The 56,304-nt window shown below is 57.1% G+C and carries 53 protein-coding genes and 1 riboswitch (1 of these 54 cut by a window edge); of the genes, 37 read left to right on the forward strand and 16 right to left on the reverse strand.

The window, feature by feature from the left end; translation table 11 throughout:
- Nucleotides 1-185 precede the first annotated feature (185 nt).
- Nucleotides 186-321: riboswitch (molybdenum cofactor riboswitch) on the forward strand.
- The 7 genes from moaA (at nucleotide 293) to AC6I8W_RS06575 (ending at nucleotide 4,958) form a co-directional block, all read left to right on the forward strand.
- Complete coding sequence (gene moaA, locus AC6I8W_RS06545) at nucleotides 293-1,297, forward strand: GTP 3',8-cyclase MoaA (protein WP_497838120.1); 1,005 nt, start codon at nucleotides 293-295, stop codon at nucleotides 1,295-1,297. (Overlaps the previous riboswitch by 29 nt.)
- 16 nt (nucleotides 1,298-1,313) lie before the next feature.
- Entirely contained in the window at nucleotides 1,314-1,829 is a 516-nt protein-coding gene (gene moaB / locus AC6I8W_RS06550) for a molybdenum cofactor biosynthesis protein B (protein WP_497837453.1), read from the forward strand.
- A 2-nt stretch (nucleotides 1,830-1,831) separates the two neighbouring features.
- Complete coding sequence (moaC, locus tag AC6I8W_RS06555; protein WP_497837454.1) at nucleotides 1,832-2,317, forward strand: cyclic pyranopterin monophosphate synthase MoaC; 486 nt, start codon at nucleotides 1,832-1,834, stop codon at nucleotides 2,315-2,317.
- Nucleotides 2,310-2,555: a molybdopterin synthase sulfur carrier subunit gene (gene moaD, locus AC6I8W_RS06560; RefSeq protein WP_021182460.1), complete on the forward strand. Its 246-nt coding sequence runs from the start codon at nucleotides 2,310-2,312 to the stop codon at nucleotides 2,553-2,555. The genes moaC and moaD overlap by 8 nt, the downstream gene beginning before the upstream one ends.
- 2 nt (nucleotides 2,556-2,557) lie before the next feature.
- Nucleotides 2,558-3,010, forward strand: coding sequence for a molybdopterin synthase catalytic subunit MoaE (moaE, locus tag AC6I8W_RS06565; protein WP_497838121.1), 453 nt, complete (start codon nucleotides 2,558-2,560; stop codon nucleotides 3,008-3,010).
- Between the two features lie 15 nt (nucleotides 3,011-3,025).
- Entirely contained in the window at nucleotides 3,026-4,123 is a 1,098-nt protein-coding gene (locus AC6I8W_RS06570) for a DUF1615 domain-containing protein (protein ID WP_497837455.1), read from the forward strand.
- 127 nt (nucleotides 4,124-4,250) lie between these two features.
- Complete coding sequence (locus tag AC6I8W_RS06575; protein ID WP_013508359.1) at nucleotides 4,251-4,958, forward strand: Bax inhibitor-1/YccA family protein; 708 nt, start codon at nucleotides 4,251-4,253, stop codon at nucleotides 4,956-4,958.
- 62 nt (nucleotides 4,959-5,020) lie between these two features.
- On the opposite strand, the gene AC6I8W_RS06580 is transcribed toward AC6I8W_RS06575, so the two are convergent.
- The 3 genes from AC6I8W_RS06580 to AC6I8W_RS06590 are packed head-to-tail and all read right to left on the reverse strand — an operon-like array spanning nucleotide 5,021 to nucleotide 8,009.
- Entirely contained in the window at nucleotides 5,021-6,007 is a 987-nt protein-coding gene (locus tag AC6I8W_RS06580) for a lysylphosphatidylglycerol synthase domain-containing protein (RefSeq protein WP_497837456.1), read from the reverse strand.
- Nucleotides 6,007-7,251 (reverse strand): cardiolipin synthase ClsB, encoded by a 1,245-nt coding sequence (clsB, locus tag AC6I8W_RS06585; protein WP_497837457.1) that lies wholly within the window; start codon nucleotides 7,249-7,251, stop codon nucleotides 6,007-6,009. The genes AC6I8W_RS06580 and clsB overlap by 1 nt, the downstream gene beginning before the upstream one ends.
- Entirely contained in the window at nucleotides 7,248-8,009 is a 762-nt protein-coding gene (locus tag AC6I8W_RS06590) for an endonuclease/exonuclease/phosphatase family protein (protein ID WP_497837458.1), read from the reverse strand. Before AC6I8W_RS06590 ends, clsB begins: the two co-directional genes overlap by 4 nt.
- 176 nt (nucleotides 8,010-8,185) lie before the next feature.
- Between AC6I8W_RS06590 and AC6I8W_RS06595 the strand changes: the two genes are divergently transcribed.
- From AC6I8W_RS06595 to AC6I8W_RS06610, 4 genes are all read left to right on the forward strand, one after another.
- The gene (locus AC6I8W_RS06595; protein WP_497837459.1) at nucleotides 8,186-8,578 is read left to right on the forward strand and encodes a YbhQ family protein; all 393 of its coding nucleotides are present in this window, start codon (nucleotides 8,186-8,188) and stop codon (nucleotides 8,576-8,578) included.
- Nucleotides 8,579-8,791: 213 nt separating this feature from the next.
- Complete coding sequence (rhlE, locus tag AC6I8W_RS06600; RefSeq protein WP_480369651.1) at nucleotides 8,792-10,147, forward strand: ATP-dependent RNA helicase RhlE; 1,356 nt, start codon at nucleotides 8,792-8,794, stop codon at nucleotides 10,145-10,147.
- Nucleotides 10,148-10,151: 4 nt separating this feature from the next.
- On the forward strand, nucleotides 10,152-11,135 hold the full coding sequence (dusC, locus tag AC6I8W_RS06605; RefSeq protein WP_497837460.1) for a tRNA dihydrouridine(16) synthase DusC: 984 nt from the start codon (nucleotides 10,152-10,154) through the stop codon (nucleotides 11,133-11,135).
- Between the two features lie 48 nt (nucleotides 11,136-11,183).
- The gene (locus AC6I8W_RS06610) at nucleotides 11,184-12,389 is read left to right on the forward strand and encodes an MFS transporter (RefSeq protein ID WP_480369656.1); all 1,206 of its coding nucleotides are present in this window, start codon (nucleotides 11,184-11,186) and stop codon (nucleotides 12,387-12,389) included.
- Here AC6I8W_RS06610 and ppk2 read toward each other — a convergent pair.
- A complete protein-coding gene (gene ppk2 / locus AC6I8W_RS06615) occupies nucleotides 12,386-13,303 on the reverse strand; it encodes a polyphosphate kinase 2 (RefSeq protein ID WP_497837461.1) in 918 nt (305 codons plus the stop codon). The two genes, AC6I8W_RS06610 and ppk2, sit on opposite strands and share 4 nt — an antisense overlap.
- Before the next feature lie 12 nt (nucleotides 13,304-13,315).
- Entirely contained in the window at nucleotides 13,316-14,926 is a 1,611-nt protein-coding gene (locus AC6I8W_RS06620) for an inorganic phosphate transporter (RefSeq protein WP_497837462.1), read from the reverse strand.
- Nucleotides 14,927-15,090: 164 nt separating this feature from the next.
- Here AC6I8W_RS06620 and AC6I8W_RS06625 point away from each other — a divergent pair, with 164 nt between their 5' ends.
- Nucleotides 15,091-16,116 (forward strand): CorA family divalent cation transporter, encoded by a 1,026-nt coding sequence (locus AC6I8W_RS06625; RefSeq protein ID WP_497837463.1) that lies wholly within the window; start codon nucleotides 15,091-15,093, stop codon nucleotides 16,114-16,116.
- A gap of 156 nt (nucleotides 16,117-16,272) precedes the next feature.
- Here the strand turns inward: AC6I8W_RS06625 and AC6I8W_RS06630 are convergent, their stop codons facing one another.
- Nucleotides 16,273-17,337, reverse strand: coding sequence for a L,D-transpeptidase family protein (locus AC6I8W_RS06630; protein ID WP_497837464.1), 1,065 nt, complete (start codon nucleotides 17,335-17,337; stop codon nucleotides 16,273-16,275).
- A gap of 187 nt (nucleotides 17,338-17,524) precedes the next feature.
- Nucleotides 17,525-19,339, reverse strand: a complete 1,815-nt coding sequence (locus AC6I8W_RS06635) for a glycoside hydrolase family 15 protein (RefSeq protein WP_497837465.1) — start codon at nucleotides 19,337-19,339, stop codon at nucleotides 17,525-17,527.
- A 118-nt stretch (nucleotides 19,340-19,457) separates the two neighbouring features.
- Here AC6I8W_RS06635 and AC6I8W_RS06640 point away from each other — a divergent pair, with 118 nt between their 5' ends.
- Nucleotides 19,458-20,240 (forward strand): SDR family oxidoreductase, encoded by a 783-nt coding sequence (locus tag AC6I8W_RS06640; protein WP_497837466.1) that lies wholly within the window; start codon nucleotides 19,458-19,460, stop codon nucleotides 20,238-20,240.
- On the opposite strand, the gene AC6I8W_RS06645 is transcribed toward AC6I8W_RS06640, so the two are convergent.
- Complete coding sequence (locus AC6I8W_RS06645; protein ID WP_497837467.1) at nucleotides 20,237-20,812, reverse strand: DedA family protein; 576 nt, start codon at nucleotides 20,810-20,812, stop codon at nucleotides 20,237-20,239. The genes AC6I8W_RS06640 and AC6I8W_RS06645 overlap by 4 nt on opposite strands.
- A 167-nt stretch (nucleotides 20,813-20,979) precedes the next feature.
- Here AC6I8W_RS06645 and AC6I8W_RS06650 point away from each other — a divergent pair, with 167 nt between their 5' ends.
- The 3 genes from AC6I8W_RS06650 to AC6I8W_RS06660 all read left to right on the forward strand — a co-directional run bounded on the left by AC6I8W_RS06650 (nucleotide 20,980) and on the right by AC6I8W_RS06660 (nucleotide 25,425).
- Complete coding sequence (locus AC6I8W_RS06650) at nucleotides 20,980-21,567, forward strand: Yip1 family protein (RefSeq protein WP_497837468.1); 588 nt, start codon at nucleotides 20,980-20,982, stop codon at nucleotides 21,565-21,567.
- Between the two features lie 286 nt (nucleotides 21,568-21,853).
- On the forward strand, nucleotides 21,854-22,807 hold the full coding sequence (gene pbpG / locus AC6I8W_RS06655; protein ID WP_497837469.1) for a D-alanyl-D-alanine endopeptidase: 954 nt from the start codon (nucleotides 21,854-21,856) through the stop codon (nucleotides 22,805-22,807).
- A 176-nt stretch (nucleotides 22,808-22,983) separates the two neighbouring features.
- Nucleotides 22,984-25,425 (forward strand): DUF3772 domain-containing protein, encoded by a 2,442-nt coding sequence (locus AC6I8W_RS06660; RefSeq protein WP_497837470.1) that lies wholly within the window; start codon nucleotides 22,984-22,986, stop codon nucleotides 25,423-25,425.
- A gap of 50 nt (nucleotides 25,426-25,475) precedes the next feature.
- Here AC6I8W_RS06660 and dld read toward each other — a convergent pair whose 3' ends face one another.
- A complete protein-coding gene (dld, locus tag AC6I8W_RS06665; RefSeq protein ID WP_497837471.1) occupies nucleotides 25,476-27,185 on the reverse strand; it encodes a D-lactate dehydrogenase in 1,710 nt (569 codons plus the stop codon).
- Between the two features lie 157 nt (nucleotides 27,186-27,342).
- On the opposite strand from dld, the gene bglX reads away from it, so the two are divergent.
- Together bglX and AC6I8W_RS06675 are read left to right on the forward strand one after the other, a co-directional pair.
- Nucleotides 27,343-29,640 carry a beta-glucosidase BglX gene (gene bglX / locus AC6I8W_RS06670; RefSeq protein WP_497837472.1) on the forward strand — a complete coding sequence of 766 codons (2,298 nt, stop codon included), beginning with the start codon at nucleotides 27,343-27,345 and terminating at the stop codon, nucleotides 29,638-29,640.
- Between the two features lie 144 nt (nucleotides 29,641-29,784).
- Nucleotides 29,785-30,648: an oxygenase MpaB family protein gene (locus AC6I8W_RS06675; RefSeq protein WP_497837473.1), complete on the forward strand. Its 864-nt coding sequence runs from the start codon at nucleotides 29,785-29,787 to the stop codon at nucleotides 30,646-30,648.
- Between the two features lie 3 nt (nucleotides 30,649-30,651).
- On the opposite strand, the gene AC6I8W_RS06680 is transcribed toward AC6I8W_RS06675, so the two are convergent.
- A complete protein-coding gene (locus AC6I8W_RS06680) occupies nucleotides 30,652-30,945 on the reverse strand; it encodes a hypothetical protein (protein ID WP_497837474.1) in 294 nt (97 codons plus the stop codon).
- Nucleotides 30,946-31,169: 224 nt separating this feature from the next.
- Between AC6I8W_RS06680 and AC6I8W_RS06685 the strand changes: the two genes are divergently transcribed.
- From AC6I8W_RS06685 to idi, 3 genes are all read left to right on the forward strand, one after another.
- Nucleotides 31,170-32,282, forward strand: coding sequence for a suppressor of fused domain protein (locus AC6I8W_RS06685; protein ID WP_497837475.1), 1,113 nt, complete (start codon nucleotides 31,170-31,172; stop codon nucleotides 32,280-32,282).
- A gap of 179 nt (nucleotides 32,283-32,461) precedes the next feature.
- Nucleotides 32,462-34,357 (forward strand): methyl-accepting chemotaxis protein, encoded by a 1,896-nt coding sequence (locus AC6I8W_RS06690; RefSeq protein ID WP_497837476.1) that lies wholly within the window; start codon nucleotides 32,462-32,464, stop codon nucleotides 34,355-34,357.
- Nucleotides 34,358-34,553: 196 nt separating this feature from the next.
- The gene (gene idi, locus AC6I8W_RS06695) at nucleotides 34,554-35,087 is read left to right on the forward strand and encodes an isopentenyl-diphosphate Delta-isomerase (RefSeq protein WP_497837477.1); all 534 of its coding nucleotides are present in this window, start codon (nucleotides 34,554-34,556) and stop codon (nucleotides 35,085-35,087) included.
- A gap of 41 nt (nucleotides 35,088-35,128) precedes the next feature.
- Here the strand turns inward: idi and AC6I8W_RS06700 are convergent, their stop codons facing one another.
- Nucleotides 35,129-36,601 carry an MFS transporter gene (locus AC6I8W_RS06700; protein ID WP_497837478.1) on the reverse strand — a complete coding sequence of 491 codons (1,473 nt, stop codon included), beginning with the start codon at nucleotides 36,599-36,601 and terminating at the stop codon, nucleotides 35,129-35,131.
- Between the two features lie 230 nt (nucleotides 36,602-36,831).
- On the opposite strand from AC6I8W_RS06700, the gene osmF reads away from it, so the two are divergent.
- From osmF to AC6I8W_RS06720, 4 genes are read left to right on the forward strand one after another with little or no spacing between them, the layout of a single operon-like run.
- The gene (gene osmF, locus AC6I8W_RS06705; RefSeq protein WP_497837479.1) at nucleotides 36,832-37,740 is read left to right on the forward strand and encodes a glycine betaine ABC transporter substrate-binding protein OsmF; all 909 of its coding nucleotides are present in this window, start codon (nucleotides 36,832-36,834) and stop codon (nucleotides 37,738-37,740) included.
- A gap of 3 nt (nucleotides 37,741-37,743) precedes the next feature.
- Nucleotides 37,744-38,898, forward strand: a complete 1,155-nt coding sequence (locus AC6I8W_RS06710) for an ABC transporter permease (RefSeq protein ID WP_497837480.1) — start codon at nucleotides 37,744-37,746, stop codon at nucleotides 38,896-38,898.
- The gene (locus tag AC6I8W_RS06715) at nucleotides 38,895-39,830 is read left to right on the forward strand and encodes an ABC transporter ATP-binding protein (RefSeq protein WP_497837481.1); all 936 of its coding nucleotides are present in this window, start codon (nucleotides 38,895-38,897) and stop codon (nucleotides 39,828-39,830) included. The genes AC6I8W_RS06710 and AC6I8W_RS06715 overlap by 4 nt, the downstream gene beginning before the upstream one ends.
- Nucleotides 39,830-40,561 carry an ABC transporter permease gene (locus tag AC6I8W_RS06720; protein WP_497837482.1) on the forward strand — a complete coding sequence of 244 codons (732 nt, stop codon included), beginning with the start codon at nucleotides 39,830-39,832 and terminating at the stop codon, nucleotides 40,559-40,561. Before AC6I8W_RS06715 ends, AC6I8W_RS06720 begins: the two co-directional genes overlap by 1 nt.
- On the opposite strand, the gene AC6I8W_RS06725 is transcribed toward AC6I8W_RS06720, so the two are convergent.
- The gene (locus AC6I8W_RS06725) at nucleotides 40,542-40,649 is read right to left on the reverse strand and encodes a YohO family small membrane protein (RefSeq protein WP_497837483.1); all 108 of its coding nucleotides are present in this window, start codon (nucleotides 40,647-40,649) and stop codon (nucleotides 40,542-40,544) included. The two genes, AC6I8W_RS06720 and AC6I8W_RS06725, sit on opposite strands and share 20 nt — an antisense overlap.
- Before the next feature lie 80 nt (nucleotides 40,650-40,729).
- Complete coding sequence (locus AC6I8W_RS06730; protein ID WP_497837484.1) at nucleotides 40,730-41,467, reverse strand: MerR family transcriptional regulator; 738 nt, start codon at nucleotides 41,465-41,467, stop codon at nucleotides 40,730-40,732.
- A gap of 150 nt (nucleotides 41,468-41,617) precedes the next feature.
- Here AC6I8W_RS06730 and AC6I8W_RS06735 point away from each other — a divergent pair, with 150 nt between their 5' ends.
- The 3 genes from AC6I8W_RS06735 to AC6I8W_RS06745 are packed head-to-tail and all read left to right on the forward strand — an operon-like array spanning nucleotide 41,618 to nucleotide 43,154.
- The gene (locus AC6I8W_RS06735) at nucleotides 41,618-42,181 is read left to right on the forward strand and encodes a helix-turn-helix domain-containing protein (protein ID WP_013508400.1); all 564 of its coding nucleotides are present in this window, start codon (nucleotides 41,618-41,620) and stop codon (nucleotides 42,179-42,181) included.
- Entirely contained in the window at nucleotides 42,178-42,705 is a 528-nt protein-coding gene (locus AC6I8W_RS06740) for a GNAT family N-acetyltransferase (protein WP_497837485.1), read from the forward strand. Before AC6I8W_RS06735 ends, AC6I8W_RS06740 begins: the two co-directional genes overlap by 4 nt.
- Nucleotides 42,702-43,154, forward strand: a complete 453-nt coding sequence (locus tag AC6I8W_RS06745; RefSeq protein ID WP_497837486.1) for a GNAT family N-acetyltransferase — start codon at nucleotides 42,702-42,704, stop codon at nucleotides 43,152-43,154. The genes AC6I8W_RS06740 and AC6I8W_RS06745 overlap by 4 nt, the downstream gene beginning before the upstream one ends.
- Nucleotides 43,155-43,204: 50 nt before the next feature.
- Here the strand turns inward: AC6I8W_RS06745 and AC6I8W_RS06750 are convergent, their stop codons facing one another.
- Nucleotides 43,205-44,176 carry a LysR family transcriptional regulator gene (locus AC6I8W_RS06750; RefSeq protein WP_497837487.1) on the reverse strand — a complete coding sequence of 324 codons (972 nt, stop codon included), beginning with the start codon at nucleotides 44,174-44,176 and terminating at the stop codon, nucleotides 43,205-43,207.
- 146 nt (nucleotides 44,177-44,322) lie between these two features.
- On the opposite strand from AC6I8W_RS06750, the gene argH reads away from it, so the two are divergent.
- Genes argH through AC6I8W_RS06785 form a run of 7 tightly spaced genes read left to right on the forward strand, consistent with a single transcriptional unit; the run spans nucleotide 44,323 to nucleotide 51,328 of the window.
- The gene (gene argH, locus AC6I8W_RS06755; protein ID WP_497837488.1) at nucleotides 44,323-45,750 is read left to right on the forward strand and encodes an argininosuccinate lyase; all 1,428 of its coding nucleotides are present in this window, start codon (nucleotides 44,323-44,325) and stop codon (nucleotides 45,748-45,750) included.
- A gap of 10 nt (nucleotides 45,751-45,760) precedes the next feature.
- Entirely contained in the window at nucleotides 45,761-46,633 is an 873-nt protein-coding gene (locus AC6I8W_RS06760) for an amino acid ABC transporter permease (RefSeq protein ID WP_497837489.1), read from the forward strand.
- 10 nt (nucleotides 46,634-46,643) lie between these two features.
- Complete coding sequence (locus tag AC6I8W_RS06765; RefSeq protein WP_013508406.1) at nucleotides 46,644-47,408, forward strand: amino acid ABC transporter ATP-binding protein; 765 nt, start codon at nucleotides 46,644-46,646, stop codon at nucleotides 47,406-47,408.
- 18 nt (nucleotides 47,409-47,426) lie between these two features.
- Complete coding sequence (locus AC6I8W_RS06770) at nucleotides 47,427-48,248, forward strand: ABC transporter substrate-binding protein (RefSeq protein ID WP_497837490.1); 822 nt, start codon at nucleotides 47,427-47,429, stop codon at nucleotides 48,246-48,248.
- A gap of 12 nt (nucleotides 48,249-48,260) precedes the next feature.
- Complete coding sequence (locus tag AC6I8W_RS06775) at nucleotides 48,261-49,106, forward strand: polysaccharide deacetylase family protein (RefSeq protein WP_497837491.1); 846 nt, start codon at nucleotides 48,261-48,263, stop codon at nucleotides 49,104-49,106.
- The gene (locus tag AC6I8W_RS06780) at nucleotides 49,099-49,977 is read left to right on the forward strand and encodes a polysaccharide deacetylase family protein (RefSeq protein ID WP_497837492.1); all 879 of its coding nucleotides are present in this window, start codon (nucleotides 49,099-49,101) and stop codon (nucleotides 49,975-49,977) included. Before AC6I8W_RS06775 ends, AC6I8W_RS06780 begins: the two co-directional genes overlap by 8 nt.
- Nucleotides 49,970-51,328 (forward strand): MmgE/PrpD family protein, encoded by a 1,359-nt coding sequence (locus AC6I8W_RS06785; RefSeq protein ID WP_497837493.1) that lies wholly within the window; start codon nucleotides 49,970-49,972, stop codon nucleotides 51,326-51,328. Before AC6I8W_RS06780 ends, AC6I8W_RS06785 begins: the two co-directional genes overlap by 8 nt.
- A gap of 89 nt (nucleotides 51,329-51,417) precedes the next feature.
- On the opposite strand, the gene AC6I8W_RS06790 is transcribed toward AC6I8W_RS06785, so the two are convergent.
- Both AC6I8W_RS06790 and speB read right to left on the reverse strand, forming a co-directional pair.
- On the reverse strand, nucleotides 51,418-52,503 hold the full coding sequence (locus AC6I8W_RS06790; protein WP_497837494.1) for an iron-containing alcohol dehydrogenase family protein: 1,086 nt from the start codon (nucleotides 52,501-52,503) through the stop codon (nucleotides 51,418-51,420).
- Nucleotides 52,500-53,459: an agmatinase gene (speB, locus tag AC6I8W_RS06795; protein ID WP_497837495.1), complete on the reverse strand. Its 960-nt coding sequence runs from the start codon at nucleotides 53,457-53,459 to the stop codon at nucleotides 52,500-52,502. The genes AC6I8W_RS06790 and speB overlap by 4 nt, the downstream gene beginning before the upstream one ends.
- 220 nt (nucleotides 53,460-53,679) lie before the next feature.
- On the opposite strand from speB, the gene AC6I8W_RS06800 reads away from it, so the two are divergent.
- Both AC6I8W_RS06800 and dinG read left to right on the forward strand, forming a co-directional pair.
- Nucleotides 53,680-54,576, forward strand: a complete 897-nt coding sequence (locus AC6I8W_RS06800; RefSeq protein ID WP_497837496.1) for a LysR family transcriptional regulator — start codon at nucleotides 53,680-53,682, stop codon at nucleotides 54,574-54,576.
- Between the two features lie 56 nt (nucleotides 54,577-54,632).
- Nucleotides 54,633-56,304: the 5' portion of an ATP-dependent DNA helicase DinG gene (gene dinG, locus AC6I8W_RS06805; protein WP_497837497.1), read on the forward strand. It continues 479 nt past the right edge of the window; the window shows 1,672 of its 2,151 coding nt (coding positions 1-1,672); it begins with the start codon at nucleotides 54,633-54,635; its stop codon lies off the right edge, out of view.

Below are 56,304 nucleotides of genomic sequence, written 5' to 3' on the forward strand. Positions count from 1 at the left end.
TTAACACCGATGCTCAGCTGTTGAGCCGCAGTTAAACTGATATGTATCAAAATCTGTCGGCTATTTTAACGTATCCTGTCGCGAAAATGCGGTGAAAAAACGTTATGTATCAATATATATAGCGAAAATACCCGATGGAAGCGAACAGCAAATCGCGCTAACATTCGTGCAACCCTGTTGTCCGGTTGGACAACATACACTCAAAGCCTGATCGCCTAAGTCCTCTGGATAGGGTGTTCAGGCCGCAGCCCCGAGCTGCCAGGGTGCAGAAAGAAATGACTGCATCTCCCGTATTTGGAAAGGTGTTCAGGTGTCACAATTTACTGATGCATATGCGCGCAGTTTCTATTATCTGCGCCTGTCGGTCACGGACGTGTGTAACTTCCGTTGTACCTATTGCCTGCCCGATGGCTATAAACCACAGGGTACGCGCAATAAAAGTTTTCTCTCGCTGGATGAGATCCGTCGCGTGACGCGTGCCTTTGCGGCTGCCGGCACCGAAAAAGTGCGTCTCACCGGTGGTGAACCCTCCTTACGTCGTGATTTCACCGATATTATCGCTGCGGTGCGGGAAAATGCCGCCATTCGCCAGATTGCGGTGACCACCAACGGTTACCGATTGGCGCGCGATGTGCGTGACTGGCGTGCTGCCGGGCTGACCTCGATCAACGTCAGCGTCGATAGCCTTGATGCCCGTCAGTTCCATGCCATCACCGGTCAGGACAAATTTCACCAAGTGATGGCCGGGATTGATGCTGCATTCGAGGCGGGTTTCAGCAAGGTCAAAGTCAACAGCGTGCTGATGCGCGATCTCAACAGTCACAGCCTTGGCACCTTTTTAGCCTGGATTCGCACCCGTCCGATTCAGTTACGTTTTATCGAACTGATGGAAACGGGCGAGGGCAGCGAGTTGTTCCGCCGTCAGCATATTTCCGGTGAGGTGATCCGTGATCAACTGCTGATGCAGGGTTGGCAACGTCAACCACGCGGGCGCAGTGATGGCCCGGCACAGGTGTTCCGCCATCCGGATTATCAGGGCGAAGTCGGGCTGATCATGCCTTACGAAAAAGATTTCTGCGCCAGCTGCAATCGCCTGCGTGTCTCGGCGATCGGCAACCTGCATTTGTGCCTGTTTGGTGATGGCGGTGTCCCGCTGCGCGATCTGCTGGCCTCCGACCAGCAGCAGGCCGAGCTACAGGCGCGCATCGCCCACAGCCTTGGGCAGAAAAAGCAGACGCATTTTCTGCACCAGGGCAACACCGGCATTACCCAAAATCTTTCCTTCATTGGTGGCTGACAAAGGAGTTATGGCCATGAGCAAACCTTCCGGCGACTTTGTTGCCCTCAATGTGGCGGTGATGACCGTCTCTGACAAGCATGATGCGACGAATGACTCTTCTGGCGATTACCTGCGCGAAGCGCTGAGTGAAGCCGGGCATCAAGTGGTGGATCACGCGATTGTGCCGGATAACCGCTACCGTATCCGCGCGACAGTATCGCGCTGGATAGCCAGCGAAGATGTCCAGGTGGTGATCATGAATGGTGGCACCGGTTTTAACAGCAAAAACAGCACACCTGAAGCGCTGCTACCGCTGTTTGATCGGGAGATTGAGGGATTTGGCGAACTGTTCCGTATGATCTCTTACGAAGAGATCGGCAGCGCCACCTTGCAGTCACGCGCGGTGGCGGGCATGGCCAATCAGACGCTGATTTTTGCCGTACCCGGTTCCGGTAATGCCTGTCGCAGTGCCTGGGAACGCATCATCGCCGATCAACTGGATGCGCGTACCCGTCCGTGTAATTTTGTCTCACATTTGAAGAAGTTGTAAGTATGTCCTCGTTAACCCATATCAATGCTGCCGGTGAGGCCCATATGGTCGATGTCTCCGGCAAAACCGAAACGGTGCGTGAAGCCCAGGCGGAAGCGCTGGTGCTGATGCAACCGGAAACGCTGCAAATGATCATCGATGGCAGCCATCACAAAGGTGATGTGTTCGCCACCGCGCGTATTGCAGGGATTCAGGCGGCAAAACGTACCTGGGAACTGATCCCGCTGTGTCATCCGCTGATGCTGAGTAAGGTAGAGGTGACGCTGGTTGCTGAACCCGAGCACAGTCGGGTACGCGTCACTTCGCGTTGTCGTCTGACCGGCAAAACCGGCGTCGAGATGGAAGCGCTGACCGCGGCGTCGGTCGCAGCGCTAACCATCTATGACATGTGCAAAGCGGTGCAAAAAGACATTGTCATCGACCAGTTACGTCTGCTGAGTAAAAGCGGCGGCAAATCCGGTGATTTTCAGGCGGTGCCCCATGATTAAGGTGCTGTTTTTTGCCCAGGTGCGTGAACTGACCGGCACCAGCGCGCTGGAATTATCACCGGAATATGCCGATGTCGCCGCACTGCGCAGCGCGCTGGCGACCAAAAATGACCGCTGGGCGCTGGCGCTGGAGTCCGGCAAGTTGCTGGCAGCAGTCAATCAAACCCTGGTGCCGATGAGCCACCCGTTACGTGCCGGGGATGAAGTCGCTTTCTTCCCACCAGTGACCGGGGGCTGATGATGGAAACCCGTATTCGCGTCGGTAGCGCGGTGTTCAGCGTGGCGGATGAATACGCCTGGCTGTCAGCCCATGACAGTGATGGTGCTGTGGTCACCTTCACCGGTAAGGTGCGTAACCATAATCTCGGCGACAGCGTAGCGGCATTGACGCTTGAACATTATCCGGGCATGACGGAAAAAGCGCTGACGGAAATCGTCAACGACGCGCGCCAGCGCTGGGCACTACAACAGGTTTCGGTGATCCACCGCGTCGGAGAACTGTTTCCCGGCGACGAAATTGTGTTTGTCGGCGTCAGCAGCGCGCACCGCAGCAGCGCGTTTGCCGCCGCAGAATTTATTATGGATTACCTGAAAACCCGTGCGCCATTCTGGAAACGTGAAGCCACCGCGCAGGGCGACCGTTGGGTGGATGCGCGTGATAGCGATCATCAGGCGGCAGAACGCTGGACATAACCACCAGGGAAATCGATGGAAGCGACTTTAATACTCAAACGAACAGCCTTGCTGGCGGTGCTGGTGCTGGCAGGGTGTACCAGCACCAGGAAACAACCCCAGGCGCCGGTTCGCCAACCCACGGATGTCAAAGCTCAAATCCGCCAATTGTTGCCCAGTCACGTGACGCAGAAAGCCGACTGGGCTGACGATATTTATACCGCCTTCCGCACTCAGCAAATCGATCCCAGCGTCAGCAACCTGTGCGCGGTGATCGCGGTGGCCGATCAGGAATCGAACTTCAGCGCCGATGCTGTAGTGCCGGGCTTGCCGAAAATCGCCTGGGGCGAGATCAACCGGCGGGCAGGTAAACTCTACATCCCGGCCTTTGCGGTGCGCACCGCATTGCAGATTACGTCTCCCACCGGTGAAAGCTACGCCGCGCGCCTCGACAAAGTCCGGAGCGAGAAGGAGCTGAGCGCGATCTTTGATGACTTCATTGATATGGTGCCGCTGGGACAAAAACTGTTTGGCAACCTTAACCCGATCCATACTGGCGGTCCGATGCAGGTCAGCATCGCCTTCGCTGAAGCACATGCCAAAGGCTATCCGTGGCCGGTAGAGGGTTCCATTCGCCGTGAAGTCTTTACCCGCCACGGCGGCATGTATTTTGGCATTATGCATTTGCTGGGATATCCGGCGGATTATTCACAGCCGCTGTATCGTTTTGCTGACTTTAACGCGGGTTGGTACGCGAGCCGCAATGCCGCGTTCCAGGCGGCGGTGGCGCGTGCCAGCGGGATCAAACTGGCGCTCGATGGTGATCTTATCCAATATGGTAGCGATGCCGCCGGTTCGACTGAACTTGCGGTACGCACCCTGAGTAAACAGTTGGATATGAGCAATCGTGAAATTCGCCGCGATCTGGAGCAGGGCGAAAAACCTGAATTCAGCAACAGCGTGTTATGGAAACAGGTTTTCACCCTGGCGGATAAAATGGCCGGTAAACGCCTGCCGCGTGAAATGCTGCCGGGTATCAAGCTGGAAAGCCCGAAAATCACCCGTAACCTGACCACCGCATGGTTTGCGCAACGTGTGGACGGTCGTTATCAACAGTGTTTGACACGCCGTTGACGCGGCAGGGTGTAAGCTCCACACTTACTGAGTTTGTTTAACGACTAAACCCGCGCGATAAATCGCGTATTTAAAGACCAGGGCGCGCGATAAATCGCGCCGCTACGAATCCATTAAGAGGTGCATCATGGACAGATATCCACGTAACGATTCAATCGTGCAGCAGGCTTCCGCCGGGCTGCAAACCTATATGGCGCAGGTATATGGCTGGATGACCTGTGGTTTGCTGCTGACCGCGTTTGTATCCTGGTTCGCCGCCCGCACACCGGCGGTGATGGAGCTGGTGTTTGCCAACCGCATCACCTTCTTCGGCCTGATTATCGCCCAACTGGCGGTGGTGTTTGTGCTGTCCGGGATGGTACACCGTCTGAGTGGCGCGCTGGCGACGGCGTTATTTATGCTTTATTCCGCGCTTACCGGCCTGACGCTCGCCAGTATTTTCCTCGTCTACACCTATTCATCGATCGCCAGCACCTTCTTTGTGACCGCCGGAATGTTTGGGGCCATGAGTTTTTACGGCTACACCACCAAACGCGATCTGAGCCGCTTCGGTAGCCTGCTATTTATGGCGTTGATTGGTATTTTGCTGGCGTCGCTGGTGAACTTCTGGCTGAAAAGCCCAGCGTTGATGTGGGCGATTACCTACATTGGTGTGGTGGTGTTCGTTGGCCTGACCGCGTATGACACGCAAAAGCTGAAAGCCATTGGCGAAACGGTGGATGTGAATGACAAAGAGAATCTGCGTCGTTTATCCATCATGGGTGCGTTGACGCTGTATCTCGACTTCATCAACCTGTTCCTGATGTTGCTACGTATTTTCGGTAACCGCCGCTAACCACACACCGTAGCGGCGCGATTTATCGCGCAGGCGTAAAAAACGCACGATAAATCGTGCCGCTACGATGCTGTGCCGTTCTCTGATGGTTTATCCATTTTCCGTTCATTTTTCTGCCGTAAATGCCGGGCGCGACTCTCCAGCCACAGGTACAACACCAGCGCCAGCAGCAGCGGCAGAATAAAATACAGTACGCGATACGCCAGCAGTGCGGCAATGATGGTGCCGTGTGACATATCTTGACCACTGAGTAGCGCCAGAAATACCGCTTCCAGCACGCCGATCCCAGCCGGAATATGAATAATCACCCCGGCGATACTGCTAATCAGCAACACTCCCAGAACCCTTGGATAATCCACCTGCTGCGCCAGCAGTAGCCAGATAATGGCCCCCATCACCATCCAGTTCGCGCAGGATACCGTGAATTGAAACAGCGCCATGCGTAACGAAGGCAATTGCAAGTGTTGCCCTTTTACCGTCCAGTGGCGTTTTTTGGCAAACGCACAGGCCCACAAATAGACGGCGACGAGCACCAGCAGACACCCGCCGATGATGCGCAACGTGGTTTCGCCAATGAACCAACCTGTGGGAATGGGCACCATCCCTGCCACAAACACCACGCCAGCCAGCAGAATGTAACCCAGCCAGTTGGTGGCGATACTCAGGGAGAAAATACGCGTGATGGTGCCACCAGGTAAACCCAGTCGCGAATAGAGGCGATAGCGCATTGCCACTCCGCCGACCCAGGTACTGAGCGTCAGGTTAAAGGCGTAACAGATAAACGACACCAGCATCACCTGACGTTTAGCCAGTTTGTGGCCGCAATACGCGCGGCCAATCAAATCATACAGGCCATAGGTCAGATAGCTGATGACCACCAGCGCCACCGCACTGAGCACCAGCGTGCGGTTGTAATTGACGATCACCTGATACACATCGGCCCAGTTGACCTTACGGGCATACACCACCAGTAACACCAGCACGGCGATAAAAAAGAGCCATGTGAGGATTTTTTTCGTGCGCTGCCAGCGCGAATGTTTTTTACTCATCAGGGTCTGGCTCCTTTGTTATCTGCCTCCACCCGATCCTGGGTCTCCATCTCCGGTTGTACCGGTGGGCCAACCTGTGCCAGACGGGGCGTGTGGGCGGGCAGCCAACCAGCAATTGCCGGGAAGTGGCGTAAGAAGTGGAAGACCAGCACGCTTTTGGTCAGGTGCCACCAGGTGCGCGGCGGCAGTTTATCGTCCTGAACCCGCTCACAATCCTGGCTCAGCAGCTGCTCAAGGTTATCCCTCAACGTCTGGTTAAAGGCACGGTCATGTACCATCAGGTTGGCTTCCAGATTGAGCGACAGGCTGAGGGGGTCGAGATTACTGGAACCCACGGTTGACCACTGCGAATCCTGCACCGCGATCTTGCCATGCAACGGGCGGCGGCAATATTCGTACACCTCGACACCGGCATCGACCAGGTAGTTGTACAGCATTTCCGCACCCACTTTGACAATCGGCATATCCGGCTCGCCCTGCACGATCAGCCTTACCCGCACGCCACGACGAGCAGCATGACGCATCTCGCGCAGCAGACGGTAACCGGGAAAGAAGTAGGCATTGGCAATGATCACATCGCGTTTGGCTTTACGCAGCATGTCGAGATAGTGTTGCTCGATATCATCACGATGTTCGTCGTTGTCACGAAACACAAACAACACCTGGGCATCGCCGGGCAGGGCGTTCAGGGCCGGACGATTTGAACGATGCCCCCACCAGCGGCGGGTCACCTGTTCACTGCCGATCGCCTGTTGTACATAGCGCGCAACATCCAGCACCACCGGGCCTTTCACTTCAACGGCGTAATCCTGTTTGGCCTCCGGGCCGAAGTCGGTGTTATGTTCGGCCGAGAAATTGATTCCGCCAACAAAGGCGATCACCTCATCAATGACCACGATTTTGCGGTGCAGGCGACGGAACAGGTTGGTGCGCATCCCCAGCAGCAGCGGACGTGGGTCAAAATAGATAAAGCGCACGCCTGCTGCGGTCAGGCTATCGACGTAGCTGTCTGAGAGATCCGGTGAACCGTAGCCGTCCACCATCACTTCAACCCGGACGCCGCGCTGCGCTGCGGCCAGCAGTTCGCGGTGCAATGCATTGCCCACCTGATCTTCAAACAGGATAAAGGTCTCCAGCAGCAGGGTGCGCTCGGCGCGCTGGATTGCGCCAAACACGCGTGGAAAGAACGCCTCGCCGTTTTCCAGCAGGCGCAGTTGGTTGCCGTCACGCCAGCTGAAATTCATAACAAGATCTCCACGGCCAGCGGTGCATGATCAGACAAATGCGACCAGGGTTTTACCGGCAGCGCCCACGGTTGGCTGATGGCGGCGTTACGGATATAGATACGATCAAGCCGCAGCAGCGGAAAGCGGGCCGGGAAGGTCCGTGCCGGACGACCGTTCTTCAGGCTGAACACTTCATCCAGCCCGGCATGACGTTTGAGGTATTTGTTGGCGTGCACCTGCCAGTCATTAAAATCACCCGCCACCACCAGCGGAGCTTCGGGTGGCAGGGAGGCGATCAATTCGCACATCATCCGCAGTTGAGCGCGACGATGCGGCTCACGCAAACCGAGATGCACACAGATGACATGCAGCGGTTGCGTCTGCCCCGGCAGGCTGATTTTGCAGTGCAACATGCCGCGCTTTTCGCCTCCGGCCACAGAAATATCGCGATTTTCATACTCAACGATCGGAAAACGTGACAATATCGCGTTCCCGTGATGTCCTTCTGGGTAAACTGCATTGCGGCCATAAGCATAATCGTGCCACATGGTGTCGGCGATAAACTCGTAATGCGAGGTTTCCGGCCAGTTTTCAATGTGTAAGGAGTGAATGGCGTGGGTGCCCATCACCTCTTGCAGGAAGACAATATCGGCCGAGGTGGCACGCGCGGCGTCGCGCAATTCCGGCAGGATAAAGCGGCGGTTGAAGCTGGTGAACCCTTTGTGGGTATTGATCGTCAGGACTTTTATCGAAAATCCTTGCGCATTTTGTGTCATACTGCGACGCGCTCCTTTTCATCATCAACAGGATAAAGTGTAGTCTTTGTCACAAATGAGAGGTGGCAGGAGCAGAAAATTAGGGTGTTATCCGAAATTTGCCTTACATTGAGGAAATCTGTCTGGCCGCGGCCAGATACACTTGGGCGATCTGTTGGGTCTGCCAGGAGAAAAGAATGAAATGGTCTAATCGTGTTCAGATTGTTACCGGACAAACCTGTGTTCATATTGCGATGCACCTGCTGGTGATCGCTGCACTGGTCTGGGGCTGGAAACATAAGGCGCTGGTTGAAGTGAGCAGTACCCTGGTGGCGGCCTATGTTGTGGTGTTTATCACCATGCTGGTCACGCAGCGTAGTGCCCGTTTGCGTATGCTTGGCGACTCTCTGGAAGAAGTGACCACCACCTACTACTTCGGAGCAGCGATGCTGACGTTGTTCCTGGTGTCACGTTTCATCCACAACAACCTGCTGCTCGGCTGCCTTGGCGTGGTGATGTTGGTGGGACCGGCGCTGGTTTCCCTGCTGGCGAAAGAACCTGCCCAGCGCGTACAGAAGAAACGCAGTTAATTCACGGTACGGTCATATTGTAACGGCGCGATTTATCGCGCTGTTTTTTTTACAATCGTTTATCGCGCAATGCGGGCTGAAAGCTGCTACACTGCCGCCCTTACGCATGGTAGTTTGTGCCCTTTTCACACGTGAGCTTTAGGCTTGCGTCATATCCCCCCTGAAAACTACATCGCTCACAGCGATCAGGGCGGTTCGGAGTAATACACCTGCATGTCTTTTGACTCTCTCGGCTTGAATGCCGATATTTTGCGTGCGGTAGCAGAACAGGGCTATCGCGAACCGACGCCAATCCAGCGTCAGGCTATTCCCGTGGTGCTGGCTGGTCGTGACCTGCTGGCGAGCGCCCAGACCGGCACCGGCAAAACCGCCGGTTTCACGCTGCCGTTGTTGCAGCGTCTGTCGGCAAAAGCTGAACCGGCGCGCGGACGTCGCCCGGTGCGTGCGTTGATCCTCACGCCAACTCGCGAACTGGCCGCTCAGGTCGGTGAAAACGTGCGTGATTACAGCCAGTACCTGAACCTGCGTTCACTGGTGGTCTTTGGCGGCGTCAGCATTAACCCGCAAATGATGAAACTGCGCGGTGGCGTGGACGTGCTGGTGGCGACACCCGGTCGTCTGCTCGATCTGGCGCATCAGAACGCGGTCGATCTGTCGCACGTGGAAATCCTCGTGCTGGATGAAGCTGACCGCATGTTAGACATGGGCTTTATCCACGATATCCGTCGTGTGCTGGCAAAACTGCCGGCTAAACGTCAGAACCTGCTGTTTTCCGCCACTTTCTCTGACGAGATCAAATCGCTGGCCGAAAAACTGTTGAATAACCCGGAGCAGGTGGAAGTGGCACGCCGCAATACCGCTTCTGAGCAGGTTTCTCAGCAGGTGCACTTTGTTGATAAAAAACGTAAACGTGAGCTGCTGTCGCTGATGATTGGTCGCGACAACTGGCAGCAGGTGCTGGTATTTACCCGTACTAAACACGGTGCCAACCATCTGGCCGAACAGCTGAACAAAGACGGTATCACCGCTGCGGCGATCCACGGCAACAAAAGCCAGGGTGCACGTACCCGTGCGCTGGCCGATTTCAAAACCGGTGGCATTCGTGTGCTGGTGGCGACTGACATCGCTGCGCGTGGTCTCGACATCGAAGAACTGCCGCATGTAGTGAACTATGAACTGCCGAACGTGGCGGAAGATTATGTGCACCGTATTGGCCGTACCGGGCGTGCTGCCGCCACCGGTGCCGCATTGTCGCTGGTATGTGTTGACGAACATAAACTGCTGCGTGATATCGAACGCCTGCTGAAGCGTGAAATTCCGCGTATTGCGCTGCCAGGTTTTGATCCGGATCCGAGCATCAAAGCGGAGCCGATCCAGAATGGCCGCCAGCAGCAACAGCAGCGCGGTGGGCGTGGTCGTGGCCCGGCACCGGGCGGTAATCCGCGTCCTCAGGGTGAAGGCCGTCCGCCGCGTCCGCAGGGCGAAAACCGTTCTCCGCGTCGTCAGGGGCAGGATGGCAAACCGGCACGTTCACGTCGTCCGGCAGCCAACAAAAGCGGTAACCACTAAGGCAATGCGGGTTTTACTGGCGCCGATGGAGGGCGTGCTCGATTCGCTGGTGCGCGAGCTGCTCTCCGAAGTGAATGATTACGATCTGTGCATCACCGAGTTTTTGCGCGTGGTTGATCAGCTGCTGCCGGTAAAATCCTTCTATCGTCTCTGCCCGGAACTGCAACATCACAGCCGCACGCCGTCCGGGACGCGCGTGCGGCTGCAACTGCTGGGGCAATATCCCGAGTGGCTGGCAGAAAACGCGGCACGTGCTGTGGAGCTGGGTTCATGGGGCGTGGATCTCAACTGCGGTTGTCCGTCGAAGCTGGTTAACGGCAGCGGTGGTGGGGCGACGTTGCTGAAAGATCCCGAACTGATTTATCGCGGCGCGAAAGCGATGCGTGCAGCGGTGCCGGATCACCTGCCGGTCACGGTCAAGGTGCGTCTGGGCTGGGATTCCAGCGATCGGCGTTTTGAAATTGCCGATGCGGTGCAACAGGCCGGGGCCAGCGAGCTGGTGGTGCACGGTCGCACCAAAGAAGAGGGCTACCGCGCCGAGAGCATCAACTGGCAGGCGATTGGCGAAATCCGCCAGCGGCTGCGCATTCCGGTGATCGCTAACGGCGAAATCTGGAACTGGCAGGATGCACAGGATTGTCTGCGTATTACCGGTTGCGATGCGGTGATGCTGGGACGTGGCGCGCTTAACGTGCCAAACCTGAGTCGTGTGGTGAAGTACAACGAAACCCCAATGGCCTGGCCGGAAGTGGTGACGTTGTTGCAGAAGTACACCCGGCTGGAAAAGCAGGGCGATACTGGCCTGTATCATGTGGCACGCATTAAGCAGTGGCTGGGCTATCTGCGTAAGGCGTATCACGAAGCGGATGGGCTGTTCAGTGAAATCCGTACCTTAAAAGTCTCGTCTGAAATCGCCACCGCGATTGAGCGCCATGCGCAACGTGCATTAACCAGACATAAAAAAATCCGCGACCCATTAGCAGGCTAAGGGTATAGTAGTGCTTCAACTTCACCCAGTTACGCAACGCCACTGCACATGTCTGACGCCGCTGTACTGAGTAATGCTCAGTTAAATAAACGTATTGTCTCCGTCCTGATTTTCACCTTCTTTTGCTATCTCTCCGTGGGTCTGCCGTTGGCGGTTCTGCCGGGGTTCGTGCATAACCAGCTTGGTTTCAGCTCGTTTATGGCAGGTTTGATTATCAGCGTTCAGTATTTCGCCACGTTGATGAGCCGCCCCCATTCCGGTCGTCTGGCGGATCGCTTTGGCCCCAAACGCGTGGTGATGCTTGGCTTAATTTGCTGCGGCATGAGCGGCGTGTTGTCGATTATTGCGGCGCTGTGTCGTGAAATACCGGTTCTCAGCTTACTGTTGTTGGCGTTGGGACGCGTCTTTCTTGGCGTCGGTGAGAGCTTCAGCAGCACCGGTTCTACCCTGTGGGGCATGAATATTGTCGGACCGTTGCAGACCGCGCGCGTCATTTCGTGGAACGGCGTGGCCACTTACTTCGCCATGGCAATTGGTGCGCCGCTCGGCGTACTGCTGAATCAATGGTTTGGCATCAGTGGCTTTGCCGGATTGGTGGCGTTGATGGGGATCGTCGGTTTTGTGCTGGCGTATCAAAAGCCGCCGGTCAGCGTCACGGCGGGCGTGCGCATCCCCTTCCATCGTGTCGTCAGCCGTGTCTGGTTGTTTGGTCTGGCACTGGGTTTTGGCACCATCGGTTTCGGGGTGATCTCCACCTTTATCACCCTTTATTTTGCCAGCCGTGACTGGAGCGGAGCTGCCTTCGCGCTGACGGTGTTCAGCCTTGGTTTTGTCATTGTGCGCCTGGGTTTTGGTCGTTACATCACCCGTTTCGGCGGTCTGAAAGTCTCGCTGGTCTCCTTTGTGCTGGAGTGCGCGGGGCTGCTGCTGATCTGGCAGGCCGACAGCGCCTGGCTGGTGGACGTCGGTGCTTTCCTGACCGGTGCAGGCTTCTCGCTGATTTTCCCGGCGCTGGGTGTAGAGGCGGTGAAGCAGGTGCAGCAGCAGGATCAGGGATCGGCGTTGGGCACCTATTCGGCTTTTCTGGATTTAGGTCTGGGGCTGACGGGGCCGGTAGCGGGGTTACTGATTGGTCACTGGGGGATGCAGTCGGTGTACCTGGCGGCGGCGCTGATGGTACTTGGCGCGTTTCTGATCACGCTGCGTCTGCAACAGCAGCACGGCCGCCGCGCGACCGTGCAGACGGCAGGTTAATACTTTTCCGGCACGATCATATGGTCCGGCACCGGAGCGCGACGGTAGTCGTCATGCCGTTCGCGCGTCGGTAAGGCGATCGCCTTCTGCTCGCTCTCTTCATAGGGCACCTGTTGCAGCAGATGACTGATGCAGTTGAGGCGCGCGCGTTTCTTATCCACGCCCTGCACCACCCACCACGGCGCTTCGTCAATATGGGTGCGTGCCAGCATCTCCTCTTTCGCTTCGGTGTAATCTTCCCAGCGGCGACGGCTCTCCAGATCCATTGGACTGAGTTTCCACTGTTTCAGCGGGTCATGAATACGGCTGAGGAAGCGTAATTCCTGTTCTTCATCGGTGATCGAGAACCAATATTTCACGATCTGGATGCCGCTACGTGTCAGCATTTTTTCAAACTCCGGCACGCTGCGATAAAACTCCTCGACTTCTGCATCGTTGCAAAAACCCATTACGCGTTCGACACCGGCGCGGTTGTACCAGCTGCGGTCAAACAGCACCATCTCGCCAGCGGCAGGCAGATGGGCGATATAGCGCTGAAAGTACCATTGGGTTTTCTCGCGATCGTTAGGCGCGGGCAAGGCCGCGACCCGGCAGGTGCGCGGGTTCAGGCGCTGGGTGATGCGTTTGATCACGCCGCCCTTGCCTGCGGCGTCACGGCCTTCAAACAGGATCACCATGCGATGTCCGGTGCGCATTACCCAATCCTGCATTTTTACCAGTTCACCCTGTAAGTGCAGCAGTTCGCGGAAATAGCGACGACGCCAGGTTTTCTCATCATCCGCCTGCGGCTGTCCGTCACCGAATCGCAGGTCGTCCAACTCCATCTCCAACTCTTCGTCGTAGCTGTCATAGAACTCCTGAAGCAGGCGTTGATTAAAAGTCTCGCTTTGAAACGTATTGTCGTGTGTGGCCATGGCTAATCACCGTTAAAGATGGATAAACAGGGCGTAAAGCAGCCCCGCAAGAAGAACCGATACCGGCAGAGTCAGCACCCAGGCGACTGCCAGATTACGTAAGGTTGCGAGTTGCAAGCCGGAGCGATTGGCAGCCATCGACCCGGCGACACCGGAGGAAAGCACATGGGTGGTGGACACCGGCAGACCAAAACTGTCGGCAGCACCGATAGTCGCCATCGCCACCAACTCTGCGCTGGCTCCCTGAGCGTAATTAAGATGGGTTTTGCCGATGCGTTCTCCCACCGTCACCACAATGCGTCGCCAGCCAACCATGGTGCCGAGGCCCAGCGCGATGGCGACCACCACTTTTACCCACATCGGGATAAATCGGGTGGCACTGTCCAGCTCGCGTTTTACCGCTACCAGATTGCGTTCTGTTTCTTCAGGCAACGCCACGTTGGCGCTTTGCAGATGTTTGATGGACTCCGACGCGAGGTACATATCGTTACGCGTGTTGGTAACCGACTGCGCTGGGATATTCTCCATGGAACCGTAGCGACGAATCTGGTCGCCAATATCGCCGAGCATCAGGCCGAGCGCGGGTAACACCTGCGGACGCGTCTGGCCGGTGCGCACAAACTCAGTCAACACCTCACGCGGTGCCGGGATAGCGGCAGAGGAGGGGTGTAGCGACAGCAACTGTTGTTCCGTGACCAGCGTTAAGGCGGCGACGCGCGGGATCTGGTCCGGCGGCAGCGAGCGGTTGAGGGCATAGGCGATGGGCATAGTGCCGACCAGAATCAACATGATCAGTCCCATGCCTTTCTGGCCGTCATTGGAGCCATGGGCAAAAGAGACACCGGTGCAGGTAAGGATCAGCAGGCCACGGATCCACACCGGTGGTGGCTGGTCATTTTTCGGCGCTTCATACAACTGGCGATTGCGGATCAAGGCTTTCATCGCCAGCAACAGCAGAGCGGCACAGATAAAACCGACGACAGGCGACAGCAGCAGTGAATAGCCGACTTTCAGCGCCTGATCCCAGTCCACGCCGCTGGTGCCGCTGCGGCCATGCAGCAGGGCATTCGCCACCCCAACACCGATAATCGAACCGATCAGCGTATGGGAGGAGGATGACGGCAGGCCAAAATACCAGGTGCCAAGGTTCCAGATAATCGCCGAGAATAGCAGCGCATATACCATGGCAAAGCCATTGCCGCTGCCTGCCTGAAGAATCAACTCCACCGGCAGCAGCGAGATAATGCCAAACGCCACCACGCCGCTGGAGAGCAGTACGCCGAGAAAGTTACAAATGCCGGACCACACCACCGCCACGCCGGGCGTCAGCGAGTGGGTGTAGATCACCGTGGCAACCGCGTTGGCGGTGTCATGAAAACCATTAACGAACTCAAAACCAAGCGCGATCAGCAGCGCCAGTCCCAGTAGCAGGAAAGGGGTATAGCTGGTGACAGGCGCACCGGTATCGACAACATCGTTAAACAGGTTGATGGCGGTGAAGGCCAGCCCGGCCAGCACCAGCAGCAGAAACAGCGGGCGGGAAAAACGACCGCCGCGCTGTTGTAAATTGGGACGTCCGCCGATGGATGACGACGCTGACGCAGGCAAACTGTTATCGCTCATAGCACACCCCGGTGGTGGATGACGATGCCAAATGGCATCTGTTACCCGCAGTGTGATACCGGTTTTGTATGACAGAATGATGATCTCGTGTGGGGTCTGTCATCTCTCTGTCATATTGCTGACGCAGGCTGTGGGTCTGACCGCAGCCGGATCTCCAGATTGCTATGCTCCAGCCAGTTCTGCCGCTTACCACGCTGCCCGACTTCAATAATGAAGTGGCCGGGCTGATCCATGGTTACCTGTTCTCACCCGATGGTTTGCCCCAGCGACTCAGCGCCCGCGAAGCGGCTCAGCTGGCACGACAGACTCTGCCGGAAGCGCATTTCCTGTGGTTGCATATCAACCTGAACCATGCCCGTGCCGAGCGCTGGGTGCAGGTGCATTTTGCGGTTGATAGCGATTTTTTCGATGAGATCCATTCCGCCTCACCCCGCACCCGGCTGGCGCAGCAAAATGATGCGCTGTTGGCGGTGCTTAACGATGTCACCTTCAGCCAGGAGGAACACAACGCGCAGAACGCGACGCTGTGGATGTGGTGCCGTCCACAGATCATTGTCAGTGCACGCTACCGGCCAGTGGGGATGATTGAACGCATGCATCAGCAACTGGACCGGCTGTCGTTTGCGCAACCCGATGCATTGCTATTGTGGCTGCTGGGTGAACAGGAAGCACAACTGGAGCAGGTGGTTCGCCGTTCCAGCGCGGCGGTGGACGCGATTGAGGAGCGACTGCTCAGTCAGGCGATCAAAGCTAATCGTAGCGAGCTGGGGCGTCTGCGGCGTATGTTGCTGCGCATCCAGCGTTTACTGGCTCCGGAACCGGCGGCGTTGTTTCGCCTGTTGAACCGTCCACCGGGTTGGTTGAAGCGTGAGCCGCTGAGTGAGCTACGTATTTTTACCGAAGAGTTCAGCGTGGCGTTAAATGATCTTGCCAGCCTGATGGAGCGGATTCGTTTGTTGCAGGAAGAAATCGCCGCCCGGCTGATGGAGCAGAGTAACCGCACGCTGTTCTTACTGACGGTAATCACCGTGCTGGCATTGCCGATCAACATCGTCGCGGGATTTTTTGGCATGAACGTGGGCGGCATTCCGCTGGCAAGCAACCCGCACGGCTTTTTATTGCTGGTGCTGTTGGTGCTGGCGTTTACCCTGGTGGCGGGTTGGCTGGCGCTGCGACGGCCACGTGATTAACTTGTTGCGCGATAAATCGCGAACTGATTGCGCGATAAATCGCGCCGCTACGTTTCGTGCACCCCTTGTAGCGGCGGGATTTATCGCGCGATGTTTTACGTCAGGCAACAAAAAAGCCAGCCCGCAGGCTGGCTTTGACTCGTCATCCACACAGAATTACGAGTTGTTGTTCGCCGTAGCGCTGTTAGCCGCTGCTGGAGCTGGGATATCGGCACCCTGCGGGGTCATCGGCTCTTCTTTCGGCAATGCGTTCGGGGTTTCCTGCACTGGAATCGGTGCCGGCATCGCTTCACCGGCCGGACCGTTGATTTTGGTCGGCATACCGGTACGTGCCTGGATGGCGTTGTTGACCGCATCTTGGTTGGTGCTGGCATCAGCAATCACTTTGGTCACCGCCGTGGTCAGGTTAATCGGCACGATTTCGCGTGAATTAAACTGTTCTTCGGTGGTGGACAGCGGGTTGTGAACTTCCACATAGCGTGAACCGTCCGGCTCGACAGTGGCTTTCACCGGCTGATCGATAAACTGTACGCGCGTACCTACCGGCACGTTGTTGAACAGCCATTTGATGTCGTCCGCACGCAGACGCACGCAACCGTGGCTCACGCGCAGACCGATACCGAAGTTGGCGTTGGTGCCGTGAATGGCATACAGACGGCCAATGTACAGCGCGTAGAGGCCCATCGGGTTATCCGGGCCAGCCGGGAACACTTCCGGGATGGATTCGCCGCGTGCCGCGTATTCTGCATGCATCGCTTTGGTCGGGGTCCAGGTTGGGCCAGCTTTCTTACGCTGCACGCTGGTGGTCCAGTTGATCGGGGTATCTTTACCCAGCTCACCGATACCGATCGGCAGCACTACCACGGTTTTGGTGCCTTTCGGGTAGTAGTAAAGACGCATTTCAGCGCTGTTGATCACAATGCCTTCACGCGGAGCGTCAGGCAGAATCAGCTGCTGTGGGATCACCAGGTTGGTGCCTGCTTTCGGCAGATAGACGTCAACGCCCGGATTGGCTTCCAGCATGTTGCTGAGGCCCATCTGGAACTGAGCGGCAAAGGCTTCCAGCGGAAGTTTGCTATCTTCAGGTACGGTAACCTGAATATTTTCGCCAATCAGACGACTGTTAGCGGGCGGTAGCGGATAAACCACCGCAAAGGCCGACTGGCTGAACGCCGCCAGTACGAGGGCGAGTGAAGCGAACGCGCGAATGCTCTTTTTCATGTTTTTACAAGTCGTTATAGCCGTATTTCAGGCTTGTCAGTGTGTCGAATCCATCTTGGTCTTAGTGACCCGCTGCGCATTATATGTGCATTGAAGCGGTGATGGGAATCACGATTTTAACAGGTTGAACATACTTTACGTAAATAGCTGTAATAACCGGTTCATTCAGATTGCCACGGGCCTGATTTCAGGGTTGCCACAGGGTAATTTCACCACTCAGTTTCCGATTCAGGAAAAACGCGGCGCTGATCAACGCCAGATGGGTTAGCGCTTGTGGCATATTGCCCAACGCATGACCATGAGGGGTAAATTCCTCGGCATACAGCCCCAGTGGATTGGCGTAACTCAGCAGCTTTTCAAACTCGAAGTGTGCCTCATGCACCCGACCGGCCCGCGCCAGGCACTCAACATACCAGAACGAACAGGCGGCAAATGATCCTTCACCGCCTTTCAGCGCGTCGGCAGGGGTTTCACTGATGTTGTAGCGCCTCACCAGGCCGTCACTCACCAGATGGGTTTTGATCGCATCCAGCGTCGCCAGCCAGTCGGGATCGGTGGCACCAACAAAACGCACCAGCGGCATCAACAGCATCGACGCATCCAGAAAGCGACCACCCCGTGTGGCGGTGAAATGGCCCAGTTCCGCGTTCCAGAAGTTTTGCCAGATATCATCGCGGATGGCGCTACGTACCCGGTCCCAGCGTTCATAAGGCATCGGTAGCGAACGTTTCATGCCAAGGCGTAGGGCGCGATCGAGCGCTACCCAGCACATCAGGCGCGAATGGAGAAAATGTTGTGGCTCGCCGCGCATTTCCCAGATCCCGGCATCGGGTTGCTGCCAGTTATCGCACACGTAATCGATCATATTGGCAACATGCTGCCAGCCACGTTGCGAAATCGCTTCACCGTATTTATTGGCAAGATAGATGGCGTCCATCAACTCACCATAAATATCCAGCTGCGTCTGACGCCAGGCATCATTACCAATGCGCACCGGACGTGAATTGGCATAACCGGAGAGATTCAGCAGCTCGGTTTCATGCAACTCGGTGCCGCTATCGAGGCGATACATCACCTGCAAATGGGGCGTGTCATCGTGGCTGTGTTCGACACAGCGTCCCACCCAATGGGTGAAGCTTTTGGCTTCTTCCACATAACCGAGGCGCATCAGCGCATACATACTGAACGAGGCGTCACGGATCCATGAGGCGCGATAGTCCCAGTTACGCTCGCCGCCCAGCTCCTCCGGCAAACCAAAAGTGGCGGCGGCGGCAATCGAGCCGTGTTGATGTGAGGTCAGCAGTTTCAGCGCCAGCGCCGATCGTGTGACCATCTCCTGCCAGCGGCCACGATAAGAACTGTGGCGACTCCAGCGTCGCCAGTAGTGCAGGGTGTCGCGAAAACAGCGTTCCGTGGCGATCTTATCCAGATGGGGATCCTCGTCGCTACCAAACACAAATTCAGCATATTCGCCCGACTGCAAAGTAAAAACGGCGGTGGCGCTGTGATTTTCCCGCGTCATCACCACGCTGGCGCTAAGACGTAATGAGGGTTGACCGTCGGCATGAAAGGCGATACCGCCAGGCCGTGCTTCGGTGTACGTGTCGGCCCGCGCGTAATCATGACGCGGGGCACACAGCAGGTTAAAGCGCGCAGAACCGCGCACCATCTTCACCCGGCGAACCAGGCGCGGCAGCTTGCTGCTGTCATCGCAAATCGGCATGTAATCGGTAATTTCCGCCACCCCTTCTTCGCCGAGCCAGCGGGTTTGCAGAATATTGGTATCCGGCAGGTACAGTTGTTGCTGGCGCGCATTTTTCCATTCCGGGGCCAGCGAGAACAGCCCCGCTTCGTCGCTGTCGAGCAGGGCGCTAAACACCGATGGACTGTCGAGCTCCGGCCAGCACAGATAATCGATGGTACCGTCGCTGGCAATCAGTGCGCAGGTGCGTAAATCGCCAATTACCCCGTGATCCTCAATCTTGCGTTTGATTGCGCTCATCCTGCCTCCGTTACGCCAGTCCGTTGTTAACTATAGCCGAAACGGTATGTGCGGCCGCAGCGGGGCACAGAACGATAACTTCTATACTGTGGAGACACCCTACATACAGGAGAAGGTTATGACGCTGGTTAAACAGAAAGTGGCGGTGGTCACTGCGTCCGATTCGGGTATCGGACGCAGTTGTGCGCTGATGCTGGCAGAGGCGGGGTATACCCTTGGCATCACCTGGCGTGCGGATGAGGAGGGCGCACATGAAACGGCGCGCCTGGTGGAGAGCCGGGGGCAACAGGCACATGTTCGGCAGTTGGATCTCTCCGATCCGCAGGCTGGCGGCCAGCAACTGGCGCAGCTGATCGCGTCACTGGGACGCATTGATGTGCTGGTCAACAATGCCGGAGTGATGACCAAGGCGGATTTCCTCGATCTCAGCTTCGAGGACTGGCGTAAGGTGTTTAATGTCGACGTGGACGGTGCTTTTGTCTGCGGCCAGATCGCCGCACGTTATATGGTGGATCAGGGTAATGGCGGGCGCATTATCAATATCACCTCGGTGCATGAACATACGCCACTGCCGGATGCCGCCGCCTATACGGCGGCGAAGCATGCACTGGGTGGCTTAACCAAATCGATGGCGCTCAGCCTGTTGCCGCACCATATTCTGGTCAATGCGGTGGCACCGGGGGCGATTGCCACGCCGATGAACCATATGCGGAACGAAGACGCGCGCAGCACACGGATGCCGGAAATCCCTATCGGGCGACCGGGTGACACGCGTGAAGTCGCCAGTCTGGTGGCCTGGCTGTGCTCAGAATGGGCGACCTACACCACCGGGCAATCCTTTATTGTCGATGGTGGATTTATGTTGGCAAATCCGCAGTTTAAGGGATACCACCATAGCTAACCGGCTCGGCGGCGGTTCCAGCGGCGGATAACAAAGCGCAGCAAGATGGCAAATCCTACCGCCGCCACCAACCACAGCAGATGCTTTATATGCTGATCGAGTTGGTGCAACCAGGGGGCGATGATCTCCCCGGCAAAGTAGCCAAGGGTGACAAAAATCACTGCCCAGAGTGCGGCACCAATCACATTGAGCAGGAAAAAACGCAGCGGTTTCAGGCGGCTGGTGCCGATAATAATTGGCCCGACAATGCGAAAGCCGTACATAAAACGCACGCCAATCACAAACAGGCTGGGGCGGCGTTGGATCAGGCGGTTTGCCTTACGGATGGTATCCTGATGCTTGCGAAATCGGCGCAGGATGCGGGTGCCATAGCGACGTCCGAGCCAGAACAGCAGCTGGTCACCGATAATTCCACCCGCCATGGCCGCCAGCACCACGCCGCCGAAGTGCAGCAAGCCCTCGTGTGCCGCTACGCCGCCCAGTAGGGTGAAGGTTTCCCCTTCGGCGATACAGCCAATCAGCAGCGCCAGGTAGCCGTACTGACTAATTAATCCGTTGATATCAAGATGCAAAATCCTCCTCCCTGTTGCGCGTAAACCTGGTAACAGTTTACACCTGACGGCGATTTTTTGTGCCGCTTGCCGCAAAAAGCCCCGCGCCGATTATACTTGAAGTGAAGCTGCCCACGCTGCGCGGCCCTGGGCCTTGGGGCAGCCCGTCGCATCAGAGGAGTGATTTTATGAATCATGTCTGGGGACTTCTCGCGCATCCTAATCAAGAAATGCGCGATATCAAGCAGGAAAACGAGAGCGTTTCGCACCATTACACCCACCATGTTCTGCTGATGGCGGCGATCCCGGTGATCTGCGCCTTCATCGGCACCACACAGTTGGGCTGGAATCTGGGCGAAGGGCAATTTGTCCAACTCAACATGCTGACCGGTATCGGGCTTGGCATTCTGTTTTATCTCATCATCTTAGGCGGTGTGGCCGTGATGGGCCGCGTCATTCACTGGATGGCGCGTAACTATCCGCAACGTCCCAGCATTCAGCGTTGTACCGTGTTTGCCGGTTATGTGGCGACGCCGCTGTTTATTAGCGGGCTGGTCGCGCTTTATCCTCTGGTGTGGCTGTGCCTGCTGGTGGGTACGCTGGCGCTGATTTATACCGGTTATCTGCTGTTTGTCGGCATTCCGGTGTTCCTCAATATTGATAAAGAAGAGAGCCTGCGCTTTTCCGGTTCAACGCTGGCGATTGGTGTGCTGGTGTTTGAGGTACTGCTGGCGCTGACGGTGATTCTGTGGGGCTATGGACCGAAGTTGTTCTAGTTGCAACCGGTTCTGATGTACTTATTCGCGCCACACATTGTGGCGCGAATTATTTCTGTAGCGGCGCGATTTATCGCGCGGGCTTATCTGACAAAAGCGCGCGATAAATCGCGCCGCTACGGATCTTGCCTGCCCTGGGTTTTTTAACGCCCGGAAACAATCTCTCCAGGAAATTTCGTAGAGAACCACGTATTATGCTGTCGCCAGCCCGCATCCCGTCTGGTTTGATGCGCGCGGCCTGTGCGTTAGCACAGCACAAAACTCCTGACCGGATTTTTTTGACACGATGTCTGTAAAAATGCGTATTTCTTTGCTGTCGCTGGCGCTGATGATCGGTGCACCGGCAGTCACTACCCCTGCTCTGGCGGCCCCTGCTGCTGCGTTGTCCAATCTGGCCCCGATTGCGCAGCCGCAGATTGCATCCGGCAGTGCGATGATTGTCGACCTGGATAACGGCAAAGTGCTGTTCTCCAGCCATCCGGACCGTGTGCGCCCCATCGCCTCGCTCACCAAGCTGATGACGGCGATGGTGGTGCTGGATGCGAAGTTGCCACTGGACGAAATGTTGTCGGTTGATATCAGCCACACCCCGGAAATGCGCGGTGTATTCTCCCGTGTGAAGCTCAATAGCGAAATTAGCCGCCGTAATATGCTGCTGCTGGCGCTGATGTCCTCGGAAAATCGTGCTGCTGCCAGTCTGGCGCATCACTACCCGGGCGGTTATGACGCTTTTATTCGCGCCATGAATGCCAAGGCACGCGCCCTCGGCATGACACACACCCATTATGTGGAACCGACCGGGCTGTCGATTCATAACGTCTCCAACGCGGAAGACCTGATCAAGCTGGTGAAAGCTACGCGTCAGTATCCGTTGATTGGTGAGTTGAGCACCACCAAAGAAGATACGGCGGTGTTTAAACATCCAAACTATGCGTTACCGTTCCGTAACACTAACCATTTGGTGTACAAAAATGACTGGCGCATTCAACTGACCAAAACCGGTTATACCGATGAGGCGGGTCACTGCCTGGTGATGCGCACGGTGATCAACAACCGTCCGGTGGCACTGGTGGTGCTGGATGCGTTTGGTAAATACACCCACTTTGCCGATGCGAACCGTCTGCGTGACTGGCTGGAAACCGGTAAAGCGGCACCGGTTCCGGCGGCGGCATTGGCGTATAAAAAGCAGAAAGCCTCGCAAACGGCGAGCACCGGCGCTCAGGGACAGAACGTCGAATAATGTTGCTGTTGCAGATGCGGCCAGCGGGGCGGCATCTGCAAAAACCCTTATCGTTAACACCAATGTTTTACACCCTCATTCCTATAGTTTCGCTGTTGCCAAAGGCCTACACTAGCCGCCACTTAGGGTCACTAAGCCGCGTCTGTAGACGGTTAATGCGCTGGAATCTCACTCTTATGTTTACGTTTCGATCTCTTTCTGCTCCTTTTTTGCTCATGCTGGCGCTGCTGGCTCCGGCAATCAGCCAGGCTGTCGACACCAACGCCGTCGCGCCAGCGGCTGAAGATGCAGCACCGAAGGTCAATGCCTCGGTGGAACTGCCGAAAATGCAGAAAATTCTCGACAAGATTAAAAGTCAGGTGTCGGGAGAAAATAATGAAAGCAAGCTCAGCCAACTGAATGAAATGGCGCTGGAACTGTCGGGCAATGCCGACACGCTCGGTCAGGCGTTAGGGCCGCAGCGTCAGCAACTGGATGCGCAGTTGGCGGTACTGGGTCCGGCACCGAAACCCGATAGCGGCATGACCGAAACGCTGGAAGTCGCGCGTAAGCGTAGTTCGCTGGAGAATCAGAAAACCAAGCTGGACGATCAGATCAAGCAGGCCGAAGGGATTAAAAACGGCGCGCTGATGCTGTCGTCGCAAATCGTTAACCTGCGTCGCGATCAGCTGAAAAGCCAGCTGGCGCTGAACTCCGGCAGTATCCTTGGCCCGCGTTTTTGGGCGCCGCTGTTCAGCGCGCAGGATCTGGATGGCGAGAAGATCAGCGATTTCCTCAGTGAATTGCAGGACACCGCCGCGCTGTCGTGGGAACCGGGCTGGCGCGTTGGCACCATTGGCTGGTTGATCGCCGCGATGCTGGTGATGACGTTGGGTCGCCGTTACGGGGAAGAATTTCTCGCCTGGGTTAGCATCCACAAAATGCCGGAAGGGCGACTGCGCCGCAGTTTCCTGGCGTCGGCGATTGCGCTCACCACATTGGCTGCCGTGGTGTTGACCTTCAATTTCTTTGCGCTGGCCTTTGCGCGCCGGGATGAGGTGTCGTCCGATGTGCAGGACTTTATCCTGCGTCTGGTGCAGCTCAGCGTCTATTGCGGGTTGATTGCCGGTCTGGGACGCGCGTTCCTCTCGACTCGCCGTCCGAGCTGGCGCTTGCCCGCCATTTCCAATGAAGTGGCACTGGCGTTGAAACCGTTCCCGCCGATTACCGCCGCGCTGGTGTTTATCTTCCAGACGGTGGAATCCTTTAACTACAGCGTCGGCTCCAGCCTGAATACCACCATTTTTGCTAACGGCCTGACAGCCTTGCTGATTGGTAGCACCGGGCTGGCGATCAGTATGCGTACCAATCGGGTGCGTCGCCGGATGGCGCAGAAGGGCAATCCACCGGAAGCGCGTTCTACCCTGGTTGGCCTGATTCAGATGGGCCTGACCCTGACGGCGCTTGCCATCCTGATTTCGCTGGTGATCGGTTACGTTTCACTGGCGCGCTTCCTCAGTTATGAAGTGATTTGGTGTGGCATTCTGTTCGGTTCGTTCTATTTCCTCAGCCAACTGGTGACGGACGGCTGTGACAGCCTGTTCTCGATACAAACCCGCAGCGGGAGACGTATCCAAAGTTCACTGAATATTGATGAGCGCCACCTGCAACAGGCTGCCACGTTGTTAGGTGCGCTGGGCAAAACCTTGCTGATCGGTATCGTTGCGCTGGCGCTGCTGAACGGCACTTTTGCCTCCACCACGCCGATTGCTCTGATCCAGAAGGTGATTGAATTCTGGGGTGGCAAAGGACTGGAGTCGCTGAATATTGTTCCGGCGCATATGGTCAACGCTATCCTTTGCCTGGTGGTGGGGGTTTATGTGCTGCGCTCGGTGCGCCGCTGGCTGGATAAAGAGTTCCTGCCGAAAACCACCATGGACGCGGGTATGCGCGTGTCGCTGGTGACACTGTTCAGCAACATTGGTTACGTGCTGATTATCCTGCTGACGCTGTCGATCATGGGCTTGCAGTGGAACAAACTAGCGTGGATCGTCAGCGCCCTGTCGGTCGGTATCGGTTTTGGTTTACAGGAGATCGTTAAGAACTTTATCTCCGGTCTGATCCTGCTCACCGAGCGTCCGGTTAAAGTTGGCGATCTGGTGAGCATCAGCGGCATCGAAGGGGATATCCGCCGTATCAACGTGCGCGCCACCGAGATCCAACTCAGCGATAAATCCACTGTCATTGTGCCGAACTCGCAGCTGATCTCGCAGAACGTGCGGAACGCGACCATGGGCAATGCGCAAGGGGTGGTGACGATTTTGCTGACCTTCCCACTGAATATCGATCCGGTTCGGGTGCGTGAGATCCTGCTGGAGGTGTATGAGGAGAACGAACGTATCCTCGAAATGCCTGCGCCATCCGTCTCATTTAAGGATCTGACACCGGCTGGCATTGTACTTAGCGTCACCGGCAACGTTGCCAGCCAGCGCCAGATTTCGAGCGCCAAAAGCGATTTGCTGTTTGATATCCTGACGCGGTTGCGTAAAGAAGGCATCGTGTTGTCGACGCCGCAGACCATGATTATCGAACGTCGCGCCCAGCAGGCACTGGCGGACGACAGCCAGCCGTTGTCGTAATGTTGCCTTAACCGCAACGGCGCGATAAATCGCGCCGTTGCGCATCAATACTAAACCTTCACCGCCCATCCCTTCTGCTTACTGGTTTTGCCAATCCCCGGGTTAAAACTGTTGGTGGGATCTAACCGACGATAAAACGCCTGGAGTTGCGGCTGCGCGGCATACAAATGGCCGACATTGTGCTCGGCCGGATATTCCGCGCCGCGCTGGCTGAGAATCGCCAGCATCTTTTCTTTCAGCGCATGGGCATCGACCCCTTTCTTCACGATGTAGTCCTGATGGAACACATGGCAGAAAAAGTGACCGTAGTAGAGTCGATGGCTCAGCTCCTGGTCGAATTCCGGCGGTAGCCGTTCAAACCAGTCGTTGTCGTTGCGGCGCAGTGCGATATCCAGTGCCAGAATATCCTCGACTTCATCAGCATGGATTGCGTGATAGCGCACCGCGGCACCGGCAGCCGCGAAACGGTGCAAAAACGCGTGAGCACCTTCTTTGGCGTCGCAGGCAAAAAACTCACCGCCACCTTCACGGAAAAAGGCGTGCAGATATTCCTGGGCCTCTGCCACGCCGTCACCGGACATCTTCAGCATCAGATGATGTTCATATTTGTCGCGGTACTGCTTCAGGCGTTTTGGCAGATGAGCCGGGAACCACCCGCTCAGGCGTTGCAACAGCCGATCGGTCAAATGCGGCTTAATCCATTTACGCTTCGCCAGCCAGGCATCGATCCGGCCCTTGACGGTGAAAAACAGCGGCATTTTGTCGGTGCCAAGGCGGTCGATCATCAGAAAGGTATCTTTGCCATACACCTCGGCGATATCAAAGATATCGCGATGCATATATTCACCAGCTACCGGTAAATGGTGAAAATTTGCCAGGATATGCCGCCGGATCTCACCCAGCTCTGCCGGATCGTTGCTGCCAATATAAAACACCTGCTGCTTCGGTTCGCTGACGAAGCTATCAAGGCGCACGGCAAACACCGCCAGCTTACCGGCACAGCCGGAGGCTTCGAACAGACGACGGGCATCGGCATTGAAACGTGCCGGGGTATCGGCGTGGATATCACGCACGCGCTCGGCATATTCATGATCCGAGGCGTGACGATCATCCCAAATCACGTCACTCTGCTGCCAGCGATCATCATCCAGTCGTCCCAGTATCTCTTCCGGTGAATGACCCAGCTCGATGCCGAGATGGTTGACCAGCCGCAACTTGCCGTCAGCATCAATTTGCGCATACAGCGCCATTTCGCTATAGGCCGGGCCGCGTTTAATCAGCGAACCGCCGGAGTTATTGCAAATTCCGCCCATCACCGACGCGCCAATACAGGATGAGCCGATCACCGAATGCGGTTCGCGCCCCAGCGGCTTGAGGGCTTTTTCCAACTGATAAAGCGTGCTACCTGGGAAAGCCAGAATCTGTTTACCGCCATCAATCAGTTGCAGTTTATCCAGCCGTAGCGTGCTAATGATCACCACCGGGCGGTCATAATCGTTACCCTGTGGAGTGGACCCTTCCGTCAGCCCGGTGTTAGCGGCCTGCATCAGAATGATGGCATCGGTAGAGACCAGCGCCTGCAATACGCGCCACAGTTCGAGTAGCGATCCGGGAAACACCACGGCCAGCGCCTCGCCCTCACCGGAGCGGAAGCCTTTACGATAACGGGCGGTGTGTTCAGCATCAGTCAGCAACTGCGTTGGACCGACCAGGCGGCGCAGCTCACCCAGCAGGGCAGAATCAGAGGAAGCGTTTCTCATTGGCTTATCCTTGTCATAAACGGTAGCGAAACAACTGTAGCACGCGTTACACGAAGCAGCCGCGATGTGACATCGTCGGCTACCTGCTATCCTCAACTTATGGCACACTTTGCCGGTTATTTTTATATTGCGCAGTCACTTAAGAGAACCCGACCTGATGAAATGGATTTGCTCTGTTAGCCTCGCTGTATCCCTTGCCATGCAACCCGCGCTGGCGGATGAGATGTTTGGTAACCATCCGATGACCGAACAGGCGCGTGACGCCTTTGTTAACCAACTGCTTAGCAAGATGACGCTTGATGAGAAGATTGGTCAGTTACGTCTGATAAGCGTAGGTCCGGATAACCCAAAGGAAGCCATCCGCGACATGATTCAGCACGGACAGGTTGGGGCGATTTTTAATACCGTGACGCGTCCGGACATCCGCGCCATGCAGGATCAAGTGATGCAACTCAGCCGCCTGAAGATTCCGTTGTTCTTTGCCTATGACGTGATACACGGCCAGCGTACCGTGTTTCCGATTCCGCTTGGGCTGGCCGCCAGTTGGGATATTGATGCGGTAGCGGAAGTCGGGCGAGTTTCCGCGTATGAAGCGGCGGATGACGGTCTGAACATGACCTGGGCACCGATGGTGGATGTCAGCCGTGAGCCGCGTTGGGGACGTGTATCGGAAGGCTTTGGTGAAGATACCTTCCTGACCTCGCAAATGGGCAGCACCCTGGTGAAAGCGATGCAGGGCAAAAGCCCGGCAGATCGTTATTCCATCATGACCAGCGTCAAGCATTTCGCGCTGTATGGTGCGGTGGAAGGGGGACGTGATTACAACACCGTCGATATGAGTCCGCAGCGGATGTTTCAGGATTATATGCCGCCCTATAAAGCCTCGCTGGATGCCGGCAGCGGCGGCGTGATGGTGGCGCTTAACTCAATTAACGGTACACCGGCTACTGCCGACAGCTGGCTGTTGAAAGACCTGTTGCGTGGTGAGTGGAAATTCAAAGGCATTACCATCAGCGATCACGGCGCGATTAAAGAACTGATGAAACACGGTGTCGCCAGCGATCCGCAAGACGCGGTACGTATTGCCCTGAAGTCCGGCATCGACATGAGTATGAGCGATGAGTATTACAGCAAATACCTGCCGGGGCTGGTAAAAAGTGGCGCGGTGAGTATGGCGGAAATTGATGACGCCGCGCGCCATGTGTTGAACGTCAAATACGATATGGGGCTGTTTAACGATCCTTACAGCCATCTGGGACCGAAAGGCAGCGATCCGCAGGACACCAACGCGGAGAGTCGTCTGCATCGTGCTGAAGCGCGTGACGTGGCACGTAAGAGCATCGTGCTGCTGAAAAACTGGCGCGAAACCTTACCGCTGAAAAAGAACGCCACCGTGGCGCTGGTTGGCCCCCTGGCCGACAGCCAGCGTGACATCATGGGCAGCTGGTCTGCTGCCGGGGTCGCGAAGCAATCCATCACCCTGTATCAGGGAATGCGCACAGCGATGGCGGGTAAGGGCACGCTGCTGTACACCAAAGGCGCGAATATCACGGATAACAAAGGTATTCAGAATTTCCTTAATCTGTATGAGCAGGCGGTGACAGTTGATGCGCGCTCGCCGCAACAGATGATTGATGAAGCGGTGGCGAATGCGAAAAAGGCGGATATCGTCGTTGCCGCCGTTGGCGAGGCGCAGGGGATGGCGCATGAAGCCTCCAGCCGCAGCGACCTGGTGATCCCGGAAAGCCAGCAGAAGTTACTGACGGCGCTGAAAGCCACCGGAAAACCGCTGGTGATTGTGCTGATGAACGGTCGCCCGCTGAATGTGGTACATGAAGATCAGATCGCTGATGCGATGCTGGAAACCTGGTTCAGCGGCACCGAAGGCGGTAATGCTATCGCCGATGTGCTGTTTGGCGACTACAACCCGTCAGGCAAATTGCCCGTATCATTCCCGCGTTCGGTGGGGCAGATCCCGATTTACTACAACCATTTGCCTACCGGCCGTCCGTATAACTTCGCCAAGCCGAACAAGTACACCTCGCATTACTACGATGCCATCAACGGGCCGCTTTATCCGTTTGGTTATGGTCAGAGCTATACCACCTTCAGCGTGTCGCCGGTGAAGATGTCAGCGAAATATATGCCACGTAATGGTACGGTGGAAGCCAGCGTCAAGGTCACTAACACCGGCAATCGCGATGGTGCGACGGTGGTGCAAATGTACCTGAATGATCCGGTGGCCAGCATCAGCCGTCCGGTGCAGGAGCTGCGCGGCTTTAAACGCATCATGCTGAAAGCGGGCGAGTCCCAGACGGTGAGCTTTAAGATTGACGTCGATGCGCTCAAATTCTGGAACCAGAAAATGCAGCATGTGGCCGAGCCGGGTAAGATCAATGTGATGATTGGGCTGGATTCGGTACGGACGCAGGACGCATCATTTGATTATCTCTAAATCCAACGTAGCAGCGCGATTTATCGCGCAACCGTAACGATGGCAGCAGATGTCTAACCGCGCGATGAATCGCGCGGCTACAACTTGCAGAACTCTTAGCAACCCGGTCAGCCTTTAGGTTGACCGGGCTATTACACGAAAATCATGAACATCCGCAAACGCATCGAACAACAAGTCTTCCGCCTGAATGGCCTGTCGCTCAACGAATTTGATATCTCGCAACCGCCTGGCGATCCCGGTCTGTTTGGCCCGGACAGCGTCATCTGGCGCGTGCACGGCGATTTTGCCGCCATGATGTGTGGCGGTATCAGCGCGTTGTTGTTGCAGATGTTGCATCCGGCGGCGCTGGCGGGGGTATGGGATCACTCCAACTTCCGTGAAGACATGCTGGGACGGTTACGGCGTACCAGCCAATTTATCGCAGTCACCACCTTCGGCAACCAGCAGGATGCCCATACGTTGATCGAGCGTGTCAAACGTATTCATCTGCGCGTTACCGGCGTCGACAATGCGGGCCAGTCCTATGCGGCCAGCGATCCCCATTTGCTCACCTGGGTACATGTGGCGGAAACCAGCCGCTTTCTTGCCGCCCATCTACGTTATAAAAATCCGCATCTCAGCCTGATGGAGCAGGACCGCTACTACCAGGAAGCGGCGCTGATTGCTGAATCTCTCGGTGCCGAGGAGGTGCCAAAAAGTGTTGCGGCGGTGGAGAGCTACTTACAGGCGATGCGCCCTCATCTGGTTTGCGATGCGCGTACGCGGGAAGTCACCCAGCTGTTGATGAACGCACCGGCTCCCAGCTGGCAGGCGAAGCCGGTGATGCGGGCGATGATGAAGGCAGGGATCGGGTTGCTACCAGCGTGGGCGCAGCAGCTGGCGGACTTGCCCATCAGTCCCGTGCAGCAGCGGCTGGTGGATGGGGAAATACAGCTGATTGCCGGTTTGTTGCGTTGGTCGATTCAGCGCGGCGCGTATGCCAGGGCGATGAAACGGATGGGCCGATAACCGTTACGGGTGCAGTTCGTCTCTGGCTTTGGTGTAGGTGCGCGGGGTTTTGGCTTCACGACGCAGGGTCAGTTGTCGTAGCTGATAATGATGGATTAGCATGCCGAATCCCAGCCCCATCAGCGCCAGTGGCAGCAGGCTGTAATAAATATCAACAGGTAAAATAATGAGCAGGGCAATGCCCGCCACCAGCAAGGTCAGTGCTGACATCACCCACGTGTAGCGCATAAACAGCCACACCAGCAGGGCGAAAATCACCACATCACGCAGGTTAAAATCCACACTTTGCAGCACCATTGCGTCAACTCCTTCGATGCGAATGGGGCGACAATAGCACGCACTATGGCAAAAGAATCGCGAATTAATTTGATGCTTGCCCGTGCATCCTGCGGCGAAACTTCAGCAACCCTCATCTTTCTCCTTCGCACTTTGAGAGTTTTACCCTTGTGCTACATGGCACGAGTGCCGATCCTGCTCTATTCTCGGGGGAAATGGATCCCTCCAGGCATTGTTGAGGCGTTATGACACACCACCCTCTGATTGCTGAGGTGCCGAATCAGCAAAACACATTAACGGCCATCGTCGAGCAGGACGCACGCACGGCCTATTTTTACATTTGGCCGAACGACCTGTTCCGCAGCCAGTATGCGGTGCGCGGTTGCTGGTTACGCAACCTGCTGCCCGCACCGGCCCGCGAGGATCGTGACGCGCTGGAGCAAGGCATCGCGCCGCTGCTTAGCGCTGAGTTTTGCCGCACGCTGGAAGCGGAGCCAGCGCTCGATCCGGCCGGTTTACAGGTGCTGTGGGAGGCGAGCGACGATGGTGCGGCTTTGTGGTATTACGGCCAACTGCTGGCGGTGATCCCTGGCTGGAGCCTGTATCAGGATAAACAGGTGAGCTTCTCAGCGGGGTGTATTAAAGCCAATCGCCTGACCGCACCGCTTGGCTCGGCCTCGACCAACGACTACTACGCACGCGCCGAACAGCAACGCCATTTCTGGCGTGACTGGCATGATGGCCACTTGTGGGACGTGGTGCAGCGCGAGTTGATGCAGTGCTACCAGGCGCAATTTGGTGAATCGGTGAAGTATTACGCCATCGATCAGGGCAACTGGCCGCCGATGGCGATTTCGCAGCACTGGCATCAGGGCGTGTGGTACTTCCTCACCCTCGGCATGGGGATCCGACCGATGCCGCAGGTGGATTATCTGTTTGATGAGCTGGCACCGCAGTATCGCCGCATTGAACTAGCAATGGCGGTGGATGGCGAAGTGATGAACGAAGCCAATGCGGTGCAAATGGCCAGTGCACTGGCCGAGTTTGCCCATCTGCCGTGGGCGCGCCTCACCTGGCTGGGCGAGGGGCATACGCTGGCGTCAGAAGTGTCACCGGTGGGTTTCGAAAGTTTCCTGCTGGCGAATGGGCTGGCCCCGGAAGCGGCGCAGTTTCGTCTGCCGAAGCGCGAGGGCGACCGGGTGAATTTACTGTGGTCAACACCGATCACTGAGGCTGAACGCCAGTTTGCGCAGGCCGATGAACGCGGTGGGCAGCAGCTGTTGCAGCGTCTGCTGGCGGACGGCAACAGCCATATTTTTCGTCCCAGACAAGAGGTGGTGGATCCTCCCATCGCCTGAACCGTAGCGGCGCGATTTATCGCGCAGGTTTTGCTATACACGCCAAACACATCGCGCCGCTACATCATCACCTGCATCAATTATTTTATTGCTTTGTGATCGCGCGCACCTCAAGTTCCTCCTTAACAAGCCGTTAACCCGGATCAGGCATCTCGCCACTCCAGGGTAAGGGCACTCCCATGTTAAAAACTACACAATCCCGTTTCACCGCGACCCTCGTCGCGTTTTTCGTCGTGCTGATGCTGGTCACCTTGTTGGTGATCAATCAATTTATTGCGCCACAACTGAGCCACAATGAGAGTCGCCTGGTACGTTACGAAGTTGATGGCCTGGCCGCACGCATCATTGAGCAGATGAATCGCGTCCAGGCACAGCAGCGTGCCATTACTGAAGCAGCAGGGGTGATGGACAGTGCCAGCATTGATACGCTGTTGCCTGCGCTGGTCAACCAATATCAGGACAGCAACGTGTTCGGTGGCGGTATCTGGCCACTGCCGAACCGTCGCGATCCGGCCAAAGAGAAAGACAGTTCGTTTTTCGCCCGCAACGCCAGCAACCAGTTACAGGTCAATACATACTGGAACTCTGACGCCGCTGACAAATATTGGGAACAGCCCTGGTACAAAGACGGTATGGCCGCCGCTAAAGGTCAGTGTGCCTGGGCGAAGGCCTATCAGGATGCTGCCAGCCCACAACCGCGCACCAACTGCGCGATGGCGATTTACCGCAATGGCACCGCCTGGGGCGTGGCGACCATCGACGTGACGCTGGGGTTCTTTAACCAACTGGCGAAGCAGATGGGGGAGGCGATTCATGGCCGCGTATTGATCGTCGAGGCCGATGGCAAAGTGGTGGGTAACGCCGCATTGGTCGATGCTGCGGCGAAACTGGAAAATCTGACCGATACCCAACTGCCGTTGGCACCGGCGTTGAAAACGTTGCTGGCGCAGGCGGGCAGTCAGCCAACGCAGGCGACCTATGACGCGGAAGATGGCGAGCATACGCTGTTCCTGCAAGCTATCCCCGGCAGCCCGTGGTATCTCGCCAGCGATGTGCCTTCCAGCCTGCTGAATGCGCAAACCCATAGCATGTTGACCCGGCTGGGCCTGGTGCAGATCCCGCTGGCGGTGATCCTGCTACTGGTGTTGCTCGGCTTTGTGCGAGCCATGATGAAGCGCTTAAGCCAGCTCAACCGTAACATTGAAGCGTTATCGACCGGTGGCGCGGATTTGACGCAGCGTCTGCCTGCCAGCAACAGCCCGGAATTTAACGCTGTGGCGCAGAGCTTCAACCAGTTCATTGCTTACCTTCAGGGGCTGATGCGTCAGGTGGGTGACAGCGCGCTGGCGATTACCGCTGCCTCGCGTGAGATCGCCAGCGGCAACGCTGACCTGTCGGCGCGTACCGAATCACAGGCCAGCTCGATTGTTGAAACCGCAGCCTCGATGGAGCAGTTGACCGGTACGGTGCGGCAGAACGCAGACAACGCCACCCATGCCAATCAACTGGCCGATGATGCCTCGCAGGTAGCGGCGCGCGGTACAGAAGTGGTGCGTCAGGTGGTCAGCACCATGGGCGAGATCCACCACTCGTCGCGCAAAGTGGTCGATATTATCAGCGTTATCGACAGCATCGCTTTCCAGACCAATATTCTGGCCTTGAACGCCGCGGTCGAAGCCGCACGCGCTGGTGAGCAGGGACGTGGTTTTGCGGTGGTGGCATCGGAAGTGCGAAATCTGGCACAGCGTTCAGCCAACTCGGCACGTGAGATCAAGAAGCTGATTGAGGAATCGGTCACCAACATCGATACCGGCAGCCAGCTGGTGGAGCAAGCCGGACAAACCATGGATGAGCTGATGCACGGTGTCAGCAGCGTCACCACGCTGATGGGGGAGATTATGTCCGCCAGCCGTGAGCAGAGCTTAGGTATCGATCAGGTTAACGTGGCGATCACCCAACTTGACGGCAGCACGCAACAAAACGCCGCGCTGGTTGAGCAGGTCTCCGCTGCCGCACGTGCGATGGAGGAGCAGAGCGTCCAGCTGGAGCTGGTGGTGCAAAGCTTTAAACTTTAAGCGCTTTTCCGCGGTGGCACCTGCGGTGCCACCGTTTCTCCTTCCTTTTTAATCATTCTCCATTTTTTATGCTGCTCTGGTAATTGGCTGCTAAAATTAACCTTCAGTTACGCAAACGCACGGAATGTACGCAATTTTCCCGTTTACCCGCGCCGTGATTGTGTACAATGGTTGAGATTTTTCTGAAGGAGTTGTCATGTCCGCCATAGAAGTTATTCTCGTCGACCACCTCGATCGTCCCACCGGCAAGATGGAAAAGCTGGAAGTTCATGAAAAGGGATTACTGCATCGCGCGGTAACGGTTTACGTGTTTAACTCGCGGCATGAACTGCTGCTGCAACGTCGTGCCAGTGGTAAATATCACTGCGGCGGGTTGTGGAGTAACACCTGTTGCGGTCATCCTTATCCGCAGGAATCTACCCGTGCCGCCGCTGAACGTCGTCTGCGCGAGGAGATGGGGTTGTCGCTGACGCTGACGCCGGTGTTTGAGCTGAGCTACAACCTGCCACTTAGCAATGGCCTGACGGAACATGAATATGGTCACGTGTTCTTTGCCATCAGCGATGAACAACCGAAACTGAACCCGGAAGAGGCTGATGCCTGGTGCTATCGCTCAGTGGCGCAGATCCAGCAGGAGATAGCGCAATCCCCGGATCAGTTCACGCCGTGGTTTCTCTTCACCTTCGCCCGGATTCCCGCCACGCTGGATGCGTTCCAGCTCCCGGCATAATTCCGTCGCAGCGCGATTTATTGCGCCGCGACGTCATAACGCTACCTGGTTTGGAAATCCTCTGCATCCACATCGTAACCCGATGGCTCCCAGCGAATTGCCAGTAGCGCCAGCAGACCGGCCAGCGGTGCGAGGAAAATCACCCAGAATACCCCGGTGCCAAACGCGGCGACCAACAGCGGGAAGACAAACAGCGACACGGTCGAACTGCCACGCATCAGCGTCTGGTTAAAGCCCACGCCCACGCCACGCAGCGAGGTCGGATAGCTCAGCGACGCAAAGGTCATGGTATGCGAGCCGGGACCAAAGCCCTGACCGAACAGGAACAGCGCCAGCATGGCGATCGCTATCGCCGCCTGCTCGCCGCCTTCCGGGCGTCCAATCAACGCCAGACCAAGCAGCGCCACGCACTGGCAAGCGTAGCCGGTCACCGACATTTTCCACGCACCGAGACGTGGCACCAGCCGTACCGCCAGCAAACCGCCGACAAAAGCAAACAACAGGTTCAGCGCCAGCGACACCAGGATGGTGGTCAGCATCGATTGGGCAAAGAAGCTGGAAATAATCACCGGCAGACCAAAGGCCACCGCGTTATAGGCAAAGGAGGAGGCGATGGAGGTGACGGTCGCCAGGATGGTGCGACGGCGATAGACGCCCTGCAACAGCGCGCCATAGTTACGCCAGCTGGCTTTGCGTACGCGGGGCTGCTTACTCAGGTCGGCGTCATCTGCCACCCGCGCGTTGATATTGTACGAGCGGCGCAAAATATCTGCCGCGCCGTGCAGATTGCCCTGATTGGCGGCCCACACCGGGGACTCGCTCATATAACGGCTGCGGATTGCAATAATCACAATTGCCGGGACAGCACCAAAGCCCAGAATCAAGCGCCACAACCAGTCGGTATGGCTTTCCGGCAACACCGCATACAGCAGCAACACCAGCAGGTAGGAGATACTGATCGCTGCGTACCAGGTGGGACACCACATCGCCACGCTGGCGGCTTTATTGCCCTGACCGCGCAATTTAGAAAACTCGGCAAGGAAGGCCATCGCCACCGGTAAATCGATACCGACACCCAGTCCCATGACAAAACGCGCACCGCCCAGCACATATTCGTTGGGGGCAAAGGCACAGGCCAGCGCCGCCACCACAAAGAAGAACATATCGGCCATAAACACCCGGTAGCGACCAATTTTATCGGTCAGATAGCCACCAATCAGCGCACCAACGATAGCACCAAAGGTGATCGCTGCCGCCACCATGCCAGTGCCGGTCGGTGTCAGCTGGAACTCGCGTGCCACATCTTTAATACCAAACGCCAGCGCGCCCAGGTCGTAGGCATCAAGAAACACCCCGCCCAGCGCGATAGCGATGACGATGCGCGCGTTACTGCGCGACTGCTCGCTGTTATTGATCAGATTTGACACATCGGACGCACTGCGGATCCACTGCGTCTCACCCTGAGGTTGATTCCCTGCCAGCGCCACATGGGCGGGAGAAGTTAAGTCGGACATGATGTTGTTGTCTGTATTTTTGTAAATATGGGACTATGAGGATAATCCTCAGTGGGCGGCTGAAAAATTCCATTTGGTTATATGAGCAACGAATTGGTTATAACTGATTTGAAATGGCTAGCAGAAATTGACCGAAGCGGAAGCCAAAACCCTGCTTGACCGCACCCATCCCGGTTCGCCAGGCTACGCTTGTAACTCACCATACGATAACAATACTGAGGGCGAACGGCATGATTAAGCAGGGTTTACTGGGACTGATCGCATTAGCAATGAGCGCCACTGCGGCGCAGGCAGCCGACCCGGTGCGGGTGGGATCGAAGATTGATACCGAAGGTTCGTTGCTCGGCAATATCATTCTGCAAGTGCTGAACAAACATGGAGTGCCGACGGTGAATAAAATTCAGCTCGGCACCACGCAGGTGGTACGCGGGGCCATCACCGCGGGCGCGCTGGATATCTATCCTGAATACACCGGCAACGGGGCATTTTTCTTTAATGATGAGAAAGACCCGGCGTGGAAGAATGCGCAGCAGGGTTATGACAAGGTGAAGACCCTTGATGCGGAGAAAAACCATCTGGTGTGGCTGACGCCAGCGCCGGCCAATAATACCTGGACCATTGCGGTACGCAGCGATGTCGCCGAGAAAAACAAACTCACCTCGCTGGCGGATCTCAGCCAGTACCTGAAAAAAGGCGGCACCTTCAAACTGGCGGCCTCGGCAGAATTTATCGAACGCAGCGATGCGTTACCGGCGTTTGAAAAAGCCTACGATTTCAAACTTGATCAATCACAGCTGCTGTCGCTGGCGGGCGGCGATACGGCGGTGACCATCAAAGCCGCAGCGCAGCAGACCTCCGGCGTGAATGCGGCGATGGCTTACGGCACCGACGGCCCGGTGGCGGCTCTGGGGCTGAAAACCTTAACCGACCCGAAAGGCGTGCAGCCGATTTACGCGCCCACCCCGGTGATCCGCGATGTGGTGTTGAAGCAATATCCTGATATCGCCAACTGGTTGCAGCCGGTGTTCAGCAAGCTGGATGAGAAAACGTTGCAACAGCTCAATGCGCAGATCGCGGTGGACGGCCAGGACGCCAGCCAGGTAGCGCAGCAGTGGCTACAGCAGAATAAGTTGCTGTAAGCGGTGGCGCGATTATTCGGGCAAGCGCAACCGGTTTTTCTGCTGCTGGTGGGGTTAATCAGCGCGGCGTTCGCTTCGCTGCCGATGCTGACGTATGCGGCGAATCGGCTGGTCTCCGGTCAGCCGCTGATGTTGTGGCAGATACCCCAGGGGGGATGGCTGTTGCTGCCGTTGCTGGCGCTGTGGCTGCTGACTTTCCTGCCAGCCCGGCGCACCGCGCTGTTGTTGCTGATCAGTAGCGAATGCCTGTTTGTGTTGCTGATCTGGCTAAGCGGTCACCAGGCGACACTGCTGGCGCAGAGCGGCAGTCGGCTGGCTCGTACCGCTTTTGGCAGCGGCTTCTGGAGTGCGGCGGCGCTGACGTTATTACTGGCGGCGGAGGCGATTCGTCAGCTTCGCAGCCAGACAACGTGGCGCATCTTACTCAATCTGCAAATGTGGCTGATCCCGATTGGCCTGCTGCTGAGTGGCTACCTGAATCAACTTTCCCTGTTAAAAGAGTATGCCAACCGTAGTACGGTGTTTGATGCTGCCTTCAGCCAGCATCTGACACTGCTGGCTGGCACGTTGTTGCCAACGCTGTTGATTGGCCTGCCGTTGGGCATCGTCATTGCCCGACGCTCCCGCTGGCAACAAACGGCTTTCAGCGTGCTAAACCTGATCCAGACCGTGCCCTCGGTGGCGCTGTTTGGTCTGTTGATTGCGCCACTCGCCGGGCTGGCGGCACAGTTTCCGCTGCTGGCGAGTTGGGGTATCGCGGGCATCGGCATGGCCCCGGCGCTGATTGCGCTGGTGTTATATGCGTTGTTGCCGCTGGTGCGCAGTGTGGTGGCCGGTTTACAGCAAGTACCGGCGGAGGTACGGGAAACCGCGCGCGGCATGGGGATGAGCCGCTGGCAGCAGTTCTGCTTTGCCGAATTGCCACTGGCGCTGCCGGTGTGGCTCTCCGGCTTGCGGGTGGTGGTGGTACAGACGCTGGGGTTGGCGGTGGTGGCGGCGCTGATTGGTGCCGGGGGATTTGGTGCCATTTTGTTTCAGGGGTTATTAAGTAGCGCGCTGGATTTGGTGCTGTTGGGGGTGATCCCGGTGGTGGCACTGGCGGTGATCGCCGATGCGCTACTGCGTTTACTGGCCGCGCTGTTGGAGAGGCAACCATGATTGAATTTCACCAGGTAAACAAAGTCTTCGACGGTAAAGCGGCGGTACGCAATTTGTCGCTGCATATTGAAAAGGGCAGCTTTACGGTGCTGATTGGCACCTCGGGTTCCGGCAAGTCCACGACGCTAAAGATGATCAACCGACTGGTTGAGCATGACAGCGGGGAGATCCGCTTTGCCGGTGAAGCGATTGAACGGATGGATGCGCGCGCCTTGCGACGCCGTATCGGCTATGCGATTCAATCCATCGGTCTGTTCCCACACTGGAACGTGGCGAAAAACATCGCCACGGTGCCATCGCTGCTTGGCTGGTCAGCGGCGCGGATCCGCGAGCGGGTGGCTGAGCTGCTGACGCTACTGAACCTTGATAGTGAGCTGGCGACGCGCTATCCGCATCAGCTTTCTGGCGGTCAGCAACAGCGTGTGGGTGTGGCGCGTGCACTGGCGGCGGATCCCGAGTTGCTGTTGATGGATGAACCTTTCGGCGCGCTTGATCCGGTCAATCGTCAGGCGCTGCAACAGGAGATGTTGCGCATTCACCGGCTTTCCGGGCGCACCATTGTGTTGGTGACGCATGATATCGACGAAGCGCTGACCCTGGCTGACCACCTGGTGCTGATGGATGGCGGCGAAATTGTCCAGCAGGGCAAACCGATTGAATTGCTGACGCAACCCACCAGCGATTTCGCGCGGGAATTCTTTGGTCACAGCGAACTCGGCGTACGCCTGCTGGCGCTGGGCCGGGCCGGGAACGCGGTCCGACGCGGGGAGTGGCTGGAAGCCGAACCGATCGCCGCGGGCTTAACCTTGCGTGAGGCGCTGTCGCAGTTTATCGCCCGACGTACTGACAAGCTGCCGGTGGTGGATCAGCATCAGCAACCGCTTGGCGTGCTGCACTTCAGTGATTTGCTACGCCAGCGCGAGGCGAGCTGATGCGCTGGCTAAAAGATCCGTTGTACTGGCTACTGGCGTTGTTTCTGTTGCTGCTGTGGGGGCTGCCACACAGCGCGCCGCTGTTTGCCCACTGGTTTCCGCAACTGGAGCGACCGTTATATCAACAGGACAGTTTCTGGCGTCTGGCACTGGCGCATCTGTTGCTGGTCATCAGCGGCAGTGCTCTGGCGATTGTCGTTGGGGTGAGTTGTGCGGTGTTTGCCACGCGGCGTAAAGGAAGGGCATTTCGCCCGCTGCTGGAAACCCTCGCGGCCGCCGGACAGACCTTTCCTCCGGTGGCGGTGCTGGCGATTGCGGTGCCGGTCATGGGATTTGGTGCCACACCGGCGGTGATCGCCTTGTTCCTGTATGGCTTGCTGCCGATTTTGCAGGGTACGCTGGCTGGGCTGGATAGCGTACCGGCCAGCAATCGCGAAATCGCGACGGGTCTCGGTATGGGGCCGTGGCGGCGTTTATGGCAGATCGAACTGGCGCTGGCAGCACCGGTCATGATGGCCGGGGTGCGCACGTCGGTGATGATTAATATTGGCACGGCAGCGATTGCCTCAACCGTTGGCGCGGAGAGTCTGGGATCGCCGGTGATTATCGGTCTGAGCGGCTTTAACACCGCCTATGTGATTCAGGGGGCATTGCTGGTGGCGCTGCTGGCGTTGGTATGCGATCGCCTGCTTGAACGCGTTCAGCGCTGGCTTAGTTGGTGTGCAGAATAAGGCTGTAGCCTACCAGCATCAGGCCACCCATACCGCCAAGTGCCATCACGCCAAACAGGGTAGAGATGAAGATTTTTTGCCAGTTCATGTCAAAACCTGAGAAAAGTCATTGAGTGCGGCATGATAACGCGCACATCTGCCCGGGCAAAGGCCGATGTGTGCTTTTTATTATGTGCTGGGGTCGTGGAGGTGGACGTTAAAACCCTGAGCCTGCCAATGTTCCAACTGTTCATGCTGGCGACGCGTCAGTTTTTTACCGGTCCAGACAAACAGATTCTGGCCGGGGAACAGCTCCGGGCGCGGCAGCTCCAGCGGTTCTGCCAGTACATCCATACGCCAACCTTGTTGTGACAGACGCCAGGCCTCCAGCCAGATGCGTGTGCGATCATCGACACCCCAGCCAATCATCAGGGCATCTTTGCCCGCTTTTTTGCGCGAACCGGTCAGGCAAAACGCCACATAATCAATTAACGCGCCATCGAGTAAGCTGCACATGGCGCGAGCGGTGTTTTGATCCAGGCCGAGACGCTGTCGAACCGGCACAATGACGTGATCGATAAGCGCATCTACCGGATGTTCACGTCCGACAGTGGCGATTTTGGCGCGCAGCTTGGAAGGTCTGACATGGCGTAGCACGCTCATCAGCTCCTCCTGTAAGGTATTCCAGCCGTCGTGAACATTGACTTGTTCTCCCTCCAGCAGGGCCTTAACCTTGCCAACGGGCACGCCACTTTCTATCCAGCGTTTGATCTCTTCGATTCGCTGAACATCTTCATCGTCAAACTGGCGGTGACCACCTTCGGTGCGCTGGGGCTTTAACAGACCGTAACGTCGCTGCCAGGCGCGAAGTGTTACCGGATTGATTCCACAGCGTTCGGCAACATCGCCGATACTGTATAAGGCCATATCTTCCTCAACATACTGACCTGCATCACCACACCTTAACTGTAGCGATTAACTTGTACAACAAAATTTTCCGTGTACAACTTGACGGAAATCGTGTTTTCAGGTTTTATCTCAATTGTGAGATTTATTTCCCATAATTGAGAGGTGGCGATGTCTGAACCAGATACCGAAGATCGACTGGCCGCTCGTTTGGCGGAATTACGCCTGCAACGTGGCTGGTCGCTGGATGAACTGTCAATGGCCACCGGCATCAGTCGGGCCACATTGTCGCGCATTGAGCGCGCGGAGACCAGCCCAACGGCAGCCTTACTTAACCGGCTGTGTGTCGCCTATGGCCTCACCATGTCGCGTTTATTGAGCGAAGTGGAGGATGAGGCCCCCTTGTTGCTCAAACCTGAACAGCAGCCAGTCTGGGTTGATGAACTGAGCGGCTTTCAGCGCCGCAACGTTTCGCCACCTGCCACTCATTTTAGAGCAGAAATGGTGGAAGGGGTGTTACAACCGGGTTCACGCATTGATTATGACGCGCCACCGATTCAGGGGCTGGAACAGCATATCTGGTTACAGTCCGGCGAGTTGACTATCAGCATGGAAGCGCAAAGCTGGACGCTCCAGGCGGGCGACTGCCTGCGTTTTCACCTGACCGGCAAATCCTCCTTTACCGCGCACCCGCAGGGTGGCGCACGTTACATTCTGGTGGTGTGCAAACCATGACCGAAATCGAACAGCTGAGTGCCAGCCAGGCGCAGCCTCTGGTGGCAGCATTGTGTGATGTGTTGCAGGGATGTGTGGCAGAGGGTGCCAGCGTGGGGTTTATCGATGCCCACGATCGCGCGGTGATGGAACGCTTCTGGCAGGACAAAATTTTCAGCCTTGCCAGCGGGGATAATCAACTGCTGGTGGCACGTCGCGACGGTGTAATAGTGGCGACGGTGATGGTGGGGTACAGCGCAATGCCCAATGGCCGTCACCGTGCAGAAATCAGCAAACTGCTGGTGCACCCACGGGCGCGACGTCTGGGCATCGCCCGACGCTTAATGCAGCAGGCGGAACAGCTGGCAGCGGATAACGGCAAAACCTTGCTGGTGCTGGACACGCGCAGCGGTGATGTGGCGACCGATCTCTATCTGTCGCTTGACTGGCAAATTGCTGGCTCCATTCCTCACTATGCTGAATCCACTGAAGGTGTGCTGGACGCAACCACGGTGATGTTTAAAACCTTGCGGTTGCCCGCATGATAGTGGTGGCGCAGGAACCGATTCAACAGCCGGATGCCCTCTGGCTATTAGATCGTTTGTCCGACACCCTCGCGCAACTCACCGGTAGCAGCGGTCGTGCCAGCTTTGATGCCGAAGCGATGCAGCAGCAGGGGAGTTGTTTTGTGATGGCGCGCGATGCACAACGCAGGCCGGTGGGCTGCGGCGCGTTTCGCCCGTTACAATCGGGCGTAGCGGAACTGAAACGTATGTATGCGTTAAATAGCGGGCAGGGCATCGGTGCGGCGATGGTGCAGTTTCTGGAGCAGCAGGCGCGGAAGCAGGGGTATCAGGCGATGTGGCTGGAGACGCGCAAGGTGAATCAGCGTGCGCTGGCGTTTTATGCTCGCCAGGGTTATCACCCCATTGCACCCTTTGGGCATTATGTTGGCAATGCGGCGGCGCAGTGTCTGGGTAAAGTGTTGGATTAATCATCGCACCTGGCGTAGCGGCGCGATTTATCGCGCGGGGGCGCACCAAATCAGTGCACCCCCTCCGCCTCGGGGATCGCCAGCGCCTGCATAAACAGCTTAATAATCGGATTTATTTTACGACCCTTCTTCATCATCAGGCAGAACGGATTCTCCATGCGAATCGATTCATCCCCCAATTCACACAACTGACCGCGTGCAATAAACGCAGCCGCGTAGTGTTCAGGTAAATAACCAATAAAATGGCCGGTAAGAATCAGCATGGCGACAGATTCAACCTGAACCGCCTGCACACCGCTGTCCTGTAATGGAATAAGTCGCCGCGCATCACGTGGCGTAACATATAAATGGTTTATTACCTTTTGTTCGCGTAATAATGTCAGGGGTATTTTATGGTCAGCACTGCCGGAATAAAGTGGGTGGCCTGCTGAACAATATAATTTCGAGTGTTCTTTATATAACGGGAAGTAATCGAAATCACTTTTCATTTCATACACCGGCGCAATGCCGCAATGAAATCGGCCTTCGCTAATACCGCGTTCAATATCGTCTAATTGTGCCGTTTGCAGACGGATTTGCACCTTTGGTGCATTCTGGTGCAACTGCTGCACCGCGTTGGTGACCGGCGACTGAGGATCGGAAATGGTGTTGTCCACCACACAAATGGCGATGTCACCCAGCAGCTCGTTGCGGCTGTTGTGCAGCCGTTCACGGAACAGATTGAGCGAGACAAACAGCTCCAGTGTCGCCTGATAGACGTTGATGCCGTACTGCGTCAGTTCAAAGCCTTCGCGCCCACGGCTGCACAGCGTCATGCCAAGGCGAATTTCCAGATCGGAAACCTGCTTACTGATTGCCGCCAGACCAATATTCAACTCGTGGCTGGCGGCGGTTAATCCACCGGCTTCCACCACGCATTTAAATACGCGCAGCAATTTTAAATCGATATTACTTAATGCCAGCACCGCATTATCGCTGCGATTGATTGCATTGTTTCCAGACTGGGAAACTTTACTTTCCATCTTTGCTATTCAACTCCGGAATTATTGCGGTGAAAGTGTAGTGAACCTGAAATGTGCCGTGTTTACCAGCGTAGCAATAAAATAAGTTTTTATTATCGCTGACACCTAATTCATCTCGCTATTGATTATTGGTAAGGGGAAATTGCATGTCTGAGAAAGCAGAACTGTTATGGGGTGCGCGTTTTAAAGCGGCACCGGCGGCCAGTTTAACCGCGCTGTCACGTAGCCCGGATTACTACTTTGCCCTGGCACCTTACGATTTTGCTGGCTGTCGTGCTCATGCCCGTGAACTTGCGCGCGGCGAACTGCTGAGCGACGCGGAACTGAGCACCATGCTGGCGGCGATTGATGAGCTGGATGCTGAGTTCCGCGCCGGTCAGCTGCATCCCATCGCGGCGGATGAAGATGTGCATACCTTTGTCGAACGCGCGCTGACCGAACGTTTAGGGCCGCTGGGTGGCAAGCTGCGTGCGGGTCGTTCGCGTAACGATCAGACCGTCAACGACCTGCGTCTCTATCTGCGCGATAACGGCCGCAAGGTGGTGACTGCGCTGCTCGGGCTGCAACAGGCGCTGGTCGAGCAGGCGGCACAGCACACTGAAAGCGTGGCGCCGGGCTTTACCCATTTGCAACAGGCGCAGCCGATTGTGTTTGGTCATCAGCTTCTGGCGCATGCGCAATCCTTTGCGCGTGATATCGAACGTATGCAGGACTGGGATCGCCGCAGTGCGCGTTGCCCACTCGGTGCTGCCGCCATGGCCGGTTCCGCTATTGCCCGCCAGCCGGAACTGGCAGCGGCAGACCTGGCATATCTCGCGCCGTGCGAGAACTCGATTGATGCGGTTGCCAGCCGTGACTACGCCGCCGAATTTCTGTTCGTTACCAGCATGATTGGCATCAACCTGTCACGCCTGTGTGAAGAAGTATGCATGTGGGCATCGCGTCAGTTCCGCTGGGTCGAACTGCACGACAGCTACGCTACCGGCAGCTCGATCATGCCGCAGAAAAAGAACCCGGATATCGCCGAGCTGACGCGCGGTCGTTCGGGTCGCCTGGTCGGCAACCTGACGGCGCTGCTCACCACCATGAAAGCGATGCCACTCTCCTACAACCGCGACCTGAGCGATGACAAACGCAACGTGATTGACGCCGTCGACACCCTGTTGCTGGTGCTGCCCGCGATGGCGGGCATGATGGCAACGCTGAAATTCAACACCGAGGTAATGCGCGAGCAGGCACCGGATGGCTTCACGTTGGCAACCGAAGTGGCCGACTGGCTGGCGATGCGCGGCGTGCCGTTCCGTGAAGCCCATGAAATCACCGGCCAACTGGTGCAACGGTGCGAGCAAGAGGGCTGTGGTCTGTCCGATCTCAACGATGCGCAGTTGCAGGCAGTCGATAGCCGTCTGACCGCCGAAGTGCGCGGCGCATTGACGCTGGAGTCCGCACTGGCGGTACGTAACGGTTACGGCGGAACGGCACCTGAGCGTGTACGCGAGCAGCTGGCGCGTCTGCAAACCCTGATGCAAGCCCAGCAGCAGTGGGCTGACGACTATGCTGGCCCGCGCGCCTGAGGAGACGCTGATGTCGCAATCGACCACGACTGCAACCCATAACGCCAGCAGCCCGCCGCATTACGATCTCGATCGTTATCAGGTGGTGCCGCGCCGTTACTACGGCCGCATCACGGCCTCGGCAGTGATCCTGATCCTGCTGGCGCTGCTGGTTAACGCCTTTGCGCACGGCAATATTGAATGGTCGTTTGTCGGCCAGTTCTTTACCGCCAAAGCGATTCTCGATGGGGTGGTGAACACCCTGATTATGTCAGTGCTGGCGATGGGCTTCGGCGTGTTGTTCGGGGTGATCACCGCCATCATGTACATGTCGCCCAACCCGGTGTTGCACTACATCGCGGTCGGTTACGCCTGGATCTTCCGTGGTACGCCGCTGATTTTGCAACTGCTGCTGTGGTTCAACCTGGCGCTGGTGTTTCCTACCATCAGCATTCCCGGCGTGTTCAGCGTACAAACCGTCACGGTGATGACGCCGTTCCTCGCCGCGCTGCTTGGCCTGAGCATCAACCAGGGGGCGTATACCTCCGAAGTGGTGCGTGCCGGTCTGCTGTCGGTGGATACCGGCCAGTACGAAGCGGCCAAAGCCATCGGCATGCCACGTTTACAGGCGTTGCAGCGCATCATCCTGCCGCAGGCGATGCGCGTCATCCTGCCGCCGGTGGGCAATGAATTTATCAGCATGATCAAGACCACCAGTCTGGCGAGCATGATTCAATACTCGGAACTGCTCTACAACACCCAGAACATCTACTTTGCCAACGCGCGCGTGATGGAACTGCTGTTCGTGGCCGGTATCTGGTATCTGATCGTGGTGACGGTGTTGTCGTTCGGCCAGAGCCAGCTGGAACGCTACTTCTCACGCGGCCATCGCCGTCATCACTAAGGAGTGAGAGATGAGAAACATCGTGCGCGCCGTCAAGGTGAACAAATATTTCGACCAGTTCCACGCCTTAAAGGATGTCAGCCTTGAAGTGAATTACGGCGAGGTGATGTGCATTCTCGGGCCATCCGGCTCCGGCAAAAGTACCTTTTTGCGCTGCATTAACCAGCTGGAGAAAGTCGATCAGGGCGGTATCTGGGTTGACAACGAACTGGCGGGCTACCGCATCAATGGCAACAAACTCTACCCGCTGAGTGATAAGCAGATTGCTCGCCAGCGTTTGCAAACCGGCATGGTATTCCAGCGCTTCAACCTGTTCCCGCATAAAACCGCGCTGGAAAACATCATCGAAGGGCCGTGTCGCGTGCTGCTGCGCCCGAAGCGTGAAGCCAGCGAAGAGGCGATGGCGCTGTTGGATCGTGTCGGTCTGGCGCACAAGGCCCATGACTATCCCCAGTCATTGTCTGGCGGCCAACAGCAGCGAGTGGCGATTGCCCGCGCGCTGGCGATGAAACCGAAACTCATGCTGTTTGATGAACCCACCTCGGCGCTCGATCCGGAAATGGTCGGTGAAGTGCTGGCGGTGATGCGTCAACTGGCAAAAGAGGGCACCACCATGCTGGTTGTTACCCACGAGATGGGCTTTGCCCGCGAAGTGGCGAACCAGGTGGTGTTTATGGATGAGGGACGCATTATCGAGCAGGGCGCACCGGAAGACATTCTGTTGAACCCGCAAAATCCACGGATGAAAAACTTTATCAACGCGATTCTTCTTTAACTGACCGGGGTGATTTGAATGAAAAAACTGTTATTGAGTGCCGTAAGTGCCGCGCTGCTGCTGCAATCGTCTGCCTGGGCCGACATCGCGGTGCCGGCGTCGATCAAAGAGAAAGGTTTGACCGTGGCGATCATGCCGAACTATCCGCCGATGGACTTTAAAGATCCGGCCAGCAACCAGCTGACTGGCGTCGATTACGATCTCGGTATGGCGATTGGTCAGAAGCTGGGCGTCAAGATCAACTGGCAGGAGATCGCCTTTGAACAGATGGTCAACGCGGTGGTAACCAAACGTGTTGATATGGTGATGTCCGGTATGACTGACACCAAAGAGCGCCAGAAGGTGGTCAACTTTATCGACTACTTCAAAACCGGCCCGCAGTTCTACACCTTATCCGCGCGTAGCGACATCAACAGCGCGATGGATCTGTGCGGCAAGCGCGTAGGCACCAGCCGTCGCACCACCTTCCCGCAAGAGATTGCCAACTGGAGTAAAGAGCACTGCGAAGCCGCCGGTAAACCGGCCATTGTAGTGGTGGGCGCAGAAGGCACCGCCGATGCTCGTACCCAGCTGCGTCAGCGCCGTCTGGATGCCGCCGTACAAGGTAGCGAAACCCTGCCGTACATCATGAACCTGGAAAAAGGCACCTTTAAGCCGTTGGATAAAGCCTTCTCCTTCCAGTACACCGGCATGGCGATGGGTAAAGATGCAGCGGATCTGACCACCGCCGTGCAGGGTGCGCTGGATGCGATGATCGCCGATGGGACTTACCAGAAGATCCTTAGCAAATGGGGTCTGAGCGATAACGGTGTGGCAAAGGCCACGGTAAACCAGGGCTAACAGGAGGCGCTGATGCAACAACCGGGCGCAGTGCGCTGGCCAGAAGGCAAGCGCGGCTGTATGGCGCTGGCGTTTGATCTTGATGGTCCCACCGGCGATGCCATGTTGAATGGCAGCCTGTGGTCGACGCCAGAGTATTTCACCTTTGGTGCTTACGGGCCGTACCGCGCGCTCGGGCGTTTGCTCGATCTGCTGCGGGCGTTCCAGCTGCCCGCCACCTTCTTTGTTCCCGCGTGGGTGGTGGAGCAGTGGCCGCAGCAGTGTCAGGCGATTATCGAACAAGGCCACGAAGTGGCTTATCACGGTTATCGCCATGAATCTTTCTGGTCGATCTCACCTGAAGAACAACGGGCGGTGATGGCGAAATCGGCGGCGATCTTTAAGCAATATCTCGGTATTACCGCCTGTGGTTTCCGTACGCCGTCAGGCGACTGGCATGCGGAAACGCCGCAGATCCTGCGTGAAGCTGGGGTGATCTACTCCAGCAGCATGCGCGGCGACGATCGTCCGTACAGCATTCCGGTAGCCGGGCACACGCCGCTGGTGGAGATCCCCGGCAAATGGGAGATGGATGATTACGCCTCGCTGGCCTATACGCGCCAGCCGGACTTTCCGAAAGGTGGCGATCGCATTGCCAGCTATGCTCATACCCGCGACAACTGGCAGCGCGAATTTGATGGCGCGATGGATGAAGGTTTGTGCCTGACCACCTTGTTCCATCCCAAAATCTCCGGCCAGCCAGGGCGTTTGCTGCTGCTGGAGCAGCTGTTTGAACATATGACTGCTCGCGATGACGTGTGGTTTGCGCGCTGCGATGCGGTGGCGCAGTGGTACTTGCAGGAGCAGCAGCATGACTGAATCTTCCCGCTGGCCGCTGGGCTTCCAGTCGGCAGCGATTATCACCATCGATTTTAACGATATTCACGGCATTCTCACCCAGGCTCCGGCGGTGGCAGGGCGCGACAAAACCCTGTCGGTGTGGCGCTATGGCACGCTGCGTGGCGTCGAGCGTTTGCTGAGCCTGCTGGCGGAAAAACAGCTGAAAGCCAGCTGGTGCTTACCGGCGATTGTGGCGGAGGAGCAGCCAGCGCTGGTACAACGCATTATCGCTGACGGCCATGAAATCGCCTGTAGCGGCGACCGTCATGAAGACTTCTCCAGCCTGACGCTGGAGCAGCAGATCGCCAGCATCACGCGCGGCTGCGACAAACTGGCGCAGATCACCGGTCAAGCGATACAGGGTTTTCGTACCCCGGCAGGGCAGTGGAAACCGGGCCTCGCTCAGGCGCTGATTGAGCGGGGCATTCGCTGGTCTTCCAGCTGGCGCGGTGATGACCTGCCCTATTTCCACCCCGGCACACGGCTGGTGGAACTGCCGATGCATTATACGCTGGAAGACGAACCCTATTTTGCCTTTAACCTCAGCCCGGCGATTCCGCCGGGGCAGTCGCGTATCGCCCCCTACGGCGAAACCCTCGATAACCTGACCCAGGATTTTCGCGGTTTCCACCGCTTTGGCCTGTGCTACCTGCTGCGTCTGCACCCGGAAATCATCGGTACGGCCGGACGCATTGGTCTGCTGCGATCGCTTCTCGACACGCTGCAACAACACAACGTGTGGATCGCCACCGCGCAACAAGTGGCCGCGCATTGGCAGAGCCAGCCCGACAACGGCCCGGATCATCCGGCTGAAGTCTTCACCCGCGTGACCGGAGAGATCAATGCTTAATCAGTTGGCGAGTTTTATCGCTGAAACCCGTTTTGACCAACTGCCCGTGGCACTGGTGGAACAGGCTAAACGTCACTTCCTCGATACCCTGGGCGCCTCGCTGGCGGGCAGTGATAGCCCGATCTGGCGCGAATGCCTGGCATTGGTCGAGGCCGAGGGCGGTTATGCTCAGGCGCAGGTGTGGGGCAGTGCGCAACAGGTCAATGCCCGTCAGGCGGCGTGGCTGAACGGCGTAGCGGCGCATATGTACGAGCTGGACGACACTGGTGGCTGCGATCATTCCGGCGCGGTGGTGATCCCGGCGCTGCTGGCAGTGTTGCCGTTGGCACCGCAGCCGGTGAGTGGTCAGGCGCTGCTCACCGCGATGGTCATCGGTTATGACATCGGTCGCCGGGTGCTGGAAGCTTGCGGCGGTTATTCGGCGCATAACGGCGCGGGCTGGCACTCCACCGCCAGTTGTGGCGTCTTCGGCGCGGCGGCGGCGGTGTGTTCGTTGCTGCAACTCAGTTCGGCACAAAGCGCCTCGGCACTGGGGATTGCGGCGAGCTTTAGCGGTGGGCTGTGGGGGTTTATTCACGACGGCTCACACACCAAAAAACTGCATGCAGCGCGTGCGGCAGAGGGCGGGGTGCAGGCAGCACTGCTGGCGCAGCGTGGCATCAATGGTCCCGCGGCGGTATTTGAGCCGCGTTGGGGTGGTTTCCTGCAAACCCTGGCCGCAGACACGCAGCAACCTGAGGCGTTGGTGGCCGATCTGGGCGTGGTGTGGAAGCTGGCGCGTTGTTCGATCAAACCCTATGCGGCCTGTCGCGGCACCCATTCGGCGATTGATGCGCTAGGTATTATGCTGCAACAGCAACCGCTGACGACGACGGACATTGCACGCATTGTGGTGGGGTTGAACCCGTTTTTGCTGGAGATGTGCGGCACCCGTGATGTCGCCAGCCTGGCGGCGGCGCAGATGAGTTTGCCATATGCGCTGACGGCGCGCGCGCTGTATGGCGCGGCTGACTTAGCCAGCTATGATGATGCTAAACGCCAACATCCTGACGCAGAAGCGCTGATGGCGCGGGTGGAGTTGGTGATCGACCCGGAGCAGGACCGTGATGCCGAACCCTGGGTGCGGCTGGAGACGGTGCAGGGCGCGCAGTGGCAGCAGCATGTGGCGGTGCCCTCTGGTGCGCCCGCTAACCCGCTGAGCCTGGACGCGCTACTGGAGAAATACCGTAGCCTGGCGGTGCGCGTGCTGCCAGAAGCGCAGGTGGCGCAGTTGGAAGCGGTTTGTATGGCGCTGGATGGCATCAGCGACGTCACTGAAGTTACGATGTTGTTGGCAGTTAACGCTCAGTAAATCCGCGCGATAAATCGTTCCGTAGCGGCGCGATTTATCGCGCCATCTCGTGCACGATGTGGGAAAAAACCGCGCGATGAATCGCGTCGCTACACTTGTATTGCCAATTTTTCAACGCGTGCGATTGCCGCCAGCAACCGTTCTTCCGTCACCGTTTCCGCCATATTTGCCATATCCGGCGCATGTACCGACTCCCGCACAATCAGCGCCAGCTCGGCAGCATCCAGATCGGCAATTTCGCCAAGTTGCAGCGGCACGCCACAATCGCGTGCCAGACGCATTTCCGCCAGCACTTCATCGTCGCTGCGATGCTCCAGTGCCAGCAGGCACAGGTTGCCGAAGCCGACCAACAGGCCATGACCAAACTCGCGCGTCTTATCGCAGAAGGTAAAGCCTTCGTAGATGGCATGCGAGGCTGCGGCGTGCGCACCGTTGCTCATCAGCGAGGTTAACCCGGCCCAGGTAAAAATGGCGTCCAGAACCTGATCCAGTGATGCACCGTTTTCACCGCGCAGCACGGCGGCATAGGCGGCCTGGCCGTGTTCGGCAATCACGTCATAGCAGATCTTGCTGTGCGCCAGTGATGACAGCGCGTTGCCTTCTTTTGCCGGATGACGGGTGCTGACGGCGCGAAATTCATACCATTTCGCCAGGGTATCGCCCAGCCCGGCAGCCAGCCAGCGCGGAGGTGCTTTTGCCAGCAGCGTGCTGTCAATCACCACCGCTGCCGGTGCCTGCGGCAACGGGAAGATATCAAAGAAGTTGCCGTTATCATCGTAGCGAATGCTTAGCGGTGTTACCGCCGAACAGGTCGCCGCGATGGTGGGGATGGTCACTACCGGCAGGCCAAGCTGTGCCGCTACCGCTTTACAGGTATCCAGCGATTTACCGCCGCCGACACCGATAATCACCTCCGTCTGCAACTCGGTAGCGATGGCCGCCAGCCGGTTGATGTGGTTGATCGAGGTTTCACCGCCAAACCACTCCTGCGCCAGCAGCGTCACATCTGCCGCCAGTAGTTGGGCGCGCACCTGGGCTTCCACCGCATGCAGTGCCTGATGGCCGCCGATCAGCAGCGCCCGCTGCCCAAGGCTGGCACAGATTTCACCCAACTGATTAATCACCCCCGCACCGCGCAATACGCGGGCCGGGAACACCAGATTCATTTGTGTCATTGCTTCTTCTCTGTGTAACGGACGCCGGGCAACACGCACAGCATCTCATAAAGGATATTGGCTGCCAGCTGTGAGGTCATGCCGCTTTGGTCATACGGCGGTGATACTTCCACCAGATCGCCACCCACCAGATTCAAACCGCGACAGCCACGCACGATCTCCAGCCCTTGCATCGAGGTCAGTCCACCCACTTCCGGCGTGCCGGTGCCGGGTGCCCAGGCGGGATCAAAGCTGTCGATATCGTAGGAAAGATACACCGGGCCACTGCCGATGCGGGCGCGTACCTCCGCCATCAGTGGCGTCAGCGAACGATGCCAGCATTGCTCGGCGGGGATCAGTTGGAAGCCCTGATCAATGCCCCATTGAAAATCATCAGCGGCATAGCCCTGCGCGCGTTGTCCAATCTGTACCACGCGCTGGCAATCGAGCAAACCTTCTTCCACCGCGCGGCGGAAGGTGGTGCCGTGGGCGATTTTCTCACCAAACATCTCATCGTTGGTGTCGGTATGGGCATCCACGTGGATCAGCCCCATCGGACCATGTTTTTTCGCCAACGCGCGCAGAATCGGCAACGTCAGGGTGTGGTCGCCGCCCAGCGTCAGCGGAATCAGCGGCCATGAGTTTAGATCGCTGTAAAACGCTTCAATAATATCCACCGATTTCAGCAGGCTGTAAGTATTGATCGGCACATCGCCAAGATCGCCGACGCGCAGCGAATCAAACGGCGCTGCCCCGGTTGCCATATTGTAAGGACGGATCATCACCGAATCGGCGCGGATGGCGCGTGGCCCGTAACGGGTGCCACTGCGCTGCGAGGTGCCGATATCCAGCGGGATGCCGATAAACGCCACATCCAGATCGGCGGGGGACTCACTGGCCGGTAAACGCATCATGGTGCCGCGTCCGGCGAAACGCGGCATCTCATTGCCGCCCTGCGGTTGGGGAAAATGGGTCATGACCGGCTCCTTAAATTGAACAGGCTGACATCATTACCCGGCGGCCCTGCGGGAAAAATCCTTGACAGCAGATAATCACTTCAGAGATTACTTAACTTTAACCAGCAATCTCTGAAGAAAAAGGGAGAGACTAACGTAGCGGCGCGATTTATCGCGCAGGTTTTTCCGCCAGCATGCACAGGATTGCGCGATAAATCGCGCCGCTACGGGGAATTTTACTATGCAAACATTACCCAATCTTAAACTGCTCCAGGTATTCGCCAGCGTGGTAGAAAACCAGGGCTATTCGCGCGCCCAGCAGGCGTTGAATATGACCACCCCGGCCATCAGCGCCTATATGAGCGAACTGGAAACCCAACTCGGTTTCATTCTCTGTCAGCGCGGGCGCGGCGGTTTTACCCTGACCAGCAAAGGGGAGCAGTTTTACCGCTACAGTCAGGAGATGCTGGCGACGCTGGCCGGTTGGCAGGAGCAGGTAGAGACGCTGAAAAGCGCACAGGGCGGCACCTTTTCCCTTGGCGTGGTGGATGCCACCGTTACCGACAGCACGCTGGATTTACCCGCTGCCATCGCCCGTTTTAATCAACGTTTTCCGGCGGTGTTTTTCAACCTCAGCGTGCGCGATCCCAATGAGCTGCAACAACAATTGCTGGAAGATCGGCTCGATTTGGCAATCGGTCACTTTCCCCTACGCGCCAGCAACCTGGTGACGATTCCGCTGTACGAAGAACAACATTGGTTATATTGCAGCCCGCAGCATACGCTGGCGCAGGGCGCGCCTGATGTGCGTACCGTGCAACAAACTGGCATGGTGACGCGGCGTTACTGGAACCAGCAGGAATTGAATAAACGCGGCTTTCGTCAGACCAATGCGTCGGTGGAGAGTATCGAGGCGCAGCTGACGCTGATCCTCAGTGGGCGGTTTATCGGCTATCTGCCGGAACACTACGCGCGTAGCTGGGAGCAGCAGGGGGCGCTCTGTCGCCTGCTGCCGCAGCATTTCCACTTCCGCGCGCCGTTTTCCTTTGCGTTCCGCCGTGGGCGTGCGCGCGAAACGCTGATCCGCGCCATGCGTGAAATCCTGAATCCAGCACGAAAAAATAGCAGCGAAAGCTGACGCTGCGGCGATACTGTGTAAAAATACAGGCAATTTCCCGTAAGAAGTCAATGATAATGGCCCTGACAGCAGCGATAAAAAGCCAGATTGCGCAATGGTATAAGGCGCTGCAACAGCAGGTTCCTGACTTTATTCCGCGTGCGCCACAGCGTCAGATGATCGCCGAAGTGGCGAAAAGCCTGGCCGGTGACGAAGGCCGTCACCTGGCGATTGAAGCGCCCACCGGGGTGGGTAAAACCCTGTCGTATCTGATTCCTGGCATTGCCGTCAGCCGTGCGGAAGAGAAGCGGCTGGTAATCAGTACCGCCAACGTGGCGTTGCAGGATCAAATCTTCAGTAAGGACCTGCCGTTACTGAAAAAAATCATTCCCGATCTTACCTTTACCGCCGCATTTGGGCGTGGGCGCTACGTCTGTCCGCGCAACCTTGCCGCGCTGGCGGCCAGCGAAGACCAGCAGGGCGATTTGCTGTTGTATCTCGATGAAGAAGCGGTGACTGGCTCCAAAGAGGAGCAGAAACTGTGTGCCGGGCTGGAAAAACAACTCAGCTGCTATCAGTGGGATGGGTTGCGGGATCATACCGATGTCGCCATCAATGACAGCCTGTGGCAGCGCCTGTCCACCGACAAAGCCAACTGCCTGGGCCACCACTGCCGCTGGTATCGCGAATGCCCGTTCTTTGTGGCACGGCGTGAGATCGAACAGGCCGATGTGGTGGTGGCGAACCACGCGTTGGTGATGGCGGCAATGGAAAACGAGTCGGTGCTGCCGCCCGCGAAACATCTGATGTTGGTGTTGGACGAAGGCCATCATCTGCCAGAAGTGGCGCGCGATGCGCTGGAGATGAGTGCAGAGATCACCCCTGGCTGGAGCAGCCTGCAACTGGATTTGTTTGTGCGTCTGGTGGAAACCATCATGGCGCAGTTCCGCCCTAAATCCCCGCCACCGCTGACCAATCCGGAACGGTTGAAAGGTCACTGCGACGAGCTGCGCGAACTGTTGCAGACGCTATGCAACGCACTGAACCCGCTGCTGCCCGCCCATAACCAGCCGGGCGAGTTTCGCTTTGTGCTGGGTGCATTACCGGAAGAGTTGCTGACGATGTGCGCGCGGTTGTTCAAACTCAGCGACGCGCTACGTGGTCTGGCGGAAGGATTGCTGAATGAGCTGGGCGATCAAACCGGTAAGGCCGACATCATGCGGCTGCATAAAGCGATTTTGCAGCTTAACCGTCACTTTGGCTGGTTTGAATCCATCAGCAAGCTGTGGCGACTGGCAGCGATGGAGAAAGCCTCTAACGCGCCGGTCTCCAAATGGGTAACGCGCGAACTGCGCGACGGGCAGGCGCATTTATTGTTTCACTGCGCCGGGATTCGCGTCAGCGATCAGCTGGAGAAACTGCTGTGGCGCAAAATTCCCCATGTGGTGGTGACGTCCGCCACGTTGCGTTCGCTGAATAGCTTTAACCGGCTCCAGGAGATGTCAGGGCTGAATGAGAAGGCGGGCGACCGCTTTGTGGCGCTCGACTCACCGTTTCAGCATGTCGACCAGGGCAAGCTGGTGATCCCACAGATGCAGTATGAACCGCTGATGAGCCACGAAGCGGATCACATCGCCGAGATGGCCCGTTTTTTCCGCGCGCAGATGGCGGAAGAGAAACATAAAGGGGTACTGGTGTTGTTCGCCAGTGGCCGTGCCATGCAGCAGTTTCTCACGCACGTTACCGACT

The sequence above is a fragment of the Pantoea sp. X-Soil-TKNS-1211 genome, assembly GCF_059730495.1.

Bases quoted from the DNA above. Each gene is read 5' to 3' on its own strand.
- AC6I8W_RS06775 (WP_497837491.1), top strand. From the start codon at position 48,261: ATGCAACAACCGGGCGCAGTGCGCTGGCCAGAAGGCAAGCGCGGCTGT.
- AC6I8W_RS06640 (WP_497837466.1), top strand. From the start codon at position 19,458: ATGACGCTGGTTAAACAGAAAGTGGCGGTGGTCACTGCGTCCGATTCG.
- AC6I8W_RS06745 (WP_497837486.1), top strand. From the start codon at position 42,702: ATGATAGTGGTGGCGCAGGAACCGATTCAACAGCCGGATGCCCTCTGG.
- AC6I8W_RS06700 (WP_497837478.1), bottom strand. From the start codon at position 36,601: ATGTCCGACTTAACTTCTCCCGCCCATGTGGCGCTGGCAGGGAATCAA.
- AC6I8W_RS06765 (WP_013508406.1), top strand. From the start codon at position 46,644: ATGAGAAACATCGTGCGCGCCGTCAAGGTGAACAAATATTTCGACCAG.
- AC6I8W_RS06580 (WP_497837456.1), bottom strand. From the start codon at position 6,007: ATGAGTAAAAAACATTCGCGCTGGCAGCGCACGAAAAAAATCCTCACA.
- AC6I8W_RS06740 (WP_497837485.1), top strand. From the start codon at position 42,178: ATGACCGAAATCGAACAGCTGAGTGCCAGCCAGGCGCAGCCTCTGGTG.
- AC6I8W_RS06650 (WP_497837468.1), top strand. From the start codon at position 20,980: ATGAATCATGTCTGGGGACTTCTCGCGCATCCTAATCAAGAAATGCGC.
- AC6I8W_RS06660 (WP_497837470.1), top strand. From the start codon at position 22,984: ATGTTTACGTTTCGATCTCTTTCTGCTCCTTTTTTGCTCATGCTGGCG.
- AC6I8W_RS06780 (WP_497837492.1), top strand. From the start codon at position 49,099: ATGACTGAATCTTCCCGCTGGCCGCTGGGCTTCCAGTCGGCAGCGATT.
- AC6I8W_RS06760 (WP_497837489.1), top strand. From the start codon at position 45,761: ATGTCGCAATCGACCACGACTGCAACCCATAACGCCAGCAGCCCGCCG.
- moaE (WP_497838121.1), top strand. From the start codon at position 2,558: ATGGAAACCCGTATTCGCGTCGGTAGCGCGGTGTTCAGCGTGGCGGAT.
- AC6I8W_RS06715 (WP_497837481.1), top strand. From the start codon at position 38,895: ATGATTGAATTTCACCAGGTAAACAAAGTCTTCGACGGTAAAGCGGCG.
- ppk2 (WP_497837461.1), bottom strand. From the start codon at position 13,303: ATGGCCACACACGACAATACGTTTCAAAGCGAGACTTTTAATCAACGC.
- AC6I8W_RS06630 (WP_497837464.1), bottom strand. From the start codon at position 17,337: ATGAAAAAGAGCATTCGCGCGTTCGCTTCACTCGCCCTCGTACTGGCG.
- dusC (WP_497837460.1), top strand. From the start codon at position 10,152: ATGCGGGTTTTACTGGCGCCGATGGAGGGCGTGCTCGATTCGCTGGTG.
- AC6I8W_RS06685 (WP_497837475.1), top strand. From the start codon at position 31,170: ATGACACACCACCCTCTGATTGCTGAGGTGCCGAATCAGCAAAACACA.
- AC6I8W_RS06785 (WP_497837493.1), top strand. From the start codon at position 49,970: ATGCTTAATCAGTTGGCGAGTTTTATCGCTGAAACCCGTTTTGACCAA.
- AC6I8W_RS06720 (WP_497837482.1), top strand. From the start codon at position 39,830: ATGCGCTGGCTAAAAGATCCGTTGTACTGGCTACTGGCGTTGTTTCTG.
- AC6I8W_RS06750 (WP_497837487.1), bottom strand. From the start codon at position 44,176: ATGGAAAGTAAAGTTTCCCAGTCTGGAAACAATGCAATCAATCGCAGC.
- AC6I8W_RS06570 (WP_497837455.1), top strand. From the start codon at position 3,026: ATGGAAGCGACTTTAATACTCAAACGAACAGCCTTGCTGGCGGTGCTG.
- AC6I8W_RS06790 (WP_497837494.1), bottom strand. From the start codon at position 52,503: ATGACACAAATGAATCTGGTGTTCCCGGCCCGCGTATTGCGCGGTGCG.
- AC6I8W_RS06620 (WP_497837462.1), bottom strand. From the start codon at position 14,926: ATGAGCGATAACAGTTTGCCTGCGTCAGCGTCGTCATCCATCGGCGGA.
- argH (WP_497837488.1), top strand. From the start codon at position 44,323: ATGTCTGAGAAAGCAGAACTGTTATGGGGTGCGCGTTTTAAAGCGGCA.
- moaD (WP_021182460.1), top strand. From the start codon at position 2,310: ATGATTAAGGTGCTGTTTTTTGCCCAGGTGCGTGAACTGACCGGCACC.
- AC6I8W_RS06690 (WP_497837476.1), top strand. From the start codon at position 32,462: ATGTTAAAAACTACACAATCCCGTTTCACCGCGACCCTCGTCGCGTTT.
- AC6I8W_RS06625 (WP_497837463.1), top strand. From the start codon at position 15,091: ATGCTCCAGCCAGTTCTGCCGCTTACCACGCTGCCCGACTTCAATAAT.
- AC6I8W_RS06635 (WP_497837465.1), bottom strand. From the start codon at position 19,339: ATGAGCGCAATCAAACGCAAGATTGAGGATCACGGGGTAATTGGCGAT.
- AC6I8W_RS06610 (WP_480369656.1), top strand. From the start codon at position 11,184: ATGTCTGACGCCGCTGTACTGAGTAATGCTCAGTTAAATAAACGTATT.
- AC6I8W_RS06595 (WP_497837459.1), top strand. From the start codon at position 8,186: ATGAAATGGTCTAATCGTGTTCAGATTGTTACCGGACAAACCTGTGTT.
- AC6I8W_RS06575 (WP_013508359.1), top strand. From the start codon at position 4,251: ATGGACAGATATCCACGTAACGATTCAATCGTGCAGCAGGCTTCCGCC.
- AC6I8W_RS06735 (WP_013508400.1), top strand. From the start codon at position 41,618: ATGTCTGAACCAGATACCGAAGATCGACTGGCCGCTCGTTTGGCGGAA.
- AC6I8W_RS06730 (WP_497837484.1), bottom strand. From the start codon at position 41,467: ATGGCCTTATACAGTATCGGCGATGTTGCCGAACGCTGTGGAATCAAT.
- AC6I8W_RS06590 (WP_497837458.1), bottom strand. From the start codon at position 8,009: ATGACACAAAATGCGCAAGGATTTTCGATAAAAGTCCTGACGATCAAT.
- bglX (WP_497837472.1), top strand. From the start codon at position 27,343: ATGAAATGGATTTGCTCTGTTAGCCTCGCTGTATCCCTTGCCATGCAA.
- rhlE (WP_480369651.1), top strand. From the start codon at position 8,792: ATGTCTTTTGACTCTCTCGGCTTGAATGCCGATATTTTGCGTGCGGTA.
- pbpG (WP_497837469.1), top strand. From the start codon at position 21,854: ATGTCTGTAAAAATGCGTATTTCTTTGCTGTCGCTGGCGCTGATGATC.
- AC6I8W_RS06675 (WP_497837473.1), top strand. From the start codon at position 29,785: ATGAACATCCGCAAACGCATCGAACAACAAGTCTTCCGCCTGAATGGC.
- AC6I8W_RS06800 (WP_497837496.1), top strand. From the start codon at position 53,680: ATGCAAACATTACCCAATCTTAAACTGCTCCAGGTATTCGCCAGCGTG.
- AC6I8W_RS06725 (WP_497837483.1), bottom strand. From the start codon at position 40,649: ATGAACTGGCAAAAAATCTTCATCTCTACCCTGTTTGGCGTGATGGCA.
- idi (WP_497837477.1), top strand. From the start codon at position 34,554: ATGTCCGCCATAGAAGTTATTCTCGTCGACCACCTCGATCGTCCCACC.
- moaB (WP_497837453.1), top strand. From the start codon at position 1,314: ATGAGCAAACCTTCCGGCGACTTTGTTGCCCTCAATGTGGCGGTGATG.
- osmF (WP_497837479.1), top strand. From the start codon at position 36,832: ATGATTAAGCAGGGTTTACTGGGACTGATCGCATTAGCAATGAGCGCC.
- clsB (WP_497837457.1), bottom strand. From the start codon at position 7,251: ATGAATTTCAGCTGGCGTGACGGCAACCAACTGCGCCTGCTGGAAAAC.
- moaC (WP_497837454.1), top strand. From the start codon at position 1,832: ATGTCCTCGTTAACCCATATCAATGCTGCCGGTGAGGCCCATATGGTC.
- AC6I8W_RS06770 (WP_497837490.1), top strand. From the start codon at position 47,427: ATGAAAAAACTGTTATTGAGTGCCGTAAGTGCCGCGCTGCTGCTGCAA.
- AC6I8W_RS06680 (WP_497837474.1), bottom strand. From the start codon at position 30,945: ATGGTGCTGCAAAGTGTGGATTTTAACCTGCGTGATGTGGTGATTTTC.
- speB (WP_497837495.1), bottom strand. From the start codon at position 53,459: ATGACCCATTTTCCCCAACCGCAGGGCGGCAATGAGATGCCGCGTTTC.
- dld (WP_497837471.1), bottom strand. From the start codon at position 27,185: ATGAGAAACGCTTCCTCTGATTCTGCCCTGCTGGGTGAGCTGCGCCGC.